Genomic DNA, 57,671 nt, shown 5'->3' on the forward strand with positions numbered 1-57,671 from the left:
CGGGGGTTGGGTTTTGGTGAGGAGGAGATCGGTGATTCGCGGTCGCTCGATTTCGAGGGGAAGTTCCGTGCGGGGCTGGGTGGTGTGGATGTGGTATTGGATTCGTTGGCGGGTGAGTTCGTGGACGCCTCGTTGCGGTTGCTGGGGCCCGGTGGCCGGTTCGTGGAGATGGGGATGCTGGATCGGCGTGATCCGGCACAGGTAGCCGCCGAACATCCCGGAGTCGCCTACACCGGTTTCATGCTCATGGACCTGGCGCCCGATCGGCTCCACGAGATCTTGACCCGCATCGTCGATCTGTTCGAGGCGGGTGTCCTCACTGCGTCTCCGCTCACCGCATGGGACATCCGGGATGTGCCCGAGGCATTGCGATTCATGAGCCAGGCTCGGCATATCGGCAAGAACGTGCTGACGGTGCCCGCGCCGTTGCGGCCTGAGGGGACGGTGTTGATCACCGGTGGTACCGGTGGGTTGGGTGCGTTGGCGGCTCGGCATCTGGTCACCGAGTACGGGGTGCGCAGGCTGGTGCTGGCGAGCCGACGCGGCCCGGATACACCGGGTGCGGGGAAGTTGCGTGACGAGCTCGTCGCTCTCGGCGCGCACGTGGACGTGGTCGCTTGCGATGCGGCGGACCGGGATTCGTTGGATGCGGTACTGGCGGCGATCCCGCCGGAGCATCGGTTGACCGGTGTCGTGCACGCGGCCGGGGTGCTGGCCGACGCGCTGCTGGAGAACATGACGGCGGAGCGGGTCGCGGAGGTGTTGCGGCCGAAGGTGGATGCGGCGTGGAATCTGCACGAGGCGACGCGGCATCTGGATTTGTCGATGTTCGTGTTGTATTCGTCGGTCGCGGGTGTGATCGGTAATGCGGGGCAGGCGAATTACGCGGCGGCGAATGTGTTCCTGGACGCGCTGGCACAACACCGGCGGGTGAACGGCCTGCCCGCGACGTCGATCGCGTGGGGGCCGTGGCAGCAGAGCACCGGCATGACGCGGACACTCGCTGACGCCGACTTCGCCCGTTTGCGGCGGGAGGGTTTCCCGCCGTTGGGCGAGCGCGAGGGGATGGCGCTGTTCGACGCCGCGCTGTCCGGTAGCAGGGCCGCGTTCGTGGCGGCCCGCATCGACCGGTCCGCGCTCACGGAGAGCGCCGATCACGACCCGCGGCCGATCATGCGCGACCTGGTCGGACCCGACCGGCGCCGAGCCGAGACCGTGGTGGGTGGATCGCCGCAACCGGTGCACCGCCTTGCGGGCCTGTCGACCGCCGAGCAGGACCGGGTCGTCCTCGATCTGATCCGCGCCGAAGCCGCGGCGGTTCTCGGGAGCGACGCCGAGACCATCGCCGCCGACAAACCCTTCAGCGACATCGGATTCGACTCACTCGGTGTCATGGAATTCCGCAACCGGTTGAAATCGGCCGCGGGCGTCCAGGTGCCCGCGACGGCGATGTTCGACTACCCGACTCCGAGGGACCTGGCGGGCTATCTCCGCCAGGAGATCGCTCCGGTGGAGGACCCGGCGAAACGGCTCGCCGCCGAAGTCGAAGCCCTGGCCCACAGTCTCGCCTCCGCCGACCTCTCCGCCGCCGACCGGTCGTCCCTGGCGACCACATTGTCCGCCCTGCTGCGTGAACTCGAAGGCAGGGACGCCGGCGCCGCCGATCCGGGCGGCGACGCCGACCACCTGGACACCGCGGACGATCACGAACTCTTCGAGTTCATCGACAACCTCAGCTGACCTCGCACGATCAGGAGCCCCACCGATGGCCGACACCGACGAGCTACGCCGCTATCTCAAGAAGACGGCGAAGGAGCTCTACGAGACCAAACAACACCTGCGCGAACTCACCGATCGGACACGGGAGCCCATCGCCATCGTCGGTATGGCCTGCCGGTACCCCGGCGGCGTCCGTTCACCCGAGGACCTGTGGCGCGTCGCCGCCGCCGGCGTGGACGCCGTCGGGGTGTATCCGTCCGACCGTGGCTGGGACCTGGAGCGATTGTTCGATCCCGACCCGGACGTGCCGGGCACGGTCTACACGCGGGAGGGCGGTTTCCTCGATTCCGTCGCCGATTTCGACGCGGGTTTCTTCGGCATCAGCCCGCGCGAGGCCGCCGCGATGGACCCGCAGCAGCGCCTGATGTTAGAGGCGGCGTGGGAAGCGCTGGAAGACGCCGGGATCGACCCGGCCTCGCTGCGCGGTAGCGACACCGGCGTGTTCGCCGGGGTTGCCCACCAGAACTACGGGCCCCGCGTCGGCTCGCCGAATATCATGGCCGAAACGGAAGGCCACGCCTATCTGGGTGTTTCCAACAGTGTGCTGTCGGGCCGGATCGCCTACACCCTCGGGCTGGAAGGTCCTGCCGTCTCGATCGATACGGCATGCTCGTCATCGCTGGTCGCCCTGCATCTCGCGTGCCGAGCGCTGCGCAACGGTGACGCCACCCTGGCCCTGGCAGGCGGCGTCACCGTGATGTCGGACCCGTCGCTGCTCATCGCGTTCGCGCGGCAGCGCGCCCTCTCACCCGACGGACGGTGCCGGGCCTTCGCGGCGGCGGCCGACGGGACGGGTTTCTCCGAGGGACTCGGCGTGCTGGTGCTCGAACGGCTCTCCGACGCACGGCGGCTCGGGCACACCGTCCTGGCGGTCGTGCGCGGCAGCGCGATCAACCAGGACGGCGCCAGCAACGGACTGACCGCGCCGAACGGCCGGTCGCAGGAAGCCGTGATCGGGCAGGCGTTGCGCGACGCGGGCCTGGAGCCCGCGGATGTCGACGCGGTGGAGGCGCACGGCACGGGCACGATGCTGGGCGATCCGATCGAAGCCAGGGCACTGATCGCGGCCTACGGCGCCCGGCAGGCCGACGCGCCGCTGCGTCTGGGATCGCTGAAATCCAATATCGGCCACACCTCGGCCGCGGCCGGTGTCGGCGGAGTGATCAAGATGGTGCAGGCCATGCGGCACGAGATGCTGCCGAAGACCCTGCACATCGACGCGCCCACCCCCCATGTGGACTGGTCCGCGGGCACCGTGCGGCTGCTGCGGGACAGCGAGCCGTGGCCCGCCGGTGCCAGGGTCCGGCGCGCGGGCGTGTCGTCGTTCGGCGCCAGCGGCACCAACGCCCACGTCGTCCTCGAGGAAGCGCCCGCCGAGCCCGCCGCGGAAGGGGAGCCCGAGCCCGCTACCACGGCGGGGACCGGGTCGAATCACGCTGCTCCGCAGCACATCCCGTTGCTACTGTCGGCCGGTTCCGGTGCGGCGTTGCGGGCGCAGGCGGATCGCTTGCGACAGTGGATGGCGGACGACCCGGAAACGGACGCCCGGGATATCGCGCACTCGCTGCTCACCTCCCGTGCCCGGCTGGAGTGGCGCGGAGCGGTCGTCGGTCGCGACCGTGGCGAACTCCTGGCCGGTCTGGCGGCACTCGCCGAGGGTCGTTCCGCGCCCGGTGTGGTCGAGGACCGCGCCGGATCGGGACGCACGGCGTTCCTGTTCACCGGCCAGGGTGCGCAGCGCGCCGGGATGGGACGGGAACTGTACGCGACGTTCCCGGTGTTCGCGGCGGAGCTGGACCGAGTCTGCGCCGAATTCGATCCGCTGCTCGGACGTTCGCTGCGGGACCTGCTCCGCGCCGAGGCGGCGGACGGCGACAGCGCGCCGGGCCCGCTGGATCGGACCGAGTACACCCAGCCCGCGCTGTTCGCCTACGAGGTGGCGCTGTACCGGCTCGCCGAATCGTTCGGCCTGACACCGGATGTGCTGCTCGGCCATTCCATCGGTGAGCTCGCGGCGGCGTATGTCGCCGGAGTGTGGTCGCTGCCCGACGCGTGTGCGCTGGTGGCGGCGCGCGGGCGGTTGATGGGCGCACTGCCCGCCGGCGGCGCGATGCTGGCCGTGGCGGCGCCGGAAGCGGAGGCGTCGGCCGCGCTCGACGGGTACGCGGGCCGGGTGTCCGTGGCCGCCGTGAACGGGCCCGCTTCCGTGGTGTTGTCCGGTGACGCCGACGCCGTCGCCGAGGTCGAGCGGATCTTCGCTGCTCATGGCCGTCGGACGAACCGGCTGCGCGTGAGCCATGCCTTCCATTCGGCGCGGATGGAACCGATGCTGGCCGAGTTCCGTGCCGTGGCCCGCGGTGTGACCTACCGGCAGCCGACGATCCCGATCGTCTCGAACGTTTCGGGCGCACCGGCCGCTGACGAGCTGACCGATCCGGAGTACTGGGTCCGTCAGGTCCGGGCGGCCGTGCGGTTCGCCCCGGGAGTCCAGGCGCTGGCCGCCGGCGGGGTGCGACGATTCCTGGAGATCGGTCCCGACGCGGTGCTGACCGCGATGACCCGCGAATGCCTGACCGAACAACCCGATATCGAGGCCCGCTGCGCGGTGGTCGCCGCCGCACGACGCGGCGCGGACGAGGTCGGGCAGTTCACCGCGTTCCTGGCCGCCGCCCACGCCGCGGGCGCCGACGTGGACTGGAGCCCGGTGTTCACCGGTCGGCCGGCGCGCCGGGTCCCGTTGCCGACCTACCCGTTCCAGCGTCAGCGGTACTGGTTGCCGCCGACCGACGGCATCGGCGATGTGGGCCGCGCCGGACTGACGGCGATGGACCATCCGATGCTCGGCGCGGCGCTGGCCCTGGCCGGTACGGACGAGTGGCTGTTCACCGGTCGCCTGTCCACGGCGTCGCAGCCGTGGCTGGCCGATCACACGGTGTTCGGCACGGTGCTGCTGCCCGGGACCGCGTTCGTGGAGTTCGCGTTGGCAGCCTGCGCGCGAGTGGATGCCGGGACGATCGACGAGCTGGTCCTGGAGGCGCCGCTGCGGCTGGACGAGGGAACCGAAGTAGATATCCAGATCAGTGTCGAATCGCCCGACGACGCCGGGCGCAGGCGCTTCGTCATCGCCTCGCGGGCCGTCGGCGACCCGACCGCCGGATCCACGCACGCCCGCGGTGTACTCGCTCCCGACACGGGAAACGCGGCGGTGCCCGCTGATACGGACGACCCGTTCCAGGACGACGACGCGACCACCGGAGCGGCGCTCTACGACCAACTGGCCGCCCGCGGTCTCGGCTACGGACCCGCCTTCCAGGGCGTGCGCCGGTTCGTGCGCCGCGGCGACTCCGTCGTGGCCGAGGTGCGGCTCGGCGAGACCGATTCGGACGCTTCGCGCTTCGGCGTGCACCCCGCACTGCTGGATGCCGCGTTGCACGCCGCCGTCGACCTATTGTCCGCTGATTTCACCGACAACCAGGCGCCGCTGCCGTTCTCGTTCACCGGCGTGCGGTTGTATCGCGGTGGCGCGAGCGCGGCACGCGTGCTGATCCGGCGGACGGGCGCCGAAGGGGCGCGGGTAGAGCTCCGCGACGATACGGACGCGTTGCTGCTGACGATCGATGCGCTGCGGGCGCGGCCGGTCGACAGCGACACGGTGCGCAGCGCGCGCTCCGCCGGACCCCACCGTCTCTACGACGTGCGGTGGGCCACGGTGGCTTCCGGCGCCGGGTCCGGCGCGGTGCGGCTGGCGGCGGTCGGCGGACCGTCGGAATCCGCTTTCGAGGAACACTATTCGGATATGGCCGCGCTGGTAGCGGCCGCAGATACCGACACCCCGGGAGCGAACACCCGAGCGCAGCCCGACGCCGTGGTGTGGTTCGCCGAGTCCGGTCCCGGGCACGCCGTCAGCACCGAGGCCGACCGGGTGCGCCGGAGCGTGAACACCGCGCTGGCGGCGGTGCAGTCCTGGTTACGCCTCCCCGAGTCCGGCGACACCCGGCTGGTCGCGGTGACCCGTAACGGCGCCGGACTGCCCGCCGAGGATCCGGATCTGGCCGCCGCGGCGCTCTGGGGCCTGCTGCGCAGCGCACAGTCGGAGCATCCCGGCCGGATCGTGCTGGTGGACGCCGAGAGCGACGCGGTCATCGGGCCCGAGCTGATCTCGGCGGCCCTCGCGACCGACGAGCCGCAGCTCGCGGCGCGTGGCGGCGAGCTGGTCGCGCCCCGGCTCGCCCGGCGTGACGACGCGCCCGGCGCGGCCGTCACCCTGGGCCGAGGCACGGTGCTGATCACCGGCGGGACCGGTGGGTTGGGCGCGCTGGTGGCCCGGCACCTGGTCGCGACCCACGGTGTGCGGGATCTCGTTCTGGTGTCACGCCGCGGCGAACGGGCCGACGGTGTGCGCGAACTGGTGGCCGAACTGGCCGGACTCGGTGCTCGGCCGCGGGTACTGGCCTGCGACGTCGGCGACCGCGCCGCGGTGCGCGCCCTGCTCGACCGGCTGGCCGACGGTCCGGAGCTGACCGCCGTCGTCCATGCCGCCGGCGTCCTGGACGACGCGACGCTCGACGCACTCACGCCCGACCGGATCGAGCGGGTGTTCACGCCGAAGGTCGACGCCGCACTACACCTGGACGAACTCACCCGTGACCGGAATCTGTCGGCGTTCGTGCTGTTCTCCTCGATCGCGGCGGTCCTTGGCTCGGCGGGCCAGGGCAACTATGCCGCCGCGAACTCGGTGCTGGACGCGCTGGCCCGGCGGCGCGTCGCGGCGGGCCTGCCCGCGGTCTCGGTGGCCTGGGGCCCGTGGAACCAGAGCGGCGGGATGACCGCCGAACTGGGACGCGCGGGCCTGGACCGCTTGTCCCGCATGGGCTTCCGCCCCTTGGCCGAGTCCGACGGGCTCGCGCTGTTCGACCGGGCGGCGGGCGCGCAGATTCCGCTGGTCGCCGCCGTGGACTTCGATACCGCGGCATTGTCCGCGCAGGCCCGCGCGGATCTGCTGCCGCCGCTGCTGCGTTCGCTGGTAGCGGTACCGCGCCGTGCCGAGGGCGGCGGCGAACTGGCCGAGCGGCTCGCGTCGGCGCCACCGGACCGGCACGACGCGATCGTGCTGGATTTCGTGCGCCATCAGGTCGCCGAGGTACTTGGACACGCCACGGGCGAACAGATCGAGGCCGACAAGCCGTTCAGCGAACTGGGCTTCGATTCGCTGGGCGCGGTGGACCTGCGCAACCGCCTCACCAAGGCCACCGGTCTGCGTCTGCCGTCGACGCTGGCCTTCGATCACCCGACGTCCGCGGCGGTCGCCCGGCTGCTGCGTTCCCGGATCGACGGCGCGGGGCAGGGCGTCCGCCCGACGCGGAAGCGCGCGCGAGCCGACGAACCGATCGCGATCGTCGGCATGGCCTGCCGGTACCCCGGCGGAGTCGCGTCGCCGGACGATCTGTGGAACCTGGTGGCCTCGGGGACGGACGCCATTTCCGAGTTTCCCGCCGATCGCGGCTGGGATCTCGATCGCCTGATCGATCCCGATCCCGAGCACACCGGAACCTCCTACGTGAACGAGGGCGGGTTCTTGACGGGCGCGGCCGATTTCGACGCCGGATTCTTCGGCATCGGCCCGCGGGAGGCGAACGCGATGGACCCCCAGCAGCGTTTGCTGCTGGAGGTGTCGTGGGAAGCGCTCGAGCACGCGGGCATCGATCCGACGTCGCTGCGGGGCACCGACACCGGCGTCTACACCGGGGTGATGTACCAGGACTACGAGGTCTTGACCCGCAAGGCCGGACCCGAGGCCGAAGGCTACGTGGGCACCGGCTCGGCGGCCAGCGTGGTCTCGGGACGCATCGCCTATTCGCTCGGTCTGGAAGGCCCCGCGATGACGGTGGATACGGCGTGCTCGTCCTCGCTGGTGGCACTGCACGTGGCGTGCCGTGCGCTGCGACAGGGGGAGAGTTCGCTCGCCCTGGTGGGCGGTGCGACGGTGATGGCCACGCCCACGGTTTTCGTGGAATTCTCCCGCCAGCGCGGACTGGCGCCGGACGGGCGGTGCAAATCGTTCTCGGCCGCCGCCGACGGTGTGGCGTGGGCGGAGGGCGCGGCCGTCCTGGTGGTCGAACGGCTCTCGGACGCACGGCGACTCGGCCACAACGTGCTCGCGGTAGTGCGCGGCAGCGCGGTGAACCAGGACGGCGCCAGCAACGGTCTCACCGCGCCGAACGGTCCGTCGCAGGAGCGGGTGATCGCGGCGGCGCTGGCCGATGCCGGGCTCGGGCCGTCGGACGTGGATGCCGTGGAAGCGCACGGCACCGGAACGACACTGGGCGACCCGATCGAGGCGCAGGCGTTGCTCGCCACCTACGGCCAGGGCCGCCCTGAAGGTCCGCTGCGTGTCGGTTCGCTCAAATCCAATATCGGCCACACCCAGGCGGCGGCCGGTGTGGGCGGCGTGATCAAAATGGTGCAGGCGCTGCGCCACGAGATGCTGCCGAGAACCCTGCACGCGGAGGAACTCTCACCGCATGTGGACTGGTCGGCCGGATCGGTGCGCGTGCTGACCGACGCCGAATCGTGGACCTCGGGCAGCCGGATACGACGCGCGGGGGTGTCGTCGTTCGGTATCAGCGGCACGAACGCGCACGTGATCCTCGAGGAGGCGCCACCGTCCACGCGTGCCGAGCGACCGGCGGCGGACTCCGGCCCGGTAGCGGGCGGCGTGGTACCGCTGGTGGTCTCCGCGAAATCCGCGGAAGCCCTGCGCGGTCAGGCCGAACGCTTGCGCTCCTGGCTGGCCGATACGCCGGAGATCGACCCGCGGCGGGTGGCGCGTGCCCTGCTCGACTCGCGTGCGCTGCTGGATCGCCGCGGCGTGGTCGTCGGCCGCGATCGGGAGGAACTGCTCGCCGGGCTGGCCGCGCTGGCGGCGGGAACGACGTCGCCGCACGCGGTCGAGGCACCGGCCGTGCCGGGTACGACGGCCTTCCTCTTCACCGGTGGCGGCGCGCAGCGAGTCGGCATGGGTGCCGGTCTGTACCAGGCGTTTCCAGTGTTCGCGACCGCGCTGGACGAGGTGTGCGCCGAGTTCGACCGGCACCTCGGGGGTTCCCTGCGGGAGGTGATGTTCACCGACGAGGCCGGGGTGCTGGACCGGATGGACTGGATGCAGCCCGCGCTGTTCGCTTTCGAGGTGGCGATGTTCCGGCTGCTCGAGTCGTACGGTCTCCTACCGGACGTGCTCGCGGGTCACTCGCTGGGCGAACTCGTCGCGGCCTATGTGTCCGGGGTCTGGTCGCTGACCGACGCCTGCGCGCTGGTGGCGGCGCGGGGACGACTGATGGGTGCGGCGCCCGCCGGTGGGGCGATGCTGGCGGCCGCGGTGTCGGAGACGGAAGCGGAGGAACTGCTGACCGGTCTCGCCGACCGGCTCGCGATCGGGGCGGTGAACGGTCCGGAGTCGGTGGTGTTCTCGGGATACGCCGATGCCGTCGACGAGATGCGGCGGCGGCTGACCGAGGCGGGACGGAAGCACACCCTGCTGCGGATCTCCCACGCGTCCCATTCGATGTTGATGGAACCCGTCCTCGACGAATTCCGCGCGGTGGCGGAGGGACTGACCTATCGCGAGCCCACCGTGCCGATCGTGTCGAATGTATCCGGCACGCGGGCCGGCGACGAAATGCGCGATCCGGGCTACTGGGTGGCGCAGGTGCGCGGCTGTGTGCGCTTCGCGCCCGGGGTGCGCAGTCTCCTCGACTCCGGGGTGCGGCGTTTCATCGAAGTCGGACCGGACGCCGCGCTCACCGCGATGACCGGAGAATGCTTGGCCGAGCGTCCGGAAGTGGCGGCGAAGTCACTGGTGGCGGCCTCGTCCAGGCGTTCGGTCGACGAGGTGACCCAGTTCGTCACGCTCCTCGCCCAGTCCTTCGCGGCAGGCGCACCGGTGCGGCTGCGGTCGCTGCTGCCGGGAGCGGACGCACGGGTGGAGCTGCCGACGTACGCGTTCCAGCGCCGCCGGTACTGGGTGCGACCGGCTCCCGAAGTCGTGACCGGCTCGTTCGGCCATCCACTGCTGACCAGCGCGGTGCCGGTCGCGGGCAAGGACGAATGGTTGTTCACCGGCCGGTTCTCCGCGCGCACCCAGCCGTGGATCGGCGACCACGCGGTGTTCGGCTCGGTATTGCTGCCCGGGACGGCCTTCGCGGAGATGGCGCTCGCCGCGGGCGCGCAGGTGGACGCCGGGGTGGTCGGCGAATTGCTGCTGCAAGCTCCGTTGCCGCTCACCGCGACCGCCGAGATCGAGCTCCAATTGAGCGTCGGGGCGCGCGACGAGCAAGGGCGGCGCGGATTCGCCGTGCACTCCCGCGCGGCCGATCGGGAGTCCGACGGCACGGACCCGTGGGTGCGGCATGCGAGCGGCGTCCTGACCACCGCCGACGACGACCACGCGCCGGTGTGGAGCGAACCGGTGTGGCCGCCGTCCGGCGCGGAGCCGTCGGACGGGTCGCTCTACGACCGGCTGGCGGAGCGCGGCTTCGACTACGGTCCCGGTTTCCAGGGCGTCACCGCGTTGTGGACGCGCGGCGAGCAGACCTTCGCCGCGGTGTCCCTCGACGAATCCGTGGGCGTCGCGGCGGCTCCGTTCGGCATCCATCCGGCGCTGCTGGACGCATGCCTGCACGCGGCGCTCGGCGAGCTGATCGGCGACCTGCCCGCCGGGCAGGTGCCGTTGCCCTTCTCCTTCACCGGTGTGCGCTTGTGGCGCTCCGGTGTCACCGCGGCGCGCGTTCGCGTCGTCCGGGATGCCGAGGGACAGGTCACGATCGACATCGCGGACGACACCGGCTCGCTCGTCGCGCGCATCGATGCGGTCTCCGCACGTCCGATCGCGGCCGACGCGCTGGGCGCGGCCCATGCGGGACGCCGTACGGCACCCCTGACCCTGAGCTGGACGCGCGCGGAGCTACCCGCGCTGCGGGCGGTGCCCGACCGTGTGGCGACGATGGGGCAGGCGCGAGTGTCCGGTGTCGACCGTCACTACCTCGACGCGTCGGAAGTCGCTGCGGCCGAACAGGTTCCGGATATCGTCGTCTGGTCGCTCCCGGCGGGACCTGCGGCCACCGCTGACCCGGTCGAGCCCGGGACGGTGGGGGAGGCGACCCGCACCGCCTGGGAGCTGCTGCGCTCCTGGTTGTCGCTCGAGCGGCTGGCGGACACCCGCCTCGTGGTGGCGACCCGCCGCGCGACGGGCCTGAACGGAGAACCGGTCGATCTGGCCGCCGCCGCCGTCACCGGTTTGGTCCGCAGCGCACAGTCGGAACAACCGGGTCGTATCGTGCTGCTGGACCACGACGGAGACCTGGACGCCGCGACGGTGCTCGGCGTGCTCGAATCGGGGCACGCCCAAGTGGCGGTCCGCACGGGCGAGATCTACCTCCCGCGCCTGGCCTATGGCGACGTACCTACCGAAGAACCCGGAAACATCCGCAGCACGAGCGCTTTCGGCGATGGCACGGTGCTGATCACGGGCGGAACCAGCGGATTGGGCGCGGTGATCGCGCGGCACCTGGTCACCGCACACGGTGTCCGGCATCTGCTGCTGGTGTCGCGGCGCGGCGCGGCGGCCGACGGTGTCGCGGAACTGATCGCCGAGCTGGAACGGCTCGGTGCGCGCACCCGGGTCGCCGCGTGCGACGTGGCCGATCGCGCGGCCTTGGCCACCGTGGTCGAGTCGATCGGGACCGAGCACCCGCTGTCGGCGGTGATCCACTCCGCGGGCCTGATCGACGACGCCACCATCGAGACGCTGACCGCTCAGCGGATCGATCGTGTACTCGCGCCCAAGGTCGACGGCGCGCTGCACCTGGACGAGCTCACCCGGGGCCACGACCTGTCGGCGTTCGTCGTGTTCTCCTCGGCCGCGGCGATTCTCGGTTCGCCCGGACAGGGCAACTACGCGGCCGCGAACGCGTTCCTCGACGGGCTCGCGCAGGCCCGGCGAGCGCAGGGGCTGCCCGCCTTGTCGGTCGCCTGGGGTTTGTGGAACCAGGACACGGGCATGACCGCCGAAATGGACCGGGCCGCGCTGGCGCGGCTGGAACGTATGGGTCTGCGGATCCTCGGTGACTCCGACGGTACGGCGCTGTTCGACGCGGCGCTCGCCACGGATGCGGCCATGGTCGCTTGCGTCGAGTTCGACAAGTCCGCCCTGGCCGCGCAGGCACGCGCGGGGCTGCTGCCCGAAGTGCTGGGCGGCTTGGTCGCCGGCCGCGCCCGCCGGGTATCCAGCGCAACCGCCACCGGCGGACTGCTGGCCGACCTGCTCGCCACCGCGCCGGAGGACGAACGCGACGCGCTGGTGCTCGGATTCGTCCGCGAACACGCCGCGGCGGTGCTGGGATACCAGTCCGCGGCGGCGATCGATCCCGAAACTCCGTTCAACGAGATGGGTTTCGATTCACTCGGCGGCGTCGAGCTGCGCAACCGGCTGTCGGAGGGCACGGGCACGCGACTGCCCTCGACGCTGGTGTTCAACTACCCGACGGCGAGCGCGGTGGCGAAACTGCTGCGGTCGCAATGGGAAGCGACCGCGACCACCTCGGCGATCGATGACCAGATCGCCGCGCTCGCCGCGCTGCTGGCGACCCTGCCGTCGCAGGAGGACAAGGCGCGGCTGGCCGAGCGGATCCGCGCGACGCTGACCGACGCCATCGACGAACCCGCGCCCGAGCCCGCGCCGGTCGCCGATCAGGGCCGCGACGCCGTCGAGGCGGCCGCCACGGCGGACGAACTGTTCGCTCTCATCGACCAGCAGATCAGCGGAAAGTAGAGGAAGGCCATGACATCCGACGACGTGTCGGCGATCGAAGTGACCGATGGCGTGCGCTCGCTGCACCTGGAGTGGGACGACCCCGGCATCGCCGTGCTGGGCATGATCCAGCTCACCAGGGACGAACTCGTCGAGCGCATCCGTACCGGCGAACTGCCGCTGCCGCCACTGGCCAAACTACTCAACATCGAGGTCGTCGACGCCGCGCCGGGGCGGATGACGCTGCGCCTCACCCCGGACGAGCGGCATGTGAACTTCCTCGGTGTGGTCGGTGGCGGCGTGGTCGGTACGGTGCTCGACGTCGCGATGTGGGGTGCGGTGCAACTGTCGGTGCAGGACAAGTCCATGCTCACGACGGTGAGCATGACGTCCAATCTGGTGCGCGGGGTCTCGCACACCCAGGGGGCGCTGGAGGCGGTCGCGGAGGCGGTGCACGTCGGCCGGACGACGGCCACCGCCGAGAGCCGTCTCGTCGATGCCGCGGGGAAGGTCTACGCGACCGCGACCGCCACGTTCGTCCGGATGGGCGGCGGCAACGGGTGAATTCCGGCGGCCCGGGGACCAGGTCCCCGGGCCGTCCGGGATCAGAGTTCGGCCGCGAGCTGGGTGCCCTGCTGGATGGCGCGCTTGGCGTCGAGCTCCTTCGCCTCGTCGGCGCCGCCGATGAGATGCACCCGCACACCTTGGGATTCGAGCTGGTCGTACAGGTCGCGCACCGATTCCTGGCCCGCGCACACCACCACGTTGTCCACTTCGATCACGCGCGGCGCCTGCCGCTGCGGACCGAAGCTGACGTGCAGTCCGCGATCGTCGATCCGTTCGTAGTTGACCCCGCCGATCTGCTGGACTCCGCGCGCGTCCAGCGCGGCGCGGTGGATCCAGCCGGTCGTCTTACCCAAGGTCAGTCCGAACGGCCCCGACTTGCGTTGCAGCAGGGTCACTTCCCGGGTCGCCCTGGCAGGCCGAGGGGTTCGCAACTGGCCGCGAGCGTGGATGTCGTCGGTGACACCCCACTCGTCGCGCCATTCGTCGAGCGCGAGGGGGCCTTGGTGGACCGCGGTCAAGAATTCGCCGACGTCGAACCCGATTCCGCCCGCACCGACGACGGCCACCCGGTTGCCCACGGGCTTCTCCTGCCGGATCAGTTCCGGATAGGACAGCACCATGGGGTGATCGATGCCGGGGATCGCGGGAATTCGAGGGCGCACGCCCGTGGCCAGCACCACCTCGTCCCAGCCACCCGCGGCGAGTTGTTCGGCGGTGGCCCGGGCATTCAGATGCACGGTGACGCCGGTGAGTTCGAGTTTGCGCCGGTAATACCGGATCGTCTCGTCGAACTCCTCCTTGCCGGGGATGCGGCGGGCGAGGTCGAATTGTCCGCCGATCCGGTCCTCGGCTTCGAACAGTTCCACCTGATGCCCGCGCTCGGCCAGGCCGATCGCGGCCGACAACCCGGCGGGACCGGCGCCGACGACGGCGACGCGCTTGGCCCGCCTGGTGGGCAGCAGTTGCAGCAGCGTCTCGTGGCACGCGCGGGGATTCACCAGGCAGGACACGGTCTGCCGGGTGAAGGTGTGGTCCAGGCAGGCCTGGTTGCATGCGATGCAGGTGTTGATCTCGTCCACCCGCGATCCGGCGGCCTTGTTCACCCATTCCGGATCGGCCAGCAGCGGGCGGGCCAGCGAGATGAGGTCCGCCTCGCCGCGCTCCAGGATCTGCTCGGCGACCTCGGGCATGTTGATCCGGTTCGACGCGCACACCGGAATCGAGACATGTTCCTTGAGCGCCGCGGTGTATCCGACGAACGCGGCACGTGGCACCGAGGTGACGATCGTCGGCACCCGCGACTCGTGCCAGCCGATATCGGTGTTGATGACGTCGACTCCGGCGGCTTCGAGTTCCTTCGCCAGGTCGATGATCTCGGCGTAGGTCTGCCCGTCCTCGACGAATTCGGCCAGCGACATCCGGAACATGATGAGCAGGTCGTCGCCGACGGCGGCCCTGGTCCGTGCGGCGACCTCGACCGGGAATCGCCGCCGGTTCGCCGCCGATCCGCCCCAGCGATCGGTCCGGGTGTTGGTGCGCGGCGCGAGGAACTGGTTGATCAGAAAGCCTTCGCCGCCCATGATCTCGACGCCGTCGTATCCGGCCAGCCGCGCCAACCGCGCGCAGCGCACGTGATCGGCGATCGTGGTCTCGATCTCCTGCTCGGTGAACGCCCGCGGTTCGAACGCGGTGAGCGGCGACGCCACCGCCGAGGGCGCCAGATTGGTGGGGATGTTCGAATCGCGCCCACCGTGCAGGATCTGCAGCGCGATCTTGCCTCCCGCTTCGTGAACGGCGTCGGTGATCACGCGGTGCCGCTCGGCGTCGGTCTCGTCCAGCATCGCGCACGCGAACGGCCACAGCCATCCGTCGCGGCTGGGGGAGTAGCCGCCGGTGACGATCAGCCCCACGCCGCCGCGTGCGCGTTCGGCGAAGAACGCGGCCAGCCGGTCGATGTGCCAGGCCCGATCTTCCAGCCCGGTGTGCATGGAGCCCATGACAACTCGGTTGCGGAGTTTCACCCTCCCCAGCTCGATCGGCGACAGCAAATGCGGAAAGGTGGAACTCATGGGATGAACCTAACGGTAGCTACCCACCTCCGCAATGGCTGGCGCGGCATGCCATCTGCGATGTACGGCCCGATACGGACAACCGGGTGTTCTGAGGGCGACAACCCGGCAATCTCCTACTCGACCGCCTTCGCCGCCACCGCGAACCGAGCGCCGGGCACGGCTTCGCTACTCGCCGTGCCGAGCGCATACGCCGGGAAGGCCCGCAGCGGATCACACCTCCTGTCGCGCGGCGACCATCGCGTCCACGGTCGCCGGGGACAACATCTCGTCCGCGACCAGACCCGCCAGCCCCACGAACGCGCCGTTCTCACCCAGCCGCGAGGGGCCGAGGTCGAGATCGCGCAACGCGCTCGGGTGCGCGTTCGACTCGACGCCGCGCCGCACCCCCTCGAGAAACGGCGGCAGCACCCCGATCGCCCCGCCGACGCGGACATGGGCCGGATTCACGATCGACACCATCGTCGCGAGCACGGTACCGACCAGGCGCCCGGCCCGCTCGGTCGAGCGAATCGCCTCGGGGCTGCCGTGGCCGACCAGCCGGACCACGTCGGCCGTCGTGCGTACGCCCAGTTCCCGGGCCAGCGCCTGCCCGCCCGCGCCCGCCGCCACACACCCACGGCGGCCGCAGCTGCAGAGCTGCCGACTGCCCTCGATCCGCAGGTGCCCGATCTCGCCCGCCGAGCCGCTCACGCCACGGTGCACGCGCCCGGAGATCACCACGCCCGCACCGATTCCGGTCCCCACCTTCACACCGACAAGGGTCGCGGCCGGACGGTCCAGCGCCCGGAAGTCGCCGAATGCCAGCGCATTCGCGTCGTTCTCCAGCAGCACCGGGACACCGAGCGCGTCGGCGAAAGGTTCGCGCAGCGCAGCGCCGTTCCAGTCCGGCATGGTCGGCGGCGCGACGGTCACTCCGCTGTCGTGGTCGATTTGGCCCGGCACCGACAGGCCGATCGCGCACAAGGTTTCGGCTCGCCCGGTCCGCCGCAACAGCTTCCTTCCCGTGTCGAGCAGCATCGGCACGACCTCGGTCGGACTGTGCCGCAGGGGCAACCGCCGGTGTTCTCTCGCGAACACCGTCCCGCGCAGGTCGACCACGGCCAGCGTGGCATGGCTCTGTCCGAGATCGGCGACGAGCGCGGTGCTTCCGGTGTCGTCGACCTCGAGCATTTCGGCGCGTCGTCCTCCGCTCGATTCCTTGTGCCCCGCGTGGCGGACGAGCCCGAGACCACGCAGCGCCTCCAGCCGCTCGGTCAGCGTCACCCGCGACAACCCCGCGAGTTCCTGCAGCTCGAGCCGGGTCAGCGGCCCCGTGGCGCGCAGCAGGGCGAGCACATGTCCTGGCGAAGTGGGGCTGGAGGGTGTCGCGGGCATATTGACAATATCTCTCAGCGCACTTATGTTAACCAACCTGACAAAAGTCTGAAACCCGTTGTGCCCTAACAGGAGCCATGCATGCTGGTATCCGGTTCGACGCGCAGATCCTTCCTGCGCGCGGTGGGCTCCGGCGCGGCGGCCCTGTCCGCCGCGGCCTGTACCGGATTCGCGACCAGCGGCAACGGCGGCATGATCTTCCTGTCCACCCAGTTCCGTCCCGCCGACGAGGCCGAGCGTTTCCGTACCCTGCTGGCCGCCGCCGCGCCCGGCGTCGGCTATGTGACCATCGAGGAGAGCCCGTTCGCGAGCCAGGTGCGCAGCCAGGTCGACGCCGGCGCGACCAAGATCGGTCTGCTCGGCGGTCTGCACGGCGACCTCGCCCCGCTCGCCGACGGCTACCTGGAAGACCTCACCGGTTTGCTCGCCGACTTCGGCGCCCGCGGCTGGTCGGCGGAATACCTGAAACTCGCGAAGGTCGGCACCGACCGTACGTGGTACATCCCATGGGCCACGGCGAGTTACGTCCTCGCCGCGCACGCGGACGCGCTCGAACACCTGCCGCCCGGAGTCGATGCCGCGTCGCTGACCTACGACCAGTTCCTCGACTGGGCCGTCGCCGCGCGCCGCGCCAATGGCAATCGCCCCGTGCTCGGCCTGCCCGCGGGCCCCAAGGGCCTGCTGCACCGGTTCGTCCAGGGCTTCCTGCTGCCCTCGTTCACCGGCGGCCAGATCACCACGTTCCGCTCGAACGAGGCCGTGACGGCCTGGCAGTACCTGCGTGAGCTGTGGGCCAACTGCGTCCAGTCGAGCACGAATTTCGACTTCATGCAGGAGCCGCTCGACAGCGGCGAGGCGCGGATGGCGTGGGACCACGTCGTGCGCTTGGTCCACGCGCCCGAGCGCGACCCGCGCGACTGGCGGATGCTTCCGGCGCCGCGGGGCGCACACGGCCTCGGCTATATGGCCGTGATCGCCGGGCTCGCGATCCCCAAGGGCAGTACGGACCCCGAATTCGCGCAGCGGACGATCAGCACGCTCACCCGCCCGGAAACCCAACTGCGGCTGCTTCGTTCCAACGGCTTCTTCCCGGCGGTCGACACGGCGATCCCCGCCGATCTGCCACCGGCTGTCCAGCTCGAGGCCGACGCGGTGCGCAAGCAGCAGGAGGCGCCCGGCGCCATTCTCTCGTTGCCGCCGGTGGGTCTGGGCCAGCGTGAAGGAGAGGTGAGCAAGGTCTTCAAAGACAGCTTCCGTTCGATCGTGCTCGACGGGGCGGATATCCGCTCCACGCTGGATCAGCAGGCCCGGGTGCTGCAAGGCATCCTCGACGAGCTGAAAGTGCCGTGCTGGGCGCCCGACCCGGCCGCACAGCTCTGCCGGGTGGGATGAGCCATGATGTCGCGTCTACGCTCCCCGTGGATCCTGCTGCTGCCGTCGATCGTCCTGATGTCGGCCCTGTTCGGCTGGCCGCTCGTGCACGCCGTGCTCGAGGCGTTCCGTGGCGGCGACGGATTCACCCTCGCCAACTGGGACCGGCTGTTCGACGATCCCTACGTCCTCCCCGCGCTGCGCAACACCCTCCTGCTGATCGCGATCGTCGTGCCGGTCCAACTGGTGCTCGCCGTCGCCATGGCGCTGCTCATGCAGGCCCGGCCGCGGTTCGCCGGCGGCCACTTCTACCTGTGGTGCCTGCCGCTGGCGATCTCCGAACTGGCCGCGGGCCTGGTATGGCTGTCCATCTTCGACAACCGCGGCTACCTGAACTCGCTGCTGGTCGGCATCGGGCTCTCCGACGACGGCGTGCAGTGGCTCGGCTACCGGAACGCGGGCACCATGCTGCTCGCCGTGGTGGTCGCCGAGATCTGGCGCGCGACGTCACTGGTGTTCGTCATCGTGGTGGCGGGCGTGCAGATGATCCCGCGCGACTACGACGAGGCCGCGCAGGTGTTCGGAGCGAACCTGTGGCAGCGGCTGCGGCATGTGACGCTGCCGCTGCTGGGTCCGAGCTTGCAAGTGGCGCTGATCTTGCGGACCATCCTCGCGCTGCAGGCTTTCGCCGTGGCGCAGGCATTGACCGGCCGGGACTTTCCGCTGCTGGTCGGCGAGACCTACGAGTGGTACGCGAATCTGCAGAATCCCGCGGTCGCCAGCGCTGTCTCGCTGATCGTGCTGGCGATCTCGCTCGCTACCGCGGTGTTCTACCTGCGTGCGGTCCGGCAGCCGGAGCAGGCCCGATGAGTCGTGATCATGCGGCAGAGGGCCGAAGGAGGCGAGGAGCGCGATGAACTCGGCCGAGGCGCCGTCGCGGCGCGTGCTGCCACCGATCGACCGCGCACCCCTGCGCAGGCGCCGCCTGCGCGCGGTGGGGGTGCAGGCGGCCTGCACTGCTGTAAGCCTGTTCATGGCGCTGCCGATCGTGCTCATCGGACTCGCCGCGTTGTCCTCCCGCGAGGCGCTCAACGAGTTCCCGAAGTCGCTCGTCCCGAAGGAGTTCTCCACCGAGACCCTGGTCTCGTTCTTCCGCGCGACCGGGACCCTTGCCGCACTGGGCAACTCGGTGCTGGTCGGCCTCTACACGGTGTTCTGGTCGCTGGTGATCGGGGCGCCCGCGGGATACGCGCTGGCCCGTCATGCTTTTCGCGGCAAAGACACCTACCAGGTCTTCATTCTCTTCGTGCGCGCGCTGCCGATCGTGGTGCTCTCGGTGCCGCTGGCCACGGTGTTCCTGCGGATCGATGTGTACGACACGGTGTTCGCCGTGACATTGGTGCACACCACGCTCGCATTGCCGACCACCGTGCTCATCACGGCGAGCATCTTCGTCGCGGTGCCGCCGGATCTGGAGGAGGCGGCCCGGGTCTTCGGGTGCAGTCGATGGCAGGCCGCGCGCCGGGTCGTGGTGCCGCTCGCGCTGCCGGGTCTGGCGGCGTCATCGATCTTCACATTCGTCCTGTCGTGGAACGAGATCCTCGGCGCGACGATCGTGACGCTCGGGCACCGCACGCTGCCCGCGCAGGTGCTCACGGCGCTGGGTGAGGCGTCGACCGCGTACCGCTTCGCCGGTGGCTTCGCGCTGATCATCCCGGCGCTGGTGTTCATCTTCGTGATGCGGCGCTACCTGGTGAACATGTGGGGGACGACGCTCAGATGACAGGGGTTCGCTGATGGCCGAGGTGATTGTCCGGGATCTGGTGAAGACCTATCCCGGCGGCACGGCGCGTGCTACCGACGAGGTCTCGCTGGAGATCGCCGACGGCGAGTTCATGGTGCTGTTGGGGCCTTCCGGCTGCGGCAAGACGACCTTGCTGCGCATGATCGCCGGGTTGGAGCTGCCGGACTCGGGGCAGATCGTGATCGGCGGCAAGGACGTCACCTACCTCGAACCGCGGCGGCGCAACCTGTCGATGGTCTTCCAGTCCTACGCGGTCTTCCCCAACAAGAAGGTCGCCGACAATATCGGCTTCGGCCTGCGCGTGCACGGTGTGCCCGCCGAGGAGATCCGGCGCAAAGTCGCCTGGGCCGCCGAACTGCTGCAACTCACCCCGTACCTGGACCGCTACCCGGCGCGGCTGTCCGGCGGGCAGCGCCAGCGTGTCGCGGTGGCGCGGGCCATCGTGATGGACGCCGACGTGCTGCTCATGGACGAGCCGCTGTCCAACCTGGACGCGCTGCTGCGGCTGTCGTTCCGAGCCGAGCTGAAACGACTCGTCGCGGAACTCGGCACCACGACCGTCTACGTCACCCATGACCAGGTCGAGGCGCTGTCGCTGGGCAACCGTGTCGCCGTGATGCGAGACGGATCGATCGTCCAGTGCGGCCCACCGACCGAGGTCTACGACGACCCGGCGACGGAATTCGTCGGCGGTTTCCTCGGCAGCCCGCCGATGAACTTCCTCACCGGCGTGGTCTCCGCGGCGGAGGACGGGCCGCGGATCGACCTGGGCGGGCAATCGCTCGCCGTGCCCGCGGCGCTGTCGTCGTTCGAGGGCGGCGCCCTCCGGCTCGGTATCCGCCCCGAGGCCATCGTGGTGCGCGAAGGCCCCGCGGACGCGACGGTGCGTGGTGAACTCGAAGTGCTGGAGCCACTGGGCTCCTCGACCCTGCTCACCACCCGCGTCGGCGGTCAGACCGTGAAAGTCCAAGCGCCGCCGAGCTTCCGTGCGGCCGAGGGCGACCCCTCCGATCTCTACCTGCCACCCGAAGCGTGCCGTTGGTACGACCCGGAAACCGGAATGCTGCTGAACCTCGACTGATCCGCCACGGGGCGACTGCGGCACGGAGCCGCCGCGCCCGGTCGCGGCTGGTACCTTCGATCGGCGGTAATCCCGCGCGGATGAATCACCGGAAGGCGTCCGCGTGGGCCGTGGCCCACTGACCGAACGTCCGTGGCGCGCGGCCGACGACCTCTTCTACCGTCGGTCGGACAATGGATTCGTCGATGGCTCCGTTCACGTAGAAGTCGAAGAAGGCGTCCACGTACTCGACGGGGGTGGTGCGGAGCATGTCGGCGCGGGCCTCCTCGTCGCCGAGGCCCTGACAGATGAGATCGCGGCCGATGGCCTCGGCCAGGATCGCGACCTGCTCGGCGGGCGTGAGCGGCTCCGGCCCCGTAGGCCAGAGGATTTCGCCGTGATGACTGTTGCCCCGCAGGACGGTGGCGGCTACCGCGCCGATGTCCTGCGGATCCAGAGCGGCCGTGCGCACCTCGGGGAACGGAGCGCGAATCACGTCTCCTTCGCGAAGCTGGGGGAGCCAGCTCAGGGCGTTGGAGGCGAAGGCGCAGGGGCGCAGAATGGTCCATGCCGCAGCGTGTTCGGTGACTTCCCGCTCGGAGGCCATCATATAGCGGGTGATGGCATTGGAGGTGTCGCCGGTGCCCGCGGAAACACCCGACAGTTGCACGATGTGTTCGACGCCGGCCTTAGCGGCCGCCTGCGCGACCGCTGGATAACCGGGCAGCAGGAACAACGCACGTACCCCGTCGAAACTCAGGGTCTCCGGAGACGTGAGGTCGCCCGCCACGGCTTCCGCTTCCGGGGGTACGACTGCACGCTGCGGATCGCGCACCAGCGCGCGCACCGGCTCGCCCGCCGCGGCCAGGGCTTGCACAACTTCAGCGCCGACATTGCCGGTCGCTCCTGTCACGAGAATCATTGCGCTGATCCTTCCAGTTCCCAACGTTTTTCGCGGGACCGTTGCAGGTACCTGCAACGCACTGCGCAACCTTTGCCCTCCATCCGGCGGGAGGATCACGCTGTGAGATGTACGCCTATGCCGTCGAGGAGTCTGCCGAGCCCGAATTCGAACAAGCCCTCGGCGACGGCATCGATGTCGTGGTTCTCCGGAGGACCGGCACTGAACATGGCCAGCGTGGCCGGATAGCGCTCGGGCTGCCCGTACCGCTGGATCATCGCCGGATCGAGGGTCGGACCGACGTGCCCGGCCGAGTCGCGCCCCTGGGCCGGATCGATCGCCAGCCGGGCGGCGCCGCCGACGAAAGCGGTGACGCACAAAACGATTTCGGCGACGCCGCGGGGTGGGAGACCGGCCGCGATGAGCGCACCCATCGCGGCCTCACCCCACGCGGCCTCGTTCGGTCCCATGCAGCGATTGCTCGCGCCCACCGCCAGCACCCACGGGTGACGAAGGTACAGCTCCCGGGTACAGCGCGCCCACAGCTCGAGCGCGGCACGCCAGTCGCCTTGCGGAAGATCGGGCGGTTCCGACATGGTCGCGTCGAACATCAGGGCGACGAGTTCGTCCTTGCCCGGCACATATCGATACAGCGACATGGTCGCCGCGCCCAACTCTTTGGCGACCCGCTGCATGGACAGTGCGCCGATGCCTTCCTCATCCGCGATGGCCACCGCCTCTCCGACGATCCGGTCCAGGCTCAGTGCCGGCCGGGGGCCACGGCCGGACCGCCGGCCGCCGGTCCATAGCAGCTGTGCCACACGCGGCAGTTCATCGGTCATGTTCGCTCCTCGCGATCATACTGCGTATGGCCTACGCGTTGCGTATAGGCTACGCAGTACTTTGTCGTCTCCGATGTCCGGGGTGGTTGACCATGGCAGCACCTGCCAGACATGCGTATCCGCGTGCGGAAATCGTCTCGGCCGGCAGGCGCCGGGCATGAGCCTGGCCGGACTGGGGCTGACCACGGAGCAGGAGCGCGTCTACCGAGAACTGCTGCGCACCCGTCCCGGCATCGCCTCGCATGCGGGCGGCGCGGGCCGGGGCGATGCCGGCGCGGGGAGCGTGCTCACCGAACTGCGCGTCCTCGGTCTGGTGGATGAGAACCTGACCGCGGTGCCGCCGGCGGCCGCGGTGGATCTGCTGGTGCGGCGGCGGATCACCGAGGCGCAGCAGCAGTTCGAAGGCCTTGCTGCCGCCTGGGAGGCGTTGCGAGAATTGACCGAGGAGCAACGCACCGGCCGACCGGCAGGGCTGCTCGAGCAACTGTCGAACGGGCCGGAGACAGCGCGGCGCATCGGCGCATTGCTGACGGATCACCCTGGTGAGTTCGCGGCGTTGCGGACCGATGCGCTGTACGACGAATCCCGGCACCCCCATGTCCGGCACGGGCGCCTGCTGATGGCGGGGCTGCGCAGCCGCACCCTGTTTCCCGTACACACACTGGAGGATCCCCGGCAGGTCGCCCACGCAAGCCGTCTCCATGCGTTCGGCGAGCTGCATCGGGTGACGACCGAAGCGGTCTGGCCGCTGACCCTCGTCAACCGGTCGGTTGCCTTCGTGCCCGCCGATCTGTCCGATCCGGAGGCGGGTGTGCTCCAGATCCGGCGTACCGGGGTGGTCCGGATACTGGCGGAGGTCTTCGACGGCATCTGGAACCGCGCACGCGACCTGGACGAACTTCCGGTCTCACCCGTCGAGCAGCGGGTCTTGCGCGCGCTTACCCGCTACGACACCGACGACTCGGCGGCACGTGCGCTGAATGTCTCGGTGCGCAAGTTCCGCGGTCATGTCGCCGACCTGATGGACCGGCTGGGCGCACGCACCCGATTCCAGGCCGCCCTGCTGGCCAAGGAACGCAACTGGCTCTGACCGGCTGCGAGCTGTCCGGAATTCGCGGGCTCCTAGGTGCGCTCACCCGGGCGGACCATGGTCAACTGATGAACCCGCCTGCTCTCATATCGCATTCCGGGAATCACCGGGGTCGAGCCGATCGGAGTGAACCCCATGCGGGTGAAAAACCTCACCGCTCGGATGTTCTCGACTTGCGTCTGCAGATGGCAGCCGACGCCGTTCTCGTCCAGCCGGGCGAACCACCGGTTCATGAGGGCGGCGGCGGCTCCGGTTCCGCGCGCATCGGCGGCCACGGCGATATGCAGGTGTGCGGGCCAGCGCACGTCCTGGAAGTCACCCGCCGTGGGCCGGCGTCGGATCGCGGCCACGAGGGTGTCGACCATGGCGACGCCGAAGAACCTGGCCGGCGTCGGGCGCAGGAACAATCGGTAGGCGCGGATCGCCCGCTCGATCCGCTCGGACTCACTGGGAAACCTCCAGCTGTCCGCGCAGCCCGTCAGATATCCGACCAGCTTGCCGTTCACGACCGCCACGAACACCGACTCGGGCTCCAGATCCAGATATGGATCGAGGTAGATCGACGCCTCGGATTCCCGATCACCCCACAGCGAGGCGACGGGTGAGCCCGCACTCGCCCGAGCGAACAACTCCCGCAACTCCGGTCGGTCGGCGGTTTCGAATCGGCGAATCTCCACGGCGGTCCGTCTTGTCGGTTCCGCGGCGATCACAGGGCCCGGCGGAAGTGCGCGGCGACGGTGTCGACCGCGACGGTGACCTGCGGCTCCTGGTCATAGAAGTCGAACTGGGCGTTGCCGAGCAGATGCTGGGTCGCCGCGAAACCACCGACCGTCTCCTGCCAGGCGGCCACGATCTGTGTCGGAGCGAGCACGACCGGCTCGCCGCCGTCGAGGCTCGTGTAATCCAGCGTCACGTTGTCGGCGAACACGGCCGCGAGGTTGTCCCACTCGCGGAGATCGGCGTACCCCGCCATGCGCGTACAGGTGTCGATGACATCAAGGCGATCCATGTGGCACAGAATGGCTTTCAGCGCCCTGCTCGCGAAAGAGCAGAAGTTGCGCACTGCGCTGCAGGAACCTGCGGATCCATGAGATCCGGCGCCAAGCCGACTGATGCAGCGGAGCACGAGCAACGCTCGCGTGCGGTAGGTCGCAGTTCGCGGCCGACTACGCTGTGGAACGAACGATGAGGCAAAGCGCCGGAACTGATGGACTGCTATATAGGTTTCAGACGAACACGAAGGCGCCGTGAGGAGGACCGATGGATGCCGAACGCACCGGCAGCAAGGTCGTTGACCCCGGCCGCTTCGATCCGGACACACCGAAGCGAGGGACCTCCCAGCACCCCGATCGGCGGGTGCCGGCGCGTGTCCACCGCTCCATCTTGCGCGAACGCGTAGTGCCGCTGCTGGCAACAATAGTGGGATTGGCAGCCGTGCTGGCTGTGGCGATAGCAGGTACCGCAGCCCTGCTGATCGGATATGGCTATTTCGAACAAGGACGCGACCAGGCCGAGCGTGACAGCTGGTCACGCAAGATCGAGACTGCCATCCGGGCCCTTCCGGGGGTGACCGACGTGTCACACCGGTTCGAGCACTACAAGGGCAGACACTTCAACGCCGAACTCGACGTGCGGCTCAGGGACGACGCCACACCGGCCGAGGCCGCGTCTGTGGTGAGTGCCATGGGCGCTCAACAGCTTCCGCGGCGTTTCCAAGGCGACCCGACAGAGGTCACCATCGGCCGGATGGCGGACACCTATTCCGCATACTGGCTTTTCGGCCGGGACGTGAGCACTGAAGCGAACGCCGCAGACAGCTGGGCGCGACTATGGGCCGCAGGCACCGAAGTGCACTGGTCCTCGCGCGGCGGCGACGCGAGCCGCATAACCAACGCCATCGACGTCCGAGCGGGCTCCGAGAGCGAACCTCACCGCGCGACCGCGGCGATGCGCCGAATCATCCGGGACTTCCCCGAACTGGCATCCAACCAGTGGACCGTATCCACCGTTCATGAGCGGGAGCGCGGGTTCACCAATCACTCGGAACGGCGCCCCGGGTCGTATCCCTGGCCCCATGATCGCCTCACCCCCCACCAAGAGCCCACCCCTCGCTTCCCGTCCGATGACGAACTCGACCTGTGGCAGTGGTTCCTGACCGATCAACCCATCCCGTTCTTCGTTCTGGTGTCGGTCTACGACCCGCCCTCCGAAGGCCGCGCACTGGGCGTCACCGTAGTCCCCCCGGTGGGTACGGAATTCAGCGCCGCGCAGACCACACAACTCGCCGATCTGCATCTTCCCTACCTGGCAGGCTCCGGCGCGGCGGTCGACTACACGATCTACACACCCAACGGCCCCGTCCACTCCTACGGCCCCTTTTTCGAGGTCGTGGTCGGCGGCTGCCAGACACCCGGGTACAACGTCTTACCGGAGTCGCAGCCCTACGTGCGTCAGTACGAACGCTGCTAGGCGTCGCCGCATGGCGGCGAGGTGAGTTGGATTCCGCCCAATAGCTATTGCGGCAAGCACTGCGCGGGCCGCTGATACCGCGCTCACATCGGTGCAGTCGGCGAAGCTGACCACACGTGAACGGCAGGTCGCCGGTTTGGTTGCGCAGGGACTCGGCAACAAGCAGATCGCAGCCGAATCGGTGATTTCGCCACGCACCGCGCAAGGACACGTCGAACGCGTGTTGACCAAACCGGGGTTCAATTCCCGCGCTCAGATTGCGGTGTGGGTCATAGACGAATCCCGGCAAGAAAAGTCGTGAGCAAGCCTCGGTTTCGTCGCCACTCGATACCGGGGATGTCAGCCCGTAGGGCAGAGGAACTCACGAATTCGCGACGAATGTATCGCGTCCCTAAGGAGATCTTGATCTCTTCGTGAGGTGTCCAGACCCATCGGACGGGGGAAGTGCACCGCCTTGTCGAGTTCTAGCGTTGACAAAGTTTCCGCGCCCGTCGAGCAGCTGCGACGGCGCCGGTCGACGAACGCCACGGTCCGGTCTCGGAGAAAGACGAACGATGAAACGAAGTTCCGACGTCGACACCGGTCTCCCGACCACACCTGCCGCCGATTCGGGCAGCGTGCGGAGGAGAATCGAAACAGTCCGGCGCTGTTCGAGGCACGCGCTCATCGTGCTCATGGCGGTGTTCGCCGTGACCGCGGGAGTGGTCGCGGCATCGCCACCCGCGAGCGCCGATGCCGCGTCGATCACCGGTTCCTGGCCGGAGGACGATCGGACCGTGCAGGTGCGGGTGCATTCCGCGGCGATGGGGCAGGACATCATGGTGAAGGTGCTGCGCCCGGCGGACCGTTCGGTGCCGCGGCCGACGTTGTATCTGTTGAACGGTGGCGGCGGGGGTCAGGACAGCGCGACCTGGCAGAAGAACACCGACGTGCTGCGCTTTCTCGCCGAGAAAGACGTGAACGTCGTCCAGCCGGTGGGCGGGCGTTGGAGCTATTACACCGATTGGCGCGCGCCCGATCCGAAACTCGGTGTGTACAAGTGGAAGACCTTCCTCACCGAAGAGTTGCCACCGCTGATCGATGCCGAATTCGGCACTACCGGGGTGAACGCCGTCGCGGGCTTGTCCACCTCCGGTACCTCTGTGCTCCAGCTGCCGATCGCGAAACCCGGTCTGTATCAGGCGGTTGCGGCTTACAGCGGTTGCGCGCAGATCAGCGACCCGATCGGCCGCGAGTTCGTGAAACTCGCCGTGGAGAGCTGGGGCGGCGGCGACACCGAGAACATGTACGGGCCGCCCGACGACCCGATGTGGGCGGCCAACGACCCGTACCTACACGCCGACCAACTGCGCGGCATACGGCTGTTCCTGTCCACAGGAACCGGAGTGCCTGGCATGTACGACGTCTACAACGGCGCCTACGCTCAGCCCGGACCGCGCGGCTACCTCAACCAACTGGTGCTGGGCGGTGTGATCGAGGCCGCGGTGAACTGGTGCACGCACAACATGCGCGACCGCCTCGACTCCCTCGGCATCCCCGCCACCTACGACTTCCAGCCCACCGGGACCCATTCGTGGGGGTACTGGCAGGAAGCGCTGAAGAATTCGTGGCCCGTGTTGGCCGACGGACTGGGGCTGCCGCGCTGAGCCGAAGGCCGCGTGGGCTCCGGGCGATCCGAGCCCCGAGGCGGCCTTGGCGGATACTGGCCCGCATGACCGACATCCTGGCGGATCCCCACCTCCTCCCGGCTGAGTTGCGGCCTTACCTCGATGCGCTGGTGCGACGAGCCCGCACCGTCTGCGGGCGTCATCTGACGAGTGTTTTCGCCGTGGGATCGGTCGCGCTCGCGGACTATCGGCACGGGCGCAGCGACGTGGACGTGGTCATCGTCGCCGCGCCGTCGCTTCCCGCGCAGGCATTGCGCGAACTGGCCGAATCGTTCGCGCACTCGTCGCTGCCGTGCCCCGCGGCCGGTCTGGAACTCGTGGTCTACAACTCGGATTTCATCGCCGCACCGTCCAGCGCGGCCGGTTATCTCATGGACCTCAACACCGGTCCCCTGTTGCCGAACCGCGTCAGCTTCGATCCGGCGGACTCATCGGCCTTCTGGTACGTCATCGATCGCTCCATCGCCCACGAAACCGGACGCCTCCTGTACGGGACTCCCGTGCGGCAGGTCGTCGCGGCACCGTCACGGCGCGACGTTCATGCCGCGCTGCTGGCTTCGGTACGCGAACACGCTGGGGGAGAGGGTCATCTGGGTGACAACCGAGTGCTGAACGGCTGTCGAGCAGTAGCGTTATGTCGCACCGGTCGCTGGCTGGCCAAACGCGAAGCGGCACAGATGATCGCGAAGTCCGAAGAACACTTCGCCCCCCTCATCGACACAGCGCTGCGCAGCTTCGAGCACCCCCGCACGGCCGCACTCGCACTGCCCACCACCGACGTGCGAGCCTTTCTGGCGTGGGTGGGGGACCGTGTCGAAGAAGCCGCGACTCGAACGCCATGCTGATACGTAGATATGCGCATCTGAACAGATCGCTAAACGCGACTCCGACTCTCGTGGAAAGGCGGACGCGCTAACTCTCTGCGCTCGCGGTGTAGTGCACCCGCACCGGGACGTCGTCGGCCCAGGGCTGGCGGGTCACCATGTCGGCGACGCGCACTTCGCCGCGTTCGAACTCGCCCGTGGCCGCGTCGACGAGGCGGTATTGCTGGGTCTGCCGGTGGATCGGCTGGGCGTCGAGGAGGACGACGCGTACTTCGCCGGGTTCGAAGTGGCAGCGGCGGTGCATCGCGGCGAGGAGTTGTTCGTTGTGCATGTGGCCGTCGCCGAAGTTCCAGCCGACGGCGGTGCTGCAGATGCGTTCGCCGTCGGTGATGGTGTACTCGTCTTCGTGGCCGGGTGGCATGGCGCGGTGGACGAGCGTGAACAACGCGCGGCCGTGGGTGTTCATGGCCCGGAAGGCGTACCCGAGGTACATCGGGATCTGCGCGCGATCCTTGCCGTAGAACCGCTCCAGCTGGGCCTGCGGCATGCCGGCTATCGCGACGATGCCGGTGCCGATCTTCGCGGCGGCCGAGGGTTTGACGCACCACATGGTGGTGTCCCAGTTCCCAGCGTAGTAACGCATGCCCGGTAAAAAGGAGATCTTGCGCGGGAACAGATTCCCGGCGATCACGATGCCTGCGATCACGACGAAGAGCATCGCCACGGGCACGGGGTTGCGCACACTGCTCGGACCGAGATCGGCGTGCGCGACGAACAACGTGACAACGCCGAAGATCATGAAGACGTTCCACTCCAGCGGAACGCCCATGGGAATTGCGGTGAGGATCGCCAGGTGGAAACACACCATCGCGATCGCCGCGATCGCCGTCGGCCAACCGCCGTGGGAGAAGAACAGCACCAGCGGAACGCACATCTCGACGACCGTGCCGCCGTGGGCGAAGACGCGGGACAACCGTCCCGGCCGCAGATCGTCGGGGAAGCGTTCGAAGAACGCGCGCTTGAGCGGCTTCGGCCGGAACACCGGACTGTTGGACATCATCGTGGACACCACGAAAGGGAAGTGCTTGTTGAGTTTCGAGGTGGCCGCGCCCATCCAGATCACGACGAAGACCACCTTCGCGGCGACGATCGAATCGGCTCCGGGGAGAAGGAAGACGACTGTGAGGGTGGCGTACACCTCGCCCCGGGCGGCCAGGAAGATCACTTTGTCCCGCAGCCCGAGTACCGCCAGCAGCCCGAGGATCACCGCCACCTGCCAGTGCGGCAGCAAACCGACGGTGGTGTCCAGCTCCGGTATCGGTCCGGTTCCGTCGGACAGCAACGCGACCGCTGTCGTCGCCAGCAGCGCCGCGTACAGCGCGACGTCCACCGGCGTGCGGTTGTCGCCCTTGGTGAGCGGTATCCGCCCCGGCCACGGTGGCAGCCGAATCGTGTTGGGGCGCAACCAATACAGGATCGAGCCGAAGGGCGGGAAGTACCGGTTGTTCAGCGGGCCGAACCCGCACCCGAGGCCGACCACTTCGAACAGCAGCGTGTACAGCACGAATTTTTGGAAGACGATCGGCTCCGACCACCAGGCGCCGACGTCGGTGAACCCGTCGATACCGTTGGTGGTCAGCGCGATCGACCAGCCACCGAGCACGTAGAGGCAGATCTTGCCGACGTAGAACAGGTGCAGCACCGCCGGAGTCCCGAAGCCGACCTCGGCCCAGTGCCGGGCCATGGGACGGATGCGCTCGGCGCGCGTGCCCTTGCTCCATTCCGCCATATCGACCACCGGCAGGTCGGGCTCGAGAAATCCCATCAAGCACGCTCCGATCGCGAACGCCCGGGGCGCGGTCCGGACCCCGAGGTTCCCGATACGGTGACAGGTGAGGCAGTTGCTGTCAACGACTTCCTTTGTCGCGCTCGTCGATGGGGAAGGGCAAGATCGAAGCCATGGAGCCGACCCCGACAGCGCCGCTACCGAGGAGCATCGACGAATTCCGTGTGCTCGCGCATTCCCGCTTGGCCGCATTCCCGCGCATCGAGGTGGCCGACCTGCCCGGTGTGCGCCGCGCGGCGGTGGTGCTGTGCGTGGTCGAGGAGCCCGGCGGGCCGCTGTCGGTGATCGTCATCAAGCGGGCCTATCGTGGCCGCAACGCCGGACAATGGGGCCTGCCCGGCGGCCGGCTGGACGAAGGCGAGACCACCGAACAAGCCGCCTTGCGCGAACTGCGCGAGGAACTCGGCCTGGACGCGCGGCCGGGTGATCTGCTCGGCGCACTCGACGACTTCCCGGCGGCCTCCGGTTTCACGATCACGCCCCTCGTTCTGGCACTGAACGACGCGACCCGGTTACGCCCGAATCCGGATGAGGTCTACTCGGTGCATCTGGTGGATCTGGCCCGGGTGGCCGCCGAGGACACCCCGCGCTGGGTCCGGGCCGAGGACGCGGTACGGCAAGCGGAACTGCGCGACGACACCGCGCCTGCGGGCGAAGCGGGCCTGTTGCAGATGCGGCTCGGCCCGAACATGACCATTCACGCACCCACCGGCGCGCTGCTGTGGCAATTCCGCGAAGTGGTCCTGCTCGGCACGGACCCTGACGCGGCCAGAGTCGCCCACTTCACCCAGCCGGATTGGACCCATCGCTAGTTCTCGACGGCGTGACGGTCCAGCCGCGTCGAGGACTCACCGCCTCCGGGGCGATCTCCTCGACCAGGTCGAGGCCCGCCGTGCCGAGTAACGCGTGCATGTGAGCCTGCGACCACCCGCGGATCCGTAGCGGCGGTTCGTCGCGTTCGGTGAAGATCGCCGTCCCGTCGGCACAGACCTGGGCGGGCAGCCCACGCTGCGCGAGCCGATGCGCGTCCACCCAGGTGAAGACGCAGGTGCCCGAGTCGCCCAGCCGGGTGCGAATGCGGGTCAGCAGGGCCGCGTGGTCGCGTACATAGCCGAGGAGTTCGCCGACCGCGGAGATGAACGGGTAGTCGGCGTCGGCGTCGTCGAGGAACTCCGTCGCGGACTGCCGTCGATAGTCGACCAGAGGGCTGTCGCGGTATCTGGCCTTCGCCAGCGACAGCATGCGCGCGGAGATGTCGACGAGGACCACCTGTCGGCCTGCCCGGACGAACGCCGCGGCCTCACGCCCGGAGCCGGAACCGAGGAAGAGCGCGGGGGCGCCACCACGGCCCGCGAAACGGGACAACGCCGCGAGAACCGCGGCGTCGAACCGCGCGGGCGGCAGATCCCAGCGCGCGTGGTCGTGCGCATCCGCGACGGCGTCGAAGGATTCGGCCCTGCCGGTCATCGGCGCAGCCGTCGGATGTCGTCGAGGATCGCGGCGATCTGGCGCGCTCGGTAGGCGTCGAGGTCGCGAAGTTCGGGGGGTTCCGGACCCAGCCCGAGACGTTCCTCGAAGGCGAAACGGCAGCGCATCAGCCGCTCCAGCGCACCGTCGCTGCACTGCTCGTGATCGGCTTCCCGCGCGACGGCCGCTCGGTAGATCCGATCGACGTCCGGTTCGGTGAACCGGTAACCCAGCGGTGCGAACGACGTCGACGGCTCGGCGATCACCTGGGTGCGAAGTTCCCTGTGGGCGAGGGTGTTGCGGAACGGGATCAGCGTGGTGAGGCTGAAGGACCGGTACAGCCGGTGTTCGTCGAGCCAGCGCAGGCTTTCGTCCAGCTCGTCGAGTGTGCTGCGCGGCTCGAAGACGATCAGCGAAGCGACCAGACCCACGTCCCGTTGCCGCAGGCGGCGCACCATCCTGGACAACTCCTCCGGTGTCGTGCCCTTTCGCAGTCGGCGCAGCACCGAAAAGGAACCGGATTCGACACCGGCGTGCACCTGAATCAGCCCCACCGAATGCAAGGTGTCGAGTACCCGGTCGAGCGTGCGGTCGAGCCGGGCGTAGATGGAGAAGCGGACCTCGATGTTCCGGCTGCGCAGTTCGTCGGCGAACCGCTGTGCCCAGTCGACCGCGGCCGGTGCTCCCAGAAAGTTGTCGTCGACGAACTGTACGCGTCGAATGCCCTGGCCGACAGCGTGTTCCGTGATCTCGCCGACCACGTCGGCGGGTTCGCGCGGCTGCCACCGGCGGACACGGGGCGCATCGGGAACGCCGTCGACGGCGCAGAAACTGCATCCGTGCATACAGCCGCGTGTCGCTTCGATGTCGAGTACCCCGCGAACGCGGGCGAAGCGAGGGAATCGGCGCTGCGGCGTGATCGTCTGCCAGGTATCGGGTGGCGCGGGCGGTGTTCGCCCGCAATGGGCCAGGCAGGTCGCGACCACCCGGCCGACGTCACCGGAATCCGCGACCGCGTCCACCTGCGCGGCCACGCCGGGCTGTACCGACACCGCGGCCGCGGCCCGGCCCACCACCAGCACGCACGCATCGGGGTGGACCGCCCGGGCGGCGCGAATGGCCGCGCCGACCCCGTCCGAGATCCGGTAGAGGGTGTCGAACACGATGACCGGTCGCGGCGCGAGCGAGCGCAGGGCCGCGACCAGCCCCTCCGGATCGGCGGCGGAATCGTAGTAAGCGCAGACGATCCCGGCTCGCTCGAGTGCCGAACCGATCCCGCCGAGCCGGAGGTTCTCGTAGGGCAGGTTGTAGGCGAGCGAGGACCCGTCCTGAATATTGACCAGCAGCGCCCTCGCAGGCGCGGGGTGTTCAGGTGACACTGACGATCGAGAGCAAGCGATCCCGGATGAGCGTTCGATTGATCTCGCAGCGCACGTCCGGTCCGTTCTCCAGCTCGCCGGTCTGCGAGTTGTACCAGCGTGCCTGGCAGTCGCCCGCGCACTGCCACTTCGCGAAGCAATTCCTGCACTTCGGAATCTTGTTGACATCGTGCAAACGCAGCTTCGCTATGCGGTTGCCGTCCACGTCGAACGTCCGCGTTTCTCGGTTGTACCGTCCGTAGTAGGCGTGCGGCGCGCGTTTGTCGTCGTCGTACATTATTTCGTAGCAACTCGAAATATGGCCGTCGGAGGTCAGCGAGAAATTCGGATCGGTGACGCCGCAGAACGTTCTCCGGACATGGGGAAAGGTGGCCAGCGCACCCGACACCACGATCGTCCTGCCGTATTCGTCGGCGATCTCCTGGGCCGCGTAATAGCCGCGTACGAATTCTTGCGCTTCGGGTTCGCCGAAGACCACCGAGCGGCCACGGCCGGTGCCGAGCACCGGCCCCAGATGGAAACGTGGCAGGTCGAATGTCGAACAGAGGTAGCGGGCGATCTCCGGCATTCTGCCGACGGCGGCTCGGCTGATCGTGGACTTGATCATCAGATCCGGAACGCGCCCGGTGAACAGCTCGATGACCTCGCGCACCCGGGAATACGACGTGCCGCCGCGCACGGTCGGACGCTGGAGATCATGGATCGCCGCCGGACCGTCGTGGGACACTTGCACGCTGTCCATGTTGTCGGCGATCCACTGCGCCTTGGTGTCGCTGATCAGCCCGTTCGTGACCATGCTCGCGTTGACGCGCAGATCGCCCGCTTCGTTGCGCGCGTACTCCCGGCCCCAGTCGACCACCGTGCGGATCAGGTCGAAGTCGAGCGTCGGTTCGCCGCCGCCGTGGAAGTTGAGATAGGCGGTGCCCGCGCCGCTCGCCGCCGCGTTGTCGATCACGAATTTCGCGGCGTCCAACGCCATCTGGCGGTTGTACAGGTCGACCGGGTAATCACCGGCGTCGGCGTAGCAATAGGTGCAGCGGAGATTGCAGGCGGCGGTGACCATGTAGACCACCCCGGTCGGCGCGAACGATTCGTCCCAGGTGCCCACGGGGGCGGGGCTCGGCGTGTCGGCGGGCACGATGAGCCCGAGCCCGTGCAGGTACCGCAAGGTCTCGCGGCTCGCGGAGCTCTGCCCAGAGCGGAGTTCGGCGGCCGTCTGCGGTGCCAGGCGGCTGATGACGCCCTCGAACGGCGCGTAGAGCAGGTGGCCGTCGTCGACATCGACGACGAACACCTCCTCGGCGATCTTGAACCGGCCGTCGGACATCAGAACACCTTGCATTCCCCGACGCACTGCGCGCACATGCGATTGTCCTGAACGGTGGGTGCGCCGATCCGCACCGTGTGCGCGGGCTCTTCGCCGGGTGCGCAGCAGAATTCCGCCGAGTCGAACAGGAGATTCAATGTGACGCGGTCGGATTTGATATCACCGAGCAGAGTTTCGGACATGGTCGCGCTCCCGTTCAGATTTCGATTCAGAAAATACCAGAAAAACAGTACCGAGCCGGACACGGTCGCGCCGTCGATCGCCTGGACGGCCTACCGCGGAAATGGCGTGTCGCCCGCGTGTCCGGAGAATTCATTCGGCCGAATGTCGTTCGTTCGCCCGACTGCCGATCGGCGCCGGATATGTTATTGCGGGTACTGGGTGATGGCCCACTCCGAGCCGGTCCTGCGTGCGGAAAGTCTGCGCGTGGGTTCCACGAATTCGACGACCGGTTCGTCGGTGTCCGACAGCGTCACACCCAGCCGGCCGTTGCCGAAGGTCGCGCCGGTGAGACCTTGCACACAGTCCACGAGATGGCCGTCGGCCCGGATATGGACCCGGAGCGCGGGATTTCCCAGCCACAAGTCGTGGTTCTGCACCAAAGTGGCCGCCAGCGCGCCGGTTTGGCCGACGCGGGCGCAGCGCTCGCCGTGGAAATTGTAGGCGGGGCGGGCCAGCACGGCGGCCAGTGTCCGGTGGTCGAGTTGCCGTTCGATGAACCGGCGATCCAGCCGCCGCGTGGACGGCACGCACTCCCAGCGCCAGTTGTACCTCTTGAGGTCGAGCACCGGTGAGTTGTCCACGAAATCCAGCCACTCGAACGCGATTTCGGTACCTCGGATGTCGAGCACCCGGCTCAGGGTCATGCCGAGCAGGTTGGGCCTGCACGACGACCGGATCGAGAAGGCGCCCTGCGCGTGGCGCGTGCCCGGGCTGCCCGTCAGCACCTCGGGATCGGCCAGATGGAACACCGCGATCACGTAAAGGTGATCACCCGGCTCGATTCCGTCCAGCGCCGCCAGATACCGTTCATCCAGCACCACCCGGGACGGAAGCCCTTCGGAGGGAACGTCATCGATCGTCGGCGCGGCGCAGCGCACCATGCCGATCGGAGCGAAAGCGGGCAGGGTCGGGGCAACCGGGATCATGCTGTACTCCTGGGATCAGTGGAATTCGGACGCACCGGCGGGCAGCCGCGCGTATTCGCGGCGGATCAGATCGGCGATCACCGCGTCGGCGCGACCGAGCAGCGGCACGGCGAGCGTGCTGCCATCGGAGAAGGGCCACCGGGCGCGGGTCCCCTTCGCTACCGCTGCCACCCGCTCCAGCAGCGCGGCAGCTCCGTCGAGGTCACCTCGGGCGGTTCTGCACCGCGCGATGTTCACCGCGAAGTGCAGCTGCTTACCGGTGAGATAGCGGTGGCCGTATTCCGAGCCCAGTCTGTGACAGGTGTCCAGCGCGGCGCGTAACCGGCGCTCGGCGGTGTCGTGGTCGCCGTCGTGGAATCGCAGCAGGGCGAGCACGGGCAACGCCTCGGCGCGAACGACGGCGGTCAGTTCTCGATCCGGCCGCGGCAGGTGCGCGCCGATCTCGTCCATCGTGGCCGTGGCCGCCGCGAGCCGGCCGCACTTGGCATCGGCGGCGGCGAGCTGGGAGTGTTCGATCAGTACGCGAGCGGTGACGATAGCGGCGAAGGCGTGCCGTGCCGACAGAACCTCCAGCTGTGCGCGGACCGCGCGGTAGTGGGCGGTGGACGCGGGCGCGGAGATCGTCGGCCCGAACGGAGCGATGCCCTCGAGCCGCAGCATGTGCCGCCGCACGCCGACGTCCAGGATCTCGAGCTGCCTGCGGGTCGGCGTCGGTGCGGACGTGGCGGATTCGTCGGCGCGAAGATAGGCCGCGATGCCGTCGCTGACCGCCGTCGTCGCGTGCGCGCGAAGGTCGTCGGCGCTCGGTACCGCCTCGGGACGCCGCGGTCGCGAATCGGTGTCGATCGATGCCTCCGGAACGAGTTGCTGTCCTCGCCGGGAAGCGGCTGCGGGCCCGGCTTCCCGGTCATCGGATGAGTCTGGCCGCGCGGGCACGAAAAATCTGTCCGACGATCGGAGGACAGATCACACCGAGCTCGGTGCGCGCCGCCGTACTCGGTTTGCTACCTTGAACGTCGTTCAAGTTCTAGGCGGAGGGTTGTCGTGGAGGGTGTCGAGAACTCTCGGGAGCCGAGGGCCGGTGTTTCCGCGCGGGATATGGCGCAGATCGCCGTCTTCGCGGCGCTGATCGCGGCGCTGGGCCTGCCGGGCGCCATCACCGTCGGGTTCAGCGGTGTGCCGATCACGGTGCAGACCCTCGGCGTGATCCTGGCCGGTGCGGTGCTCGGGGCGCGCAAGGGAACGGCGGCGGTTCTGGTTTTCCTGGCGCTCACGATGATCGGCCTGCCGCTGCTGTCCGGCGGCCGTACCGGTCTGACGGCGCTGGCCGGTCCCAGCGCCGGGTACCTGATCGGCTGGATCCCCGCGGCGCTGTTCATCGGGCTCGGCACCGCCCGCATCCTGCCGAAATACCCGGTCGTGCTCGGTCTGCTGATCAACGCCGTCGGCGGTCTGCTGATCATCTATTTGTTCGGCACCGTTGGCCTGCTGCTGCGCACCGATCTCGGCGTGCGGGCCGCCGTCACCACCAACTTCGCGTTCATTCCCGGCGACCTGCTCAAAGTCGTCGTCGCGACCGTGGTGGCCAAGGGAGTGCACCGCGCCTATCCCGGTGTGATCCGTGCCTAGTCCCGAACTCGGCGGCGCGGCCGACGCGCCTGCCGTCGACTTCGGTGGCCGCCGCTTCACCTACGGTGAACTCGACCGTGCGATCGAGCGATGGATCGCCGACAACCCGGACGAGCACGTCTACGACGCCTCGGCCCTGCCGGTTCCGGACGCGCTGATCCGCGTCTGCGCCGCGGCCCGGCGCGGCATCGCGGTCTTCGTCGAGAATCCCGCCGCGCGCCCGCACCGTACCGGCATCCCGGCTGGGGCGTTCCTGCTGGTGGCGACCTCGGGCTCGACCGGCCGTCCCCGGCCGCTGGCGCGCACGGCCGCCTCCTGGTACGACAGCTTCCCCGCGTTCACCGCGATCACCGGTGTTCGGGCGTCCGACCGCGTGCTGATCACCGGTCCGTTGCACGCGACCATGCATCTGTTCGGTGCGTTGCACGCGTTGTGGCGCGGCGCGTGCGTCACCGACGACCGATCGCGAGCCACCGTGGTGCACGCGGTGCCCGCCGTACTGCGTGAGGTGGTGGCTGCCTGCCCGCGCCTGCGCACCGCGATCGTCGCGGGCATCGCGCTCGACGACGGTGCGCTGGCGGCGGCCGGCCGCGTGGATGTCGTCGAGTACTACGGGTCTTCGGAGGTCTCGCTGGTGGCGGCGCGCCGTGTTCCCGAGCCGATGCGGCTGCTCGACGGGGTCGAGGCCGAGGTGCGCGACGGACTGCTCTACGTCCGATCGCCCTACCGCGTGCTCGGCGCGCCCGATTGGTTCGGCGTCGGTGACCTCGCCGAACTAGGCGACGACCGTGAGCTGACCGTGCTGGGCCGGGGCGACTGCGCGATCAACGTCGGCGGCACCGTGGTGGTCGCCGAAGAGGTGGAGCGCGTTCTCGAAGCGCTCGACGGCGTCGCCGCGGTGGCGGTGGTCGGCTCGCCGCACGCGGTGTTCGGGGAAACCGTCACGGCCGCGGTGCAGTTGGACGGACGCGCCGGGCTCGACGAGGTGCGGTCGCGAGCACGCCGCGTGCTGGCGAAGGAGGCGATGCCGCGCCGGTGGGTGCCGCTGCCCGCATTGCCGCGCACCGCCGCAGGGAAGGTGGCCAGGGGCGAACTGAAAGACTTGCTGGCATGAGCCCGGTTCCCGTCCTGGTAGCGCCGCGCCGCACGCCGATCGGCAACGCGGGCCACGGATTGTCCGATCTGACCACCACCGAACTGGCCGCTCCCGTGCTGCGCGAGGTGCTGACATCGCTGCGCGGCGCGGGCATCGACACCGACGTGGACGACGTGGTTCTCGGCAACTGCCTCGGGCCCGGCGGTGATCCCGCCCGGGTCGCCGCCTTGCGCGCTGGGCTGGGCGTGCATGTTCCGGGCGTCACCGTCGATCGGCAGTGCGGTTCGGGCCTCGACGCGGTGATGCAGGCGGCGTTGCGGGTGCGCAGCGGCGCGGACGAACTTCTCCTGGCCGGCGGGGTCGAATCGGCCAGCACCGCCCCGTGGCGGTTCTGGCCGCCCGTGGCGGACGCCGAGCCGGTGCGATACACCCGCGCCCCCTTCGCGCCACCGGGCTTTCCCGATCCGGACATGGGTGCGGCCGCCGACGATCTCGCGCGAGCGCGCGGCATCAGCCGGGAGCGGCAGGACGCCTACGCGGCCCGCTCGCACACGCTCGCCGCGGCCGCCGACTTCACCGCGGAGATCGTGCCGGTCGGAGGCGTGCACCGGGACGAACGCATCCGGGCGGGAATGACCGCGGCCCGGCTCGCGCGCCTGCGTCCCAGCTTCGGCGTCGACGGCACCGCCACCGCGGGCAATTCCTGCGGCATCTCCGACGGGGCGGCGGCCATGGCGGTCACCACCGAGGCGATGGCCGCCGGGCTGCCCGCTCTGCGGATCCTCGGCTGCGCGGTCGCCGGATCAGACCCGGCGTACCCGGGCCTCGGTCCGGTACCCGCAATCCGAAAACTGCTGCGTCGGACCGGTTTCGGTGTAGCGGACCTCGGCGTCGTCGAGATCACCGAAGCCTTCGCGTCGGTGGTCCTTGCGGTCGCCGACGAACTGGGCCTGGACGAGTCCACGATCTGCCCGCAGGGCGGCGCCATCGCGATGGGGCACCCGTGGGGAGCGTCCGGGGCCATCCTGCTGGTGCGCCTGGCGAGTCAGATGCTGCGTGCGGACGGCCCGGCGCTCGGTCTCGCGGCTTGCGCCATCGGCGGCGGGCAGGGGATCGCGGTCCTGGTGGAGCGAGTGTCGTGAGCGAGATCGTCTTCGACTCGGTGAGTCACCGCTTCGGCGAGCGAAAGGTGCTGCGCGACATCGACCTGCGGATCACCGAGCGCCGCGTGGGCGTCATCGGGTCGAACGGTTCCGGCAAGTCGACGCTGGCGCGCATGATCAACGGCCTGCTGACGCCGAGTTCCGGCACGGTCACGGTGGACGGTGTCGACGCGGCCCGCAAGGGCGCGCAGGTGCGACGGAAGGTGGGGTTCGTCTTCACCGATCCCGACACCCAGATCGTCATGCCCACGGTCGCCGAGGATCTCGCCTTCTCACTGCGCCGGACCGGGCTGAGCAAGCAGGAGATCGCGGCGCGCGTGCGGGAGATCCTGGAACGATTCGGGCTCGCCGGTCACGCCGAGCACCCCGCCCACTTGTTGTCCGGCGGCCAGAAACAGCTGCTCGCCCTCGGCGCGGTCCTGATCCGGCGACCGGAGGTGATCGTCGCCGACGAGCCGACCACTCTGCTGGACCTGCGCAACGCCAGGGTCGTCGCCGACGCGCTGGACGCGGTGGATCAGCAGGTGATCGTCGTGACGCATCAGCTGTCGCTGCTGGAGAGCTTCGAACGCGTCATCGTGATCGACGACGGGGCGGTGGTGTTCGACGGAACGCCCGGCGACGCCCTCGCGGCATACCGGGCGTCGGTCGAATGATCGGCCTGTACCGTCCGGGCGATTCGCCACTGCACCGGATACCCGCCGGGGTGAAGCTGGTGCTGCTGCTGGCGTCGATCGTGGCGACCACGGTACTCGTGCGCACTCCACCGCAGGTGCTGGTCACCGGGGCGGTGGTGGCGGGACTGTTCGCGGTAGCCGGGATTCCGTGGCGGGTCGCTGTGGCCCAACTGCGTCCGCTGGTGTGGATGCTGTTGATCATCGCGGTTTTTCAGGTGCTGATCACCTCGCCCGCGCGGGCCGCGGTGGTGTGCGGCTTGCTGGTGGTCTCGGTGGCGCTCGCGGCGCTGTTCACCCTCACCACCCGGGTGAGCGACCTGCTCGACGCCGTGACCCGGTGGCTCGGACCGCTGCGGCGGGTGGGTGTCGATCCCGAGCGGATCGGCCTGCTGCTGGCGCTGGCCATCCGATGTGTCCCGCTGCTGGCGGGGATCGTGCACGACGTCGCCGAGGCCCGGCGCGCTCGCGGCCTGGAATGGTCGATGACGGCGCTGGTCACGCCGGTGCTGGTGCGCGCGCTGCGGACGGCCGACGCGATGGGCGACGCCCTCGCCGCCAGGGGAGTGGACGATGACTGAACTGCTCGCCGCGCGGATCGCTCGGCAGGCCGCGGCGAATCCCGCGGCGACCGCCGTGGTCTCGGGACGCGAGGTGGTCGACTACGAGCGGTTCTGGTCGAAGGTCCTGCGCACCGCCGCCGGGCTCGACGGCATGCGCCGGGTGGCCGTGCTGCCCACGTCCGATGTCGAATCCCTGGTGACGGTGACCGCGGCGATGCACGCCGGGGTGAGCGTCGTCCTGCTGCACCGCCATCTGCTGCCCGATCAGTTCGGCCGTGTCCTCGCGCTGGCCGAGCCGGGAGCCGTCGTCGCGGCGCCGCACCAGCACCGGCGGTTGCGGCGGCTGGGATTCGACGGCGTCGTACGGACCGCCGCCGCGTTGGCATCCGATGCTCCGGCGGCCGGGGCGCGACCGGAGGCCGAACTGTTGGTGGGCATCACCTCCGGCACCACCGGTGAGCCGAAGCTCTTCGTGCGCGATCAGCGGTCGTGGGCCGCCACGCTGGATCGCTCCGATGCCACCTTCGACATCGGCGCCGGAGACCGGGTCTCGGTGCCCGGCGTGCTGGACCACACGCATTTCCTCTACGGCGCGTTGCACGCCTTGACTCGCGGCGCGACGGTGGACCTGCGACCGGTGGTCGACGCACTGAACGACGGTGCGACCCAGCTGTATTCGGTGCCGACGATCGCGTGGGACGTGGTGCGGGCGGGAATCGGCCAGGTCGGCGGCGTCCGGGAGGTGCTGTCCTCGGCGGCCCGGTGGCCGCTGGCGGGACGGCGAGCGTTGCGGGAGGTCCTGCCGAACGCCTCGCTCGTGCACTTCTACGGTGCGTCCGAGCTGAGTTTCGTGTCCTACGACCGTGGGCTCGGCAGTGCCGACGAGAAGTCGGCGGGCGAACTGTTCTCCGGTGTCGAGGCGTGCGTCCGTGACGGCCTGGTGTACGTGCGCAGCGACATGCTGTTCGACGGCTACCTCACCGCGGACGGCGTGGCAGGCGGTCCTGTCGACGGCTGGATGACGGTGGGCGACCGGGGCGAGGTGATCGGCAACCGCCTACGGCTGTTCGGCCGGGACAGCGAGATGTTGATCCGGGCGGGCCTCAACGTGGAACCCGCCGCCGTCGAAGCGGCGCTCACGGCGATACCGGGTGTCGCCGAGGCCGCCTGCATCGGCGTACCCGACGCGCGCATGGGGGAAGCGCCCGCCGCCGCGATCGTGCTCGGCGCGGGCGCACCGGAAGCCGACGAGATCTGGCGGCGGCTGCGCGCGACCTTGCCGAGTCCGAGTATGCCGGTGCGGATTCTGGTCGTGGACCGGCTGCCGCGTACGCCGCGGGGCAAACTGGATCGGGCGGCGCTGGCCTCGACGCTGGCCGCGCACCGCCGTGTCGGCCGCCCTGAGGTCGATCGCTGATCACCGGAGCGCGGCAGGACGGTGGTACGCGCTCGTCACCGACCGCGCGGCCCCTCAGCTCCGCCGGGATGTGACCCCTTTCGCCGGGCCACCGAAGCGCAATCCTCTGCGCTTCACGTGACCTTCCCTCCGGGACGATGATCGTCGCGGGGCGTCGACGCGGAAGCCGAGGGCACACAGATCACCGCGACGCGTCTGTCCGACGATCGGCGGGCTGATCCACCGCCGGGGCCGGGCTGCTCGATTCCGCCGACGACGTACCGAACCACGTCAGGTAGAACAGGATCGCCAGCGCGCCGAGCGCGCCGAGGATCACGATGCCGGACGGTAGCGGGTGCGTTGCCATCGGCACGGCGAAGAATCGGATGCACAGCAGCACGCCGGTGCAGACGCCGACACCCATCGCCACGATCCGGACGCGCTGCTGATCCCAGCCCCGATCCGGCTCGCGCAGCACGGATTCCACCGTCAGGCACAACGCCGCGCCCACGACCAGGTCGATGCCGTAGTGCGCGCCCAGGCCGAGCGTCGCGACAAGCGTGCACACCAGCCAGAACGCCCCGCCCCAGCGCAACCACAGCGGGCCGCGCCGGGAGTGGATGAACAGCGACAGCGCCCAGGCGGTGTGCAGCGACGGCATGCAGTTGCGCGGCGTGATGCCGTCGAAGCGCAGCGCGTCGATCGAGGACGGCACGGCCGGAACGACATCCGGCCAGACGTCGGCGATCTCGAAGCCGAGTCCCTGCGGTCCGTAGGCGAGCACCGGCCCCACCACCGGGAAGACGACGTACCAGATCGGCCCGACGAGGCCGAGGGTCAGGAACGTGCGCACCAGGTAGTGCCGTGGCCACGCGCTGGTCGTGACGCCGCGTAACTGCCAGGCCGCGACCAGGACTGCCGCCAGCGGAAGCTCGAAGTACACCCAGCGCACCACACCCGTCGCCAGCGGTCCCGCCACCTCGAGCGCGTGCCCGACCAGCCAGGACGGGCTGCCGAGGGCGCGATCGGCGACTTGTACATACGGATCGAGGACTGTCGGGCAGGCCCACGCGGTGATGTCCAGCCAGATCTCACTGATCTTCGTCGCCGCGATCAGCAGCGCGCCGAAGGCGATGGTGCGCAACGCCGTGCGGCGTCGTTGTCCGTCCCACCGCACGAACGCGAGCACCGCCAGTGCGGTGAGCACGATGGTCGGGCCGTTGCCGACCGTGAACGGACGCCCGTCGGCCGTCCTTATGAGGACGAACGCCAGGTCGACGCCGATCGCCGCGGCGACGGCGCCCAAGCGTGCGCGCGCCGTGATCCCGACCAAGGCCAGCAGGAATCCCGCCCACGGTGTGGTCGCCGACTTCGGCGTTCCGGCGTAATCCCGCAGCAGGCTGGTCAGCGGGCCCAGCGCCCCGATGTGCGCGGCCATGAGTTCGCCGCCGATCAGCGCGACCACGATGGCCGCGATACCGCACCACACGACCATCGGCCGGAACCGACGCTCTCGGAGCTCTTCGATACCCACTCGCTCGCCCGGTGGGGTCAAGCTCCCTCGCACGTCGTTCACAAGCACCGGAACATCGTAAACACGGCATTAACGGCATATGTACGCGGAGATGCTCGCGCGCCGGCGAGAGCGCGCCGTCCGGGTCCGGTCGGTGGAAAACGGCTGGCGTCGATCTTTTTCGGGGACCGTGGTGCTGACGCGAGCGGCGGTGACGGTCCGCTACGGGATCGACGCGTCGGCCAGCGGAGCGTGCCGCTGCCACGGACGGATCTGCTCCAGCTGTGCGGCGACCGCCAGCAATGTGGTTTCGCCGCCGGGCGCCGCGGCGAGCTGCACACCGATGGGCAGTCCGGTGTCGGACTGCCCGGCGGGAACGGAGATCGCCGGGTAACGGACCGTGTTGAACGGCGGCGTGAAGGGAATGAAGCGGGATACGTCGAGCAGGGTGCCCGGAAATCCCTTCCCGGCGAAGGTTCCGACCGGAACCGGCGGGGTCGCCAGGGTGGGTGTGAGCAGAAGATCGTGCTCGGTGAACCACGCGGCGAATCGTTCGGACTGCCGTGCCGGGGGAGCGTCGGGTACACGACGCATCCGGCCGATCACGCGTCCGGCCCGGGCCACCTTGCGGGTCAGCGGTTCCAAAAGGTCCGCGCTCAGGTCGGTGGTGTCCTCGGCGACGCCGGCGAAGTAGCGGGCGAGGAAACCGAGCGCGTCCTGTGGTCGCCACGGCGGAGCCACCTCGGTGACGGTGTGGCCCGCCGCACGCAGCGCTTCGGCCGCCGCCAGCATGGCAGTGCGCACCTGCGGGTCGACGGAGGCTCCGAGAACCGGTGGCCGAGCGGTCATGCCGATTCGCAGGGCCTGCTGGGGTGCGGCCGGTGCCAAGTAGCGGTCGTCGGCCGTGAGCACCGCCAGCAGCAAGGCCGCGTCGGACACCGTGGTGGCCAGCGGTCCGAACGTCGACAGGCCGAGCCAATTGGAGCCGAGTTCGGGAGGCCGCGCGATCACGCCGTCGCCTGGCTTCAGGCCCACGAGCCCGCAACAGGACGAGGGGATGCGGATCGAACCGCCGCCGTCGGAACCGATTGCGAGCGCGGTCATTCCAGCGGCGACCGCCGCGGCGCCGCCGCCGGTGGATCCGCCCGGAGTGTGCGTGAGCAGCCACGGGTTGCGGGTGATGCCGTGCGCGACGCTCTCGGTGACCGGCCACTGACACAGCTCGGGCACATTGGTCTTGCCGATCAGCAGCGCGCCCGCGGCACGCAACCTGCGGACCAGCTCACTGTCGGACTCGGCCGCGGTCTGCCGCGCCGCGCGCGAACCGTGGCCGGTCACGCACCCGGCGAGGTCGAGATTGTCCTTCACCGCCACCGGAACTCCGGCGAGCGGGAGGTCGGCGAGATCGCTACGGGTGGCCAGGGCGCGGGCTTCGCGGCGCACCTGCTCGTGGCGCACGATGCGGAAGGCGTTGATCCGTGTATCCAGTGCCGCGATGCGGGCAAAATGCTCGTCGGCCACCTCCAGCGGGGATACCTCCCGGCTCCGGACTCCCGCCGCGATTTCTCCCGCCGACGCGCCCACCCATGTCATCGCAACCTCCTGGTACCTCTGGTTGCGACGACCCGGGCTGTGCCGCCACCGGCCTTCGTAACTCGTGGCTCACGGTAATCGTCGATCTGTGACACCACAATGACCAGCGCCTTGTCGTTCCCGCGCATGGGAACGGGAGGCGGGGCGAGTGATCCACGCGGGGTCGTCGCGGTCCGCCGCCGGCCGCGGACGGCGACGAACCCGTGAACGCGTCGAGCGGTCAGGTCGTGCGATACGTGCGGGCGACGAGTGCCGAGCGCAAGTACCACAGGCCCGACGGCTGCGACGGGTCGAATCCGGTGAGCTGTCCGATCCGTTTGAGCCGGTAGTCGACGGTGTTGGTGTGGACGTGCAGCACGCGAGCCGTGCGCTGCCGGTTGAGGTTGTTGGCGATGTGCCGTTGCAGCGTCTCCAGCAGTTCCGGGTGCGCGTCCAGCGGATCCAGCAGCGAGCCGAGGTACTCGCGGCCGGGCCCAGGTCTGGTCAGCTGATATTCCAGCGCCAGCTCGTCGAAGCGGTACAGCCCGGCCACCGCCTGCAATCGCTGCACCATGTCGAGCAGTTCGTGCGCCTGGTCGGCGGCGGTGGGAATCTTCTCGGGGGTGGCCTCGACCATGGTCGCGGTGACGCCCACCTGCGCGGCGTGCGACAGCTGGGTGACCAGGGCGTCGAGCTGCTCGTTGTTCAAGTGGCCCGACGGGATGAGCACCGTGCCGCCGTCCACGCTCAGCAGCGACAGCGCGGCCTCGCCGCAGCGCGTTGCCAGCTCGGCCTGGACCCGCCGCAGTTTCCTGCGGGCGACGACCTTGCCGTCGACCATCGGATTGCGTTCCTCGCGGTGCGGCGGAATCGCCACGGCCAGAACGGCGTACGAGGAGGCGATGGCGATGCCGCATTCGCGCGCCATGGTGGAGGTGCTGTGCCCGCCGAGCAACGCGGAGGTCAGCGTGTGCACGGCGGTGTGGTGCTCGCTGACCACCGCGCGCAGCTCGCGGACGTAGGCCATGGAGACCGCCGAGTTGATCATGTCGAGCATCTCGACCACCATCTTGGCGCCGTCGACGAGGTCGTCGTAGTCCTTCATCGTCGCGTCGGACACCACCAGCTCCAGGCCCATCTTGAAGCCTTCGTGGATCGAGTGGTGGATGGTGTCGATCGGTACTCCCTCCCGCGCCCATCCCGCGGCGGCGTCGCCGAGCCGCTGGAGTTTCTCCGGGAGGTCTTTACCGTCGAGCATGCTCACCGCCAGCTCCAGGCAGACCCGGGTGATGGTGGTGACGTCGCCTGCGATGGCGTCACCCGGTAGGGTTCCGCACGGGATGACGTTCTCGACGAAGTGGCCGACCATCTGACGCGATAGCCCGCGAACGTCTTTCAGTGGCGACGACATCGGCTTTCCCGACAGGGTCAGGCTCGGCCGGGCCGAACTGTCGACGGACATTGGCGACTCCCTTCCGCCCACGATTGCTGTGCAGCGCATTCACACTAATCTGTTGATCTCTTCCGCGGACCCGATCGACGGGTTCTGTGAGAGCGAGTGAGACCGTCCGGCAGGGAGTTGTGAGCGGTCACAGCAGCTGGACGTGCGACCGATTTCCGGTGACCACCTGCCCATTTCCGGCTCGGCCCACCGGCTCGTCGCCGGGTGCGGAGCGCAGCCGGTTCGGTCGTTGCCGCGAGGCGCGGCCGACATGCCGGTAGGATCACCCGCGCCGGTCATGGCCATGTAACCAGGGTCTTGTCCGGCACGTGTCGTGTCCTGGATGGTGTGCAGTGCCCATCTGTCGCGCACGCCACGGCGGAAAGGCAGTGATGACGCAACGATAGGGGCAGGGCGATGACACCGGCTCTGAGATGTCTTGTCTGGGAAGTGGACAACACCTTGTGGGACGGTGCCGTGTGCGACGCGACCGTCGGCGCGTTGCGGCCCGCCGCGCTGCGCACCCTGCGCGTGCTCAGCGAACGCGGGATCTGGCACGCCGTGGCCAGTCGCGGCGAGCGTGAGTGGACGCTGGACAAGCTGTACCGGCACGGCGTCTACGAGATGTTCTCGGCCGTCGAGATCGGCTGGGGCCCCAAATCTTCGGCGATCGTCCGAATCGCGCGCACGCTCGGCCTCGGACTCGACACCATCGGCTTCATCGACCACGAGCCGGTGGAGCGCGCGGAGGTGGCCCGTGCGCTTCCCGCCGTGCGGTGTTATGCCGCCCGGAATGCCGACGTCCTGCCGGTGCTGCCCGATTTTCGGCCCGTCTTGCGCACCGGGCCCGCGCCCACGCCGCCGCTCGGATTCGCCCGGGTGCCCGTGCGCTGAGTGCGTAACGCACGGCGCGCCGACGGAATCCGGCGGTCGAGCCGTCCGCTGCGGCTCGGACTTCCCAGCGTCGCGAGGTTCGCGCGGCAGCCGTATCGTTCTGGCCGGCACTACGATATGCGGTGGATCCAGCGGCGATAGGTTCTCACCATGAAGTGCTACGGCGTGACCGCCAACGACGCCCAATCGTGGACCGCGATCGCCAACGGTTTCGTTCCGATGGACTACCGGTACGGCGATCCCGAACGGTGGTACTCGGGCATGACGGTGCAGGAATCGGCCGCCTACCGGTTGTTGCGCTGGGAGCAGCGCGGAACGAGTACCTCCTATCGCACCCGGACCAACATCCGCCACGGTCCGTGCGACGACTTCTATTGGGTGGTCATCCCCGAACGGGGCGTGTACTCGGTGCGCTATCGCGGCGAGGAGACGCGGGCGCGGGCGGATCAGGCCGCGGTGACCGCACTCGACGATCTGTGCCAGATCCATATCCCGCTCTTGTCCGCCTTCGCCATCCAGCTGCCCCGGGCCGAACTCGATCATCGCGCGGGACCGCTCGCCGAACGCGGCATGACGATCGACCTGAACTCCGGACTCGGCCGGATCACCCAGGCCATGATCCGCAGCACCCACGCCGAGCAGTCGAACCTCTCCGACCACGAGTTCAACGCGGTGTGTGACCGGATCGCCGAATTGCTGAGCCTGATCTCGCTCGGCGAAACCCATCCGCAGCGCGGTCATCACGCTCAGGTCGTCGCGCAGATCCGGCAGTACGTGCGCGCCAACGTCGGCCGGGACGACGTCCGCCTGCCCGCGGTGGCGCACGCGCTGGGCTGGTCGCCCCGGCAATTGCGCTCGGTGCTGCAGCAGGTCGGCACCACCTATCGCGACGTGCGGCGGGAGGAGGCCCTGCGCGCCGCGCGCGATCTGCTGGACGATCCCACCCGGGAGGATCCCATCCGCGAGTTGGCGATTCGCGCCGGATTCACCCCGGCGTGGTTCTCCGCGGCGTTCAAGGCCCGTTTCGGCGAGACGCCGCGAGAATTCCGGCGGCGCCGTGCGGCGGAGCGCGCCGAGCCGGATGCGGCCGGTGCGCTGAAACGAGTCGGGTCGAAATCAGCAGGGCAACAGGCTGATCGGGAGCCCGCGTAGCCGGGACGGATCGGCGGTCACCCGGTATCCGGTCACCCGGTCGCCGTGCACCGTGACGGTGAGCGCCAGCAGCAGCCTGCCACGCGGGGCTACGACGATACCCGGGTGACCTTCCACCAGCGCGAGCGCCGCAACCTGCGAACGCCTCCGCAGCAGCACGGTTTCCGCGGCGACCGACCCCGCGCCGCGCACGGTCGTGGCCACTCCGGCGGGGAGCGCGGCGGCGTCGGCCGTCCGGACCACGTCGGGCGCCAGGACGGACAACAGCCCGTCGAGATCGCCGCTGCGCGCCGCGCGCAGGAACGCCTCGACGACATGCCGCTGCGCGGCGAGCTCCTGGCCCGCTGTGACATCCACGCCCCGCACGCGCTGCCTGGCTCGGCTGGCCAGCTTCTTGGCGGTCGGCGTGGTGCGGCCGACGATCGGCCCGATCTCGTCGAACGGCACCGCGAACAGGTCGTGCAGGACGAACGCGACCCGCTCGTCGGGGCCGAGCCGGTCCAGCACCACCAGCAACGCCCGGCCGACCGACTCGATCAGGACCGCCTCGCGCTCCGGCTCGTTCTCCTCGGCGCCGCTGTCGAGCCGCGGCGGGTGGTCGAGCGGTTCCTCGCGCCGCGCCGCCCTGCCACGCAGCATGTCCAGGCAGATCCGGGACACGACGGTGGTGAGCCAGCCCGGGAGGTTGCGCACGTCATCGACGTCGTGGCGGGCCAGCCGCAACCAGGTCTCCTGCACCGCGTCGTCGGCCTCGCTCGGTGAGCCGAGCATGCGGTAGGCGACCGCGTGCAGATGGTCGCGCTGCACCTCGAATTCCCGCGCCAAGCCGTCTTCGGTGGGCATCGGTCACCTTTCCGCTCCGTGGTCCGTCATCGGGATGACGGATTCGACAGCTCAAAGGTGACCGTCGTCCGGACCGGGCGCGGCACCTGAGGAAAGGGTATTGCCATGGACATCGCCTACGTCGTCGCCACGGTGCTCGCGGCCGCGGCCGCCTTGCTCGCGGCCTGCATCGATGTGGTCCGCGCCGAGTGGGTGCGGACGAACATGCGCGCCTACGGAATCCCGGATTCGTGGCTGACGCCCCTGGCCGTGGTCAAGGCGCTCGGCGGGGCCGGACTGCTGGCCGGTCCGGCGTTTCCGCCGATCGGTGCGGCCGCGGCGGCCGGGTTGGTGCTCTACTTCGTGGGCGCGGTGCTGACCGTGGTCCGGGCGCGGCACTACAAACACATCGGATACCCGCTGCCGTATCTCCTGCTGGCCGCCGCCTCGCTCGGACTGTTCGTCGCGTCGTAGGCGAGAGGACCCCCTACCCGGCGAGGATGAACGAAGCCGCCTGCTCGCCGATGAACACCGCCGGTGCGTGCGTGTGCCCGCGGATGATGAGCGGCATCACCGAGGCGTCGGCGACCCGAAGCCCTTGTACGCCGCGCACTTCCAGCCGTGGGGTGACGACGCTGGCGGTGTCGGTGCCCATGCGGCAGGTGCCGACCGGGTGGTAGAGCGTGTGCGCGTACGAGTTGAGGGTCAGCTCGAGCACGGCTTCCGGTTCCGCCGGCGCCTGCGGCGGGTAGATCAGCGGGCCGAGGACCGCTTTCATCGACGGCTCCGCGGCGATGGCGGCGCACACGCGCAGCCCGGCCATGATGGCGGCGCGATCCGCGCCCGCGGAGTCGGACAGGTAGCGCGGGTCGATCAGGGGCTTGGCGGACGGGTCCGCGTCGGACAAGGCGATCCGGCCTCGGCTCTGCGGGCGCAGCAGCACCGTCGCCAGGATCACGCCGTGTTCGGTCGGGTCCTGCAGTCCCTCGTAGTAGAACGGCGCGGGCGCGAAGACCAGTTCCAGATCGGGGAACTCCAGATCCGTCCTACTGCGGATGAACCCGTACGCCTCGCCGACGTTCGAGGTGAGCATGCCGCGATGCCGGATGAAGTAGTCCAGCAGTTGGCGCGGCTTCTCCGCGTCGAACAGCGAATCCCCCGCGACGCCGTAGCCGATGCCCGCGACCAAGTGGTCCTGCAGATTCGCGCCCACCTCCGGCGCGTGGTGACGCACCTCGATGCCGTGGCGGGCCAGTTCGTCGCGGTCGCCGATACCGGAGAGCATCAGCAGTTGCGGGCTGTTGATCGCGCCGCCGCACAGCACGACCTCGCGCCGCGCGGTCACCGTGTGCGTGACACCGCCCTGGCGGTACTCGACGCCGACGGCGCGCGTGCCGTCGAACAGCACTCGGGTGGCGAGCGCTTCGCTGCGGATCGTGAGGTTCGGACGACGTAAGGCGGGCCGCAGATAAGCGTCCGCGGTACTCCACCGACGGCCCCCGCGCTGGGTGACCATGGTCTCGGTGAACCCGTCCGGCTGCGGCCGGTTGGGCGGCTCCACCTGGTAGCCCGCCTCCTGGACCGCGGCCAGGTAGGCGGCGGTGAGGCCGCGCGGGCTGCGCTGGCGGGAGACGTACAGCGGACCTTCGGTGCCCTCGTCGGGATACTGGGCGTTCTCCACGCGTTCGATGCGCCGGAACTGTTCGACGGCCGCCGCGAAGCCCCACTCCGCACCCGCCAGCAGCGCCCACTCGTCGTAGTCGGCGCGGAAGCCGCGCACCCACATCATGGCGTTCATCGACGACGAGCCGCCGAACATCTTGCCGCGCGGCCAGTAGATCTCGCGGTTCTTCAGCTCCGGCTGCGGCTGCGTGAGGTAGTCCCAGTCCACCTCGGAGCGGAACAGTTTCGCGAACCCGGCGGGGATGTGCGCGAATTTGTTCTTGTCCGGCGGGCCCGCCTCGAGCAGCGCCACCGTGGTGCCCGGATCGGCGCTGAGCCGATTGGCCACCACCGCGCCCGCCGATCCCGAACCGACGACGACGTAGTCCGCGGAAAGCTCACCAGATTGCACTTTTCCCACTCCGATCTGCACCGACTACGGCAAAGATACGAGCAAGCACGCGCCGTGCGGCCCGGTTTCGGGTAACCGGCTCGAAGTCGTCCGGCATTGTCCGCGCTACCGCAGGATCAACAGCGCGGAGGCCTCGATCCGGTCGGCGATCTCGGAGTACGACCCGTAGCCCATGCCCGCGCGCACCAGCGCGCCCGCGTAGAGCAATTCCAGCGACTCGACCACGTCCGGGTCCGGGTCCGGACCGAGGGCGCGGATGATGCGCTTGCGGATCTCGGCGCCGATGCGTCCGCGCAGATGCTCGACGTCGGGATCGCGGCCGAGCAGCGCGCTGGTGACCGCGCCGGAGAGCTCCTGCTCGTCGGCCACCAGCATCGCGATGTTCCGCAGTTCGGCGACCACCCGGACGGTCGGGTCCGGGTCCTCGCTGACCGGCGACGGCGAGGCGACCAGCCGCCGCCAGAAGATCTCGGCGACCAGATGCTCCTTCGACGAGAAGTAGGTGTACGCCGTGGCCGTCCCGACCCCGGCGGCCGCGGCGACCATCCGGATGGTCATGCCCGCGAACCCTTCGCGCGCAAGCACTTCCACCGCCGAGCGGGTCAGCTTGTCCACGGTGTCGGCTTGTTTGCCGGAGAGCCTGCGGCGAGTCGCCTCGAGAATGACGGAATCAGGTTCGGACATGTGTCTGGATCCTACTAGGCGGATTGGAACGGTTCAGTTCTTGGCCGCCGCGATACCGGCCCGGCGTCCGTAGAAGCTGCCGTCGCCCAGCGACGCGCCGCTGACGTAACCGCCCGCGCACAGGCCGGAGGTGCACCGGCCCGCCGCGAACAGCCCCTGGATCGGCTCCCCGGAGACGTGCAGCACCCGCGAATCGAGGTCGGTACGCAGTCCGCCGAGGGTGAAACCGGCCGTGAAACCGCGCATGTCGAACGCCGCCACCGATCCGCGCAGCGGGCGCAGCCATTCCGGCTTCTTGCCCAGCAACGGGTCCGCGCCGTTGGCGGCGTGCAGGTTGTAGCACTCCACCGTGGCCTGCAACGCCTGGCCGGGCAGGCCCATCTCGGCTTCCAGCTCGGCGATGGTTTCCGCCACCCAGGTCGGGGGCTGGCGGAAGAACGGCGTCGAGGTCTCGGTGGTCAGCGCCTCCTCGTAGGACGCCTCGTCGATCACCAGGTACGCCTGATTGTCCTGCTGGATCAGCGTCGCCTGGCCGATCCGGCCGGGATAGGTGTCCTCCTGGATGTAGCGCTGGCCGCGCCCGTTGACCAGGATGCCGCGCGCCAGCAACTGCGGGTCACCGAAGAAGGCCACCTCGGTCGCGTCCATGTGCGCCAGCTGCGCGCCGAGCGCCTGCGCCAGCCGGATGCCGATGCCGTCGTGTTCCTCGATCGCCGCGGCGGGCCTGCCGATCAGTCGCGGCGCGTAGCCTTCGATCATCTCCTTGTGATAGGCGAAGCTGCCGGTGGCCAGCACGACGCCGCGTTCGGCACGGATGGCGACCGGCTTGCCGTAGCGGCGGGCGAGCACGCCGACCACGCGATCGTCGTCGTCGACGATCAGCCGCGCGATCCGCATGTCGTACTCCGCGCGCACGCCCAGTGCTTCCGCGGTGTCGGCCAGCGGTTTCATGAGCATCCAGCCGCCGCCCTTCTCCCCGGTGCGCTTGTCGGCCATCTGCGGAACATGGCCGCGCGGAGCGGGTTTCGCGATCGCGTTGAAGGGCGCGGCGTTCTCGCCGCCGGAGTACATCAGCCCCTCGTCGTGCGGCGGCTCCCACCCCGGCTCGCCCCAGAACGCCTCGCGGAACGGCACGCCGCAGGACACCAGCCAGTTGAAGTGCTCGACGCTGCCGCGGGTGTAGTCGGCGATCTTCGCCTTGTCCACGCCGGGCCCCAGCGCCGCGAGCAGGAAGGCCTCCATGTTCTCGGGGGTGTCCTCGAAACCGAGGGCCTGTTGCAGCGGTGTGCCGCCGCCGAGGTAGATGAATCCGCCCGCCAGGGCGGCGGCGCCACCCCAGCCGCCGGTGCGCTCCAGGACCAGCACGTCCGCGCCGGCGCGGGCGGCCTCGATGGCGGCGCAGACGCCCGCGATGCCGTATCCGGCGATGACGACGTCGGCGCGATGGTCCCAGTTCTCGACTCGGCTGGCGCGCAGGGGGCGGATGGTGGTGGCGTCGGACATGGTCAACGAATCCTTCACTGCTCGGCGGGCGCGGACTGCGCGCGGGCGGCCTTCTTCTGCTGCGCCACAATCGTGCCCACCAGGATGTCGAGTTTGGTGCCGTTCGGCCAACCTACGTAGTGACACAGGAACACCGCGATCTCGTGCAGCTGGTCTTCGGTGAGTTCGCCGTTGCGCAGCGCGGCCCCGACCTGGATGCCGGCGGTGTCGATCGCGCCCTGCGCCGCCAGCGCGCCGAGCAGCAGCAGCCTGCGGTCGCGGATGGTGAGCCCGGGCCGCGACCAGATGTCGGCGAAGAGGTGGTCGGCGGTGACGGCGAAGTGGGCGCCGGGGTATTCCTGGAATTCCGTGCCGTAGACCTCGGCCATCTTGGCCAACCCGCGCTGCCGCGCGGAGTCGCCGGAACCGTTGTCGCTCATGAGGATTGCCTTTCCGATACGGAGGTGCCGGTCCCGACGCCGAGGCCGGGGCCGAGCCGGTCGAGTGCGAGTTCGGCCAGCGGCAGCGCGGTGCCGAGCCGTTCGCCCAACTCCAGGGCGAGACCGAGGTCCTTCTCCCCGAGGTCGCGCACGTGCCGCAGGATCGGCAACCAGAAGTCGCCGTCCTGGATCGGGGCGGTGGTGTCGCGCAGCATGATGGCGCCGGGCCCTCCGGTGACCGCGTCGGAGTGCCGTACCACCTTGCCGAGCGCGGTGAGGTCGAGACCGGCCGCCTCGGCCAGCCGTTGCGCCTCGGTGGCCGCGGTGAAGGAGACGAAGTGCAACAGGTTGCGCGCCAACTTCATGCGCGTGCCCGCGCCGACCGGCCCGGCGTGCACGATCAGGTCGGCGAAGCAGCCGAACGGTTCGCGAACCTGCTCGAACGCCGCCGCGCTGCCGCCGACCATGACCGCGAGCGCGCCGCGGGTCGCGCCGGGTGCGCCGCCGCTGATCGGCGCGTCCACCAGTTCGACGCCGCGCTCGCCGCAGACCGCGCCGAGTTCCTCGGCGGTGCGGTCGCTGATCGTGGAGTGCACGGCGACCACGGTGCCAGGTGCGGCGGTCCGCAGCAGGCCCTCGGGTCCGGTGATCACCTCGCGCACCTGGGCGTCGTTCACCACGGTGATCGAGATGACGGTGGCCTGTCGGGCCAGCTCGGCCGCCGAGGCGACGGAGTCCGCTCCGGCCGCGAGAAACGGCTCGACCGCCTCGGGCCGCATATCGCACACCGTCAGCCCGCCCGGCCACTCCAGCAGGCGCTCGGCCATCGGCGCACCCATGTTGCCGAGGCCGAGGAATCCGATGCGGGCGCTCATGATCGCACGATCTGTCCGCCGTCGACGTTGAAAATCTGCCCGGTGACCCAGCTCGCCTCGTCCGACAGCAGGTACAGGCAGGCGCCGACGAGATCCTGCGGAGTGCCCATCCGCTTGAGCGGCAGGCGTTTGACGATGTCGTCGACGATCACGTCCGGGGTGACCGACCTGGTGGCGTCGGTATCGATCGGACCCGGCGCGATGGCGTTGACGCGGATGTTCGACCCGCCCAGCTCGAAGGCCAATTGCTGGGTCAGGCCGTTGACGCCGGTTTTGGCCAGCCCGTAGAAGCTGGAATACAGCCACGCGGCGGTGGAGGACTGGTTGACGATCGATCCGCTGCGGCGTTTGGACATGTGCGGCCAGACGGCGCGGGTCATGACGAGCGCGCCGTCCATGTTCACGCTCATGAACTTCTTGTAGTAGTCCCACGGCACGGTCAGCAGCAGGTTCAGCTTCATCTCGCCGTAGATGGCGGCGTTGTTCACCAGATGGTCGATGGCGCCGAATTCGGCGACGGTGAAATCGGCGAGCGCGGTGGCGGATTCGGGATCGGACACGTCGAGGAGTCCGAACACCGCGGTGCCGCCGTCGGCGACGATCTTCTCGACCACCGCCGCGCCGCCTTCGGCGTTCTTGTCGGCGACGACGACGTTCGCGCCTTCGGCGGCCAGCGCCTGCGCGTAGGCGGCGCCGATGCCCTGCGCGGCGCCGGTGACGATGGCGGATCTTCCCGTGAAACGGGCCATGGACTTCAGCTCCTCTGTAGTTGTCCCGCGACGGTCAGGCCGCGGTGGCGATGACTTTCGTCTCGAGGTACTCCTCGAAACCGGCGATGCCCATCTCGCGGCCGAGGCCGGATTGCTTGTAGCCGCCGAACGGGACGTCGGCGGAGTACCAGATGCCGCCGTTGACGCTCAGCGTCCCGGTCCGCACGCCTTCGGTGACGCGCCGGATGCGTTCGGGGTCGTTGCCCCACACCGAACCGGACAGGCCGTAGGGGGAGTCGTTGGCGATGCGGACGGCGTCCTCGTCGCCGTCGTGCGGGATGATCACCAGCACCGGGCCGAAGATCTCCTCGCGGGCGACGGTGGAGCTGTTGGGGACGTCCGCGATCAACGTCGGTTCGACGAAGAAGCCGCGCTCCCGGTCCGGCCGCCCGCCGCCCACCACGATCCGGCCGCCTTCGGCGCGCGCGATGTCGAGGTAGCGTTCCACCCTGGCGCGCTGCCGCTCGGAGATCAGCGGCCCGCAGACCGTGCGCGGGTCGGCGGGATCGCCCGGCTCGATCCCGCCGAGCGTGGCCGCGGCCGCCTGCACCGCTCGGTCGTAGGCGGCGCGTGGCACCAGCAGCCGGGTGGACAGCGCACACCCCTGTCCCGCATGCACGCACACCGAGAACGCCGCCACCGAGCAGGCCGCCGCGATGTCGGCGTCGTCGAGCACGATGAACGCCGACTTGCCGCCCAGTTCGAGGAACGCCTTCTTCAATGTCGTCGCGGCGCCGGTCATCACGGCGCGGCCGGTGGCCGTCGACCCGGTGAAGCTGATCATGTCGACGCGCGGATCCGCGGTGAGCCGGGCGCCGAGCGTGTGGTCCGCAGAGGTCACGATGTTCACCACACCGGCCGGGATGTCGGTCTCCTCGGCGATGATGGCGCCGACCGCCGCCGCGCACCACGGGGTGTCCGGAGCGGGTTTGAGCACGACGGTGTTCCCCGCGGCGAGCGCCGGGCCGAGTTTGGCGAAGTTGATCTGGTGCGGGAAGTTCCAGGGCGTGATCGCCCCGACCACACCGATCGGTTCGCGGCGCAGTACTCGGCGCGTCTTTATGCCCATGGGCGCGGCCACACCCAGATCGGTTTCCCAGGCGTAGGTCTCGGGGAGCCCGGCCGCGTAACCGAGGTCGGCGACCGGGCCTTCCAGTTGCGGGCCGCTCGTGAGCATCCGCGGTGCGCCGACCTCGGCGATCGTGATCTCGCGCAGTTCTTCGACATGGGATTCCAGCGCGGTGCGCAACTGCGCGAGACAGCGCGCCCGGAAGGCGTGATCGCGCGACCAGTCCGTCTCGTCGAACGCGGTGCGCGCGGCGTCGACGGCCGCGTCGAGGTCGGCCGCGTTCGCGTCGGCGGCGAGGCCGAGGACCTCCTCGGTCGCGGGGTTCACCGTCGCGAAGACACCGTCGGCGCCCTCGACCAGCTTGCCGCCGATCAGCAGGCGGGACCCGTCGGCGGGCAGAAGGCTGCTCATGGATTACTCCGATACTGTCTGGACACGTGTACGGAATATAGTCTTGGAACGTGATCGGTGGCAATAACAGGTTCTAACTCTGCCATTCTCGCCGAGATCCGGGTGTCAGGTGATCCGGCCTGTATCGACTCCCGCCGGTGTTTCGCTCCGAAGCGGAGAA

The 57,671-nt window shown here is 69.5% G+C and carries 46 protein-coding genes; 22 read left to right on the plus strand and 24 right to left on the minus strand.

Annotation, left to right across the window (positions count from 1 at the left end):
• The 3 genes from AB0L97_RS34315 to AB0L97_RS34325 form a co-directional block, all read left to right on the plus strand.
• On the plus strand, positions 1–1,740 hold a 1,740-nt coding region (locus AB0L97_RS34315), incomplete at its 5' end, for an SDR family NAD(P)-dependent oxidoreductase (RefSeq protein ID WP_364438015.1).
• Between the two features lie 25 nt (positions 1,741–1,765).
• Positions 1,766–12,604 (plus strand): type I polyketide synthase, encoded by a 10,839-nt coding sequence (locus AB0L97_RS34320; RefSeq protein WP_364438018.1) that lies wholly within the window; start codon positions 1,766–1,768, stop codon positions 12,602–12,604.
• A 9-nt stretch (positions 12,605–12,613) separates the two neighbouring features.
• The gene (locus AB0L97_RS34325; protein ID WP_364438022.1) at positions 12,614–13,147 is read left to right on the plus strand and encodes a PaaI family thioesterase; all 534 of its coding nucleotides are present in this window, start codon (positions 12,614–12,616) and stop codon (positions 13,145–13,147) included.
• Positions 13,148–13,188: 41 nt separating this feature from the next.
• On the opposite strand, the gene AB0L97_RS34330 is transcribed toward AB0L97_RS34325, so the two are convergent.
• Both AB0L97_RS34330 and AB0L97_RS34335 read right to left on the minus strand, forming a co-directional pair.
• Complete coding sequence (locus AB0L97_RS34330; RefSeq protein ID WP_364438025.1) at positions 13,189–15,219, minus strand: NADPH-dependent 2,4-dienoyl-CoA reductase; 2,031 nt, start codon at positions 15,217–15,219, stop codon at positions 13,189–13,191.
• Positions 15,220–15,432: 213 nt separating this feature from the next.
• The gene (locus AB0L97_RS34335; protein ID WP_364438028.1) at positions 15,433–16,596 is read right to left on the minus strand and encodes an ROK family protein; all 1,164 of its coding nucleotides are present in this window, start codon (positions 16,594–16,596) and stop codon (positions 15,433–15,435) included.
• Positions 16,597–16,677: 81 nt separating this feature from the next.
• Between AB0L97_RS34335 and AB0L97_RS34340 the strand changes: the two genes are divergently transcribed.
• The 4 genes from AB0L97_RS34340 to AB0L97_RS34355 are packed head-to-tail and all read left to right on the plus strand — an operon-like array spanning position 16,678 to position 20,852.
• Entirely contained in the window at positions 16,678–17,988 is a 1,311-nt protein-coding gene (locus AB0L97_RS34340; RefSeq protein ID WP_364438031.1) for an extracellular solute-binding protein, read from the plus strand.
• 3 nt (positions 17,989–17,991) lie between these two features.
• The gene (locus tag AB0L97_RS34345; protein ID WP_364438034.1) at positions 17,992–18,837 is read left to right on the plus strand and encodes a sugar ABC transporter permease; all 846 of its coding nucleotides are present in this window, start codon (positions 17,992–17,994) and stop codon (positions 18,835–18,837) included.
• A gap of 43 nt (positions 18,838–18,880) precedes the next feature.
• Positions 18,881–19,750: a carbohydrate ABC transporter permease gene (locus AB0L97_RS34350; protein ID WP_364438037.1), complete on the plus strand. Its 870-nt coding sequence runs from the start codon at positions 18,881–18,883 to the stop codon at positions 19,748–19,750.
• A gap of 13 nt (positions 19,751–19,763) precedes the next feature.
• A complete protein-coding gene (locus AB0L97_RS34355; RefSeq protein WP_355078383.1) occupies positions 19,764–20,852 on the plus strand; it encodes an ABC transporter ATP-binding protein in 1,089 nt (362 codons plus the stop codon).
• 85 nt (positions 20,853–20,937) lie between these two features.
• On the opposite strand, the gene AB0L97_RS34360 is transcribed toward AB0L97_RS34355, so the two are convergent.
• Positions 20,938–21,753, minus strand: coding sequence for an NAD(P)H-binding protein (locus AB0L97_RS34360; RefSeq protein ID WP_364438041.1), 816 nt, complete (start codon positions 21,751–21,753; stop codon positions 20,938–20,940).
• 95 nt (positions 21,754–21,848) lie between these two features.
• Complete coding sequence (locus AB0L97_RS34365; protein WP_356968177.1) at positions 21,849–22,574, minus strand: TetR/AcrR family transcriptional regulator; 726 nt, start codon at positions 22,572–22,574, stop codon at positions 21,849–21,851.
• Positions 22,575–22,731: 157 nt separating this feature from the next.
• Here AB0L97_RS34365 and AB0L97_RS34370 point away from each other — a divergent pair, with 157 nt between their 5' ends.
• Entirely contained in the window at positions 22,732–23,664 is a 933-nt protein-coding gene (locus AB0L97_RS34370) for a hypothetical protein (protein WP_364438045.1), read from the plus strand.
• Positions 23,665–23,696: 32 nt separating this feature from the next.
• Here AB0L97_RS34370 and AB0L97_RS34375 read toward each other — a convergent pair whose 3' ends face one another.
• Both AB0L97_RS34375 and AB0L97_RS34380 read right to left on the minus strand, forming a co-directional pair.
• Positions 23,697–24,341, minus strand: a complete 645-nt coding sequence (locus tag AB0L97_RS34375; RefSeq protein WP_364438048.1) for a GNAT family N-acetyltransferase — start codon at positions 24,339–24,341, stop codon at positions 23,697–23,699.
• A 29-nt stretch (positions 24,342–24,370) separates the two neighbouring features.
• The gene (locus AB0L97_RS34380) at positions 24,371–24,673 is read right to left on the minus strand and encodes a nuclear transport factor 2 family protein (protein WP_364438051.1); all 303 of its coding nucleotides are present in this window, start codon (positions 24,671–24,673) and stop codon (positions 24,371–24,373) included.
• Positions 24,674–24,924: 251 nt separating this feature from the next.
• Here AB0L97_RS34380 and AB0L97_RS34385 point away from each other — a divergent pair, with 251 nt between their 5' ends.
• The 4 genes from AB0L97_RS34385 to AB0L97_RS34400 all read left to right on the plus strand — a co-directional run bounded on the left by AB0L97_RS34385 (position 24,925) and on the right by AB0L97_RS34400 (position 28,645).
• Positions 24,925–26,133 carry a hypothetical protein gene (locus AB0L97_RS34385; RefSeq protein ID WP_364438054.1) on the plus strand — a complete coding sequence of 403 codons (1,209 nt, stop codon included), beginning with the start codon at positions 24,925–24,927 and terminating at the stop codon, positions 26,131–26,133.
• 91 nt (positions 26,134–26,224) lie between these two features.
• A complete protein-coding gene (locus tag AB0L97_RS34390; protein WP_364438057.1) occupies positions 26,225–26,434 on the plus strand; it encodes a helix-turn-helix transcriptional regulator in 210 nt (69 codons plus the stop codon).
• Positions 26,435–26,807: 373 nt separating this feature from the next.
• Positions 26,808–27,779, plus strand: a complete 972-nt coding sequence (locus AB0L97_RS34395; RefSeq protein WP_355078378.1) for an alpha/beta hydrolase family protein — start codon at positions 26,808–26,810, stop codon at positions 27,777–27,779.
• 65 nt (positions 27,780–27,844) lie between these two features.
• Positions 27,845–28,645, plus strand: a complete 801-nt coding sequence (locus AB0L97_RS34400; RefSeq protein ID WP_364438060.1) for an aminoglycoside adenylyltransferase domain-containing protein — start codon at positions 27,845–27,847, stop codon at positions 28,643–28,645.
• Positions 28,646–28,712: 67 nt separating this feature from the next.
• On the opposite strand, the gene AB0L97_RS34405 is transcribed toward AB0L97_RS34400, so the two are convergent.
• Positions 28,713–30,449, minus strand: a complete 1,737-nt coding sequence (locus AB0L97_RS34405) for a DUF3556 domain-containing protein (RefSeq protein ID WP_364438063.1) — start codon at positions 30,447–30,449, stop codon at positions 28,713–28,715.
• A gap of 134 nt (positions 30,450–30,583) precedes the next feature.
• Here AB0L97_RS34405 and AB0L97_RS34410 point away from each other — a divergent pair, with 134 nt between their 5' ends.
• Entirely contained in the window at positions 30,584–31,282 is a 699-nt protein-coding gene (locus AB0L97_RS34410) for a CoA pyrophosphatase (protein WP_355078375.1), read from the plus strand.
• Here AB0L97_RS34410 and AB0L97_RS34415 read toward each other — a convergent pair.
• From AB0L97_RS34415 to AB0L97_RS34440, 6 genes are all read right to left on the minus strand, one after another.
• A complete protein-coding gene (locus tag AB0L97_RS34415; RefSeq protein ID WP_355078374.1) occupies positions 31,254–31,937 on the minus strand; it encodes a methyltransferase domain-containing protein in 684 nt (227 codons plus the stop codon). The two genes, AB0L97_RS34410 and AB0L97_RS34415, sit on opposite strands and share 29 nt — an antisense overlap.
• Entirely contained in the window at positions 31,934–33,316 is a 1,383-nt protein-coding gene (locus tag AB0L97_RS34420; protein WP_364438068.1) for a radical SAM protein, read from the minus strand. The genes AB0L97_RS34415 and AB0L97_RS34420 overlap by 4 nt, the downstream gene beginning before the upstream one ends.
• On the minus strand, positions 33,306–34,643 hold the full coding sequence (locus tag AB0L97_RS34425; RefSeq protein WP_364438071.1) for a radical SAM protein: 1,338 nt from the start codon (positions 34,641–34,643) through the stop codon (positions 33,306–33,308). Before AB0L97_RS34425 ends, AB0L97_RS34420 begins: the two co-directional genes overlap by 11 nt.
• The gene (locus tag AB0L97_RS34430) at positions 34,643–34,888 is read right to left on the minus strand and encodes a hypothetical protein (RefSeq protein WP_355078371.1); all 246 of its coding nucleotides are present in this window, start codon (positions 34,886–34,888) and stop codon (positions 34,643–34,645) included. Before AB0L97_RS34430 ends, AB0L97_RS34425 begins: the two co-directional genes overlap by 1 nt.
• Before the next feature lie 120 nt (positions 34,889–35,008).
• Positions 35,009–35,791, minus strand: coding sequence for a TrmO family methyltransferase (locus AB0L97_RS34435; RefSeq protein ID WP_364438075.1), 783 nt, complete (start codon positions 35,789–35,791; stop codon positions 35,009–35,011).
• 15 nt (positions 35,792–35,806) lie between these two features.
• Positions 35,807–36,727: a tetratricopeptide repeat protein gene (locus tag AB0L97_RS34440; protein ID WP_364438078.1), complete on the minus strand. Its 921-nt coding sequence runs from the start codon at positions 36,725–36,727 to the stop codon at positions 35,807–35,809.
• Positions 36,728–36,835: 108 nt separating this feature from the next.
• Between AB0L97_RS34440 and AB0L97_RS34445 the strand changes: the two genes are divergently transcribed.
• Genes AB0L97_RS34445 through AB0L97_RS34470 form a run of 6 tightly spaced genes read left to right on the plus strand, consistent with a single transcriptional unit; the run spans position 36,836 to position 42,333 of the window.
• Positions 36,836–37,420: a biotin transporter BioY gene (locus AB0L97_RS34445; RefSeq protein WP_364438081.1), complete on the plus strand. Its 585-nt coding sequence runs from the start codon at positions 36,836–36,838 to the stop codon at positions 37,418–37,420.
• Positions 37,413–38,534 (plus strand): AMP-binding protein, encoded by a 1,122-nt coding sequence (locus AB0L97_RS34450; protein WP_364438084.1) that lies wholly within the window; start codon positions 37,413–37,415, stop codon positions 38,532–38,534. The genes AB0L97_RS34445 and AB0L97_RS34450 overlap by 8 nt, the downstream gene beginning before the upstream one ends.
• Positions 38,531–39,658, plus strand: a complete 1,128-nt coding sequence (locus AB0L97_RS34455; RefSeq protein WP_364438087.1) for a thiolase family protein — start codon at positions 38,531–38,533, stop codon at positions 39,656–39,658. The genes AB0L97_RS34450 and AB0L97_RS34455 overlap by 4 nt, the downstream gene beginning before the upstream one ends.
• Positions 39,655–40,335 carry an ABC transporter ATP-binding protein gene (locus AB0L97_RS34460; protein ID WP_355078365.1) on the plus strand — a complete coding sequence of 227 codons (681 nt, stop codon included), beginning with the start codon at positions 39,655–39,657 and terminating at the stop codon, positions 40,333–40,335. The genes AB0L97_RS34455 and AB0L97_RS34460 overlap by 4 nt, the downstream gene beginning before the upstream one ends.
• Positions 40,332–40,934, plus strand: coding sequence for an energy-coupling factor transporter transmembrane protein EcfT (locus AB0L97_RS34465; protein WP_364438091.1), 603 nt, complete (start codon positions 40,332–40,334; stop codon positions 40,932–40,934). Before AB0L97_RS34460 ends, AB0L97_RS34465 begins: the two co-directional genes overlap by 4 nt.
• Positions 40,927–42,333, plus strand: a complete 1,407-nt coding sequence (locus tag AB0L97_RS34470) for an AMP-binding protein (protein ID WP_355078363.1) — start codon at positions 40,927–40,929, stop codon at positions 42,331–42,333. The genes AB0L97_RS34465 and AB0L97_RS34470 overlap by 8 nt, the downstream gene beginning before the upstream one ends.
• Positions 42,334–42,514: 181 nt before the next feature.
• Here AB0L97_RS34470 and AB0L97_RS34475 read toward each other — a convergent pair whose 3' ends face one another.
• The 3 genes from AB0L97_RS34475 to AB0L97_RS34485 form a co-directional block, all read right to left on the minus strand.
• Positions 42,515–43,894, minus strand: a complete 1,380-nt coding sequence (locus AB0L97_RS34475) for a DUF5933 domain-containing protein (RefSeq protein ID WP_364438095.1) — start codon at positions 43,892–43,894, stop codon at positions 42,515–42,517.
• Positions 43,895–44,047: 153 nt separating this feature from the next.
• Positions 44,048–45,418, minus strand: a complete 1,371-nt coding sequence (locus tag AB0L97_RS34480) for an amidase family protein (protein ID WP_364438098.1) — start codon at positions 45,416–45,418, stop codon at positions 44,048–44,050.
• Positions 45,419–45,638: 220 nt separating this feature from the next.
• Positions 45,639–46,859, minus strand: a complete 1,221-nt coding sequence (locus AB0L97_RS34485; RefSeq protein WP_356968133.1) for a helix-turn-helix domain-containing protein — start codon at positions 46,857–46,859, stop codon at positions 45,639–45,641.
• A 396-nt stretch (positions 46,860–47,255) separates the two neighbouring features.
• Here AB0L97_RS34485 and AB0L97_RS34490 point away from each other — a divergent pair, with 396 nt between their 5' ends.
• Positions 47,256–47,732, plus strand: a complete 477-nt coding sequence (locus AB0L97_RS34490; protein ID WP_355078359.1) for an HAD-IIIC family phosphatase — start codon at positions 47,256–47,258, stop codon at positions 47,730–47,732.
• 150 nt (positions 47,733–47,882) lie between these two features.
• A complete protein-coding gene (locus AB0L97_RS34495) occupies positions 47,883–48,884 on the plus strand; it encodes a helix-turn-helix domain-containing protein (protein WP_364438103.1) in 1,002 nt (333 codons plus the stop codon).
• On the opposite strand, the gene AB0L97_RS34500 is transcribed toward AB0L97_RS34495, so the two are convergent.
• Positions 48,849–49,727 carry a sigma-70 family RNA polymerase sigma factor gene (locus tag AB0L97_RS34500; protein ID WP_364438105.1) on the minus strand — a complete coding sequence of 293 codons (879 nt, stop codon included), beginning with the start codon at positions 49,725–49,727 and terminating at the stop codon, positions 48,849–48,851. The two genes, AB0L97_RS34495 and AB0L97_RS34500, sit on opposite strands and share 36 nt — an antisense overlap.
• A gap of 105 nt (positions 49,728–49,832) precedes the next feature.
• Between AB0L97_RS34500 and AB0L97_RS34505 the strand changes: the two genes are divergently transcribed.
• Positions 49,833–50,180, plus strand: a complete 348-nt coding sequence (locus tag AB0L97_RS34505; RefSeq protein WP_364438108.1) for a DoxX family protein — start codon at positions 49,833–49,835, stop codon at positions 50,178–50,180.
• Between the two features lie 13 nt (positions 50,181–50,193).
• Here AB0L97_RS34505 and AB0L97_RS34510 read toward each other — a convergent pair whose 3' ends face one another.
• The 7 genes from AB0L97_RS34510 to AB0L97_RS34540 all read right to left on the minus strand — a co-directional run bounded on the left by AB0L97_RS34510 (position 50,194) and on the right by AB0L97_RS34540 (position 57,511).
• Positions 50,194–51,780: a GMC family oxidoreductase N-terminal domain-containing protein gene (locus AB0L97_RS34510; RefSeq protein ID WP_364438111.1), complete on the minus strand. Its 1,587-nt coding sequence runs from the start codon at positions 51,778–51,780 to the stop codon at positions 50,194–50,196.
• A gap of 105 nt (positions 51,781–51,885) precedes the next feature.
• Positions 51,886–52,464, minus strand: a complete 579-nt coding sequence (locus tag AB0L97_RS34515) for a TetR family transcriptional regulator (protein WP_039797950.1) — start codon at positions 52,462–52,464, stop codon at positions 51,886–51,888.
• A 33-nt stretch (positions 52,465–52,497) separates the two neighbouring features.
• The gene (locus AB0L97_RS34520; RefSeq protein WP_356968123.1) at positions 52,498–53,967 is read right to left on the minus strand and encodes an FAD-dependent oxidoreductase; all 1,470 of its coding nucleotides are present in this window, start codon (positions 53,965–53,967) and stop codon (positions 52,498–52,500) included.
• A 14-nt stretch (positions 53,968–53,981) separates the two neighbouring features.
• Positions 53,982–54,386 carry a carboxymuconolactone decarboxylase family protein gene (locus tag AB0L97_RS34525; protein ID WP_355078353.1) on the minus strand — a complete coding sequence of 135 codons (405 nt, stop codon included), beginning with the start codon at positions 54,384–54,386 and terminating at the stop codon, positions 53,982–53,984.
• On the minus strand, positions 54,383–55,261 hold the full coding sequence (locus tag AB0L97_RS34530) for an NAD(P)-dependent oxidoreductase (protein ID WP_364438116.1): 879 nt from the start codon (positions 55,259–55,261) through the stop codon (positions 54,383–54,385). The genes AB0L97_RS34525 and AB0L97_RS34530 overlap by 4 nt, the downstream gene beginning before the upstream one ends.
• Positions 55,258–56,010: an SDR family oxidoreductase gene (locus AB0L97_RS34535; protein WP_356968119.1), complete on the minus strand. Its 753-nt coding sequence runs from the start codon at positions 56,008–56,010 to the stop codon at positions 55,258–55,260. The genes AB0L97_RS34530 and AB0L97_RS34535 overlap by 4 nt, the downstream gene beginning before the upstream one ends.
• 34 nt (positions 56,011–56,044) lie before the next feature.
• Entirely contained in the window at positions 56,045–57,511 is a 1,467-nt protein-coding gene (locus AB0L97_RS34540; RefSeq protein WP_355078350.1) for an aldehyde dehydrogenase, read from the minus strand.
• Positions 57,512–57,671: the final 160 nt, after the last annotated feature.

Source organism: Nocardia sp. NPDC051911, from assembly GCF_040681035.1.
Lineage (GTDB): Bacteria > Actinomycetota > Actinomycetes > Mycobacteriales > Mycobacteriaceae > Nocardia > Nocardia sichangensis.

What these genes read in the sequence shown, in the direction of transcription:
- AB0L97_RS34320 (WP_364438018.1), top strand. Translation starts at nt 1,766, where the DNA reads ATGGCCGACACCGACGAGCTACGCCGCTATCTCAAGAAGACGGCGAAG.
- AB0L97_RS34325 (WP_364438022.1), top strand. Translation starts at nt 12,614, where the DNA reads ATGACATCCGACGACGTGTCGGCGATCGAAGTGACCGATGGCGTGCGC.
- AB0L97_RS34330 (WP_364438025.1), bottom strand. Translation starts at nt 15,219, where the DNA reads ATGAGTTCCACCTTTCCGCATTTGCTGTCGCCGATCGAGCTGGGGAGG.
- AB0L97_RS34335 (WP_364438028.1), bottom strand. Translation starts at nt 16,596, where the DNA reads ATGCCCGCGACACCCTCCAGCCCCACTTCGCCAGGACATGTGCTCGCC.
- AB0L97_RS34340 (WP_364438031.1), top strand. Translation starts at nt 16,678, where the DNA reads ATGCTGGTATCCGGTTCGACGCGCAGATCCTTCCTGCGCGCGGTGGGC.
- AB0L97_RS34345 (WP_364438034.1), top strand. Translation starts at nt 17,992, where the DNA reads ATGATGTCGCGTCTACGCTCCCCGTGGATCCTGCTGCTGCCGTCGATC.
- AB0L97_RS34350 (WP_364438037.1), top strand. Translation starts at nt 18,881, where the DNA reads ATGAACTCGGCCGAGGCGCCGTCGCGGCGCGTGCTGCCACCGATCGAC.
- AB0L97_RS34355 (WP_355078383.1), top strand. Translation starts at nt 19,764, where the DNA reads ATGGCCGAGGTGATTGTCCGGGATCTGGTGAAGACCTATCCCGGCGGC.
- AB0L97_RS34360 (WP_364438041.1), bottom strand. Translation starts at nt 21,753, where the DNA reads ATGATTCTCGTGACAGGAGCGACCGGCAATGTCGGCGCTGAAGTTGTG.
- AB0L97_RS34365 (WP_356968177.1), bottom strand. Translation starts at nt 22,574, where the DNA reads ATGACCGATGAACTGCCGCGTGTGGCACAGCTGCTATGGACCGGCGGC.
- AB0L97_RS34370 (WP_364438045.1), top strand. Translation starts at nt 22,732, where the DNA reads ATGAGCCTGGCCGGACTGGGGCTGACCACGGAGCAGGAGCGCGTCTAC.
- AB0L97_RS34380 (WP_364438051.1), bottom strand. Translation starts at nt 24,673, where the DNA reads ATGGATCGCCTTGATGTCATCGACACCTGTACGCGCATGGCGGGGTAC.
- AB0L97_RS34385 (WP_364438054.1), top strand. Translation starts at nt 24,925, where the DNA reads ATGGATGCCGAACGCACCGGCAGCAAGGTCGTTGACCCCGGCCGCTTC.
- AB0L97_RS34395 (WP_355078378.1), top strand. Translation starts at nt 26,808, where the DNA reads ATGGCGGTGTTCGCCGTGACCGCGGGAGTGGTCGCGGCATCGCCACCC.
- AB0L97_RS34400 (WP_364438060.1), top strand. Translation starts at nt 27,845, where the DNA reads ATGACCGACATCCTGGCGGATCCCCACCTCCTCCCGGCTGAGTTGCGG.
- AB0L97_RS34405 (WP_364438063.1), bottom strand. Translation starts at nt 30,449, where the DNA reads ATGGGATTTCTCGAGCCCGACCTGCCGGTGGTCGATATGGCGGAATGG.
- AB0L97_RS34410 (WP_355078375.1), top strand. Translation starts at nt 30,584, where the DNA reads ATGGAGCCGACCCCGACAGCGCCGCTACCGAGGAGCATCGACGAATTC.
- AB0L97_RS34415 (WP_355078374.1), bottom strand. Translation starts at nt 31,937, where the DNA reads ATGACCGGCAGGGCCGAATCCTTCGACGCCGTCGCGGATGCGCACGAC.
- AB0L97_RS34425 (WP_364438071.1), bottom strand. Translation starts at nt 34,643, where the DNA reads ATGTCCGACGGCCGGTTCAAGATCGCCGAGGAGGTGTTCGTCGTCGAT.
- AB0L97_RS34435 (WP_364438075.1), bottom strand. Translation starts at nt 35,791, where the DNA reads ATGATCCCGGTTGCCCCGACCCTGCCCGCTTTCGCTCCGATCGGCATG.
- AB0L97_RS34455 (WP_364438087.1), top strand. Translation starts at nt 38,531, where the DNA reads ATGAGCCCGGTTCCCGTCCTGGTAGCGCCGCGCCGCACGCCGATCGGC.
- AB0L97_RS34465 (WP_364438091.1), top strand. Translation starts at nt 40,332, where the DNA reads ATGATCGGCCTGTACCGTCCGGGCGATTCGCCACTGCACCGGATACCC.
- AB0L97_RS34470 (WP_355078363.1), top strand. Translation starts at nt 40,927, where the DNA reads ATGACTGAACTGCTCGCCGCGCGGATCGCTCGGCAGGCCGCGGCGAAT.
- AB0L97_RS34480 (WP_364438098.1), bottom strand. Translation starts at nt 45,418, where the DNA reads ATGACATGGGTGGGCGCGTCGGCGGGAGAAATCGCGGCGGGAGTCCGG.
- AB0L97_RS34485 (WP_356968133.1), bottom strand. Translation starts at nt 46,859, where the DNA reads ATGTCCGTCGACAGTTCGGCCCGGCCGAGCCTGACCCTGTCGGGAAAG.
- AB0L97_RS34490 (WP_355078359.1), top strand. Translation starts at nt 47,256, where the DNA reads ATGACACCGGCTCTGAGATGTCTTGTCTGGGAAGTGGACAACACCTTG.
- AB0L97_RS34495 (WP_364438103.1), top strand. Translation starts at nt 47,883, where the DNA reads ATGAAGTGCTACGGCGTGACCGCCAACGACGCCCAATCGTGGACCGCG.
- AB0L97_RS34500 (WP_364438105.1), bottom strand. Translation starts at nt 49,727, where the DNA reads ATGCCCACCGAAGACGGCTTGGCGCGGGAATTCGAGGTGCAGCGCGAC.
- AB0L97_RS34505 (WP_364438108.1), top strand. Translation starts at nt 49,833, where the DNA reads ATGGACATCGCCTACGTCGTCGCCACGGTGCTCGCGGCCGCGGCCGCC.
- AB0L97_RS34515 (WP_039797950.1), bottom strand. Translation starts at nt 52,464, where the DNA reads ATGTCCGAACCTGATTCCGTCATTCTCGAGGCGACTCGCCGCAGGCTC.
- AB0L97_RS34520 (WP_356968123.1), bottom strand. Translation starts at nt 53,967, where the DNA reads ATGTCCGACGCCACCACCATCCGCCCCCTGCGCGCCAGCCGAGTCGAG.
- AB0L97_RS34525 (WP_355078353.1), bottom strand. Translation starts at nt 54,386, where the DNA reads ATGAGCGACAACGGTTCCGGCGACTCCGCGCGGCAGCGCGGGTTGGCC.
- AB0L97_RS34530 (WP_364438116.1), bottom strand. Translation starts at nt 55,261, where the DNA reads ATGAGCGCCCGCATCGGATTCCTCGGCCTCGGCAACATGGGTGCGCCG.
- AB0L97_RS34535 (WP_356968119.1), bottom strand. Translation starts at nt 56,010, where the DNA reads ATGGCCCGTTTCACGGGAAGATCCGCCATCGTCACCGGCGCCGCGCAG.
- AB0L97_RS34540 (WP_355078350.1), bottom strand. Translation starts at nt 57,511, where the DNA reads ATGAGCAGCCTTCTGCCCGCCGACGGGTCCCGCCTGCTGATCGGCGGC.